The organism is Acinetobacter sp. CAU_H_S170_2, from assembly GCF_058890445.1.
Window position 1 is genome coordinate 1727961 of the sequence record NZ_JBZYAE010000001.1, and the last position, 52919, is coordinate 1780879.

79 protein-coding genes and 2 tRNA genes (1 of these 81 only partly in view) are annotated in these 52919 nt (G+C 40.8%); 25 read left to right on the forward strand and 56 right to left on the reverse strand.

From position 1 onward, the window contains the following. Positions 1-190: 190 nt before the first annotated feature. The 4 genes from AC5EUN_RS08360 (at position 191) to AC5EUN_RS08375 (ending at position 2541) form a co-directional block, all read left to right on the forward strand. A complete protein-coding gene (locus tag AC5EUN_RS08360) occupies positions 191-418 on the forward strand; it encodes a hypothetical protein (protein ID WP_063454342.1) in 228 nt (75 codons plus the stop codon). Between the two features lie 155 nt (positions 419-573). Beyond that, entirely contained in the window at positions 574-948 is a 375-nt protein-coding gene (locus tag AC5EUN_RS08365; protein ID WP_063454341.1) for a hypothetical protein, read from the forward strand. Positions 949-953: 5 nt separating this feature from the next. Then, on the forward strand, positions 954-1331 hold the full coding sequence (locus AC5EUN_RS08370) for a hypothetical protein (protein ID WP_063454340.1): 378 nt from the start codon (positions 954-956) through the stop codon (positions 1329-1331). A 376-nt stretch (positions 1332-1707) separates the two neighbouring features. Further along, on the forward strand, positions 1708-2541 hold the full coding sequence (locus AC5EUN_RS08375; RefSeq protein ID WP_493352253.1) for a hypothetical protein: 834 nt from the start codon (positions 1708-1710) through the stop codon (positions 2539-2541). Between the two features lie 140 nt (positions 2542-2681). Here AC5EUN_RS08375 and AC5EUN_RS08380 read toward each other — a convergent pair whose 3' ends face one another. The 52 genes from AC5EUN_RS08380 to AC5EUN_RS08635 form a co-directional block, all read right to left on the reverse strand. Further along, on the reverse strand, positions 2682-3257 hold the full coding sequence (locus tag AC5EUN_RS08380) for a lysozyme (RefSeq protein WP_493352254.1): 576 nt from the start codon (positions 3255-3257) through the stop codon (positions 2682-2684). Further along, a complete protein-coding gene (locus AC5EUN_RS08385; protein WP_063454338.1) occupies positions 3257-3475 on the reverse strand; it encodes a hypothetical protein in 219 nt (72 codons plus the stop codon). The genes AC5EUN_RS08380 and AC5EUN_RS08385 overlap by 1 nt, the downstream gene beginning before the upstream one ends. After that, a complete protein-coding gene (locus tag AC5EUN_RS08390; protein WP_063454337.1) occupies positions 3472-3849 on the reverse strand; it encodes a hypothetical protein in 378 nt (125 codons plus the stop codon). Before AC5EUN_RS08390 ends, AC5EUN_RS08385 begins: the two co-directional genes overlap by 4 nt. 59 nt (positions 3850-3908) lie before the next feature. Then, complete coding sequence (locus AC5EUN_RS08395; protein ID WP_493352255.1) at positions 3909-4676, reverse strand: hypothetical protein; 768 nt, start codon at positions 4674-4676, stop codon at positions 3909-3911. Positions 4677-5028: 352 nt separating this feature from the next. Next, positions 5029-9765: a TipJ family phage tail tip protein gene (gene gpJ, locus AC5EUN_RS08400; RefSeq protein ID WP_493352256.1), complete on the reverse strand. Its 4737-nt coding sequence runs from the start codon at positions 9763-9765 to the stop codon at positions 5029-5031. A 50-nt stretch (positions 9766-9815) separates the two neighbouring features. Next, positions 9816-10448 (reverse strand): tail assembly protein, encoded by a 633-nt coding sequence (locus tag AC5EUN_RS08405; protein WP_493352257.1) that lies wholly within the window; start codon positions 10446-10448, stop codon positions 9816-9818. A 33-nt stretch (positions 10449-10481) separates the two neighbouring features. After that, positions 10482-10772 carry a hypothetical protein gene (locus tag AC5EUN_RS08410; RefSeq protein ID WP_005266830.1) on the reverse strand — a complete coding sequence of 97 codons (291 nt, stop codon included), beginning with the start codon at positions 10770-10772 and terminating at the stop codon, positions 10482-10484. After that, positions 10762-11517, reverse strand: a complete 756-nt coding sequence (locus AC5EUN_RS08415; RefSeq protein ID WP_493352258.1) for a C40 family peptidase — start codon at positions 11515-11517, stop codon at positions 10762-10764. The genes AC5EUN_RS08410 and AC5EUN_RS08415 overlap by 11 nt, the downstream gene beginning before the upstream one ends. A gap of 2 nt (positions 11518-11519) precedes the next feature. Beyond that, positions 11520-12308, reverse strand: a complete 789-nt coding sequence (locus AC5EUN_RS08420) for a phage minor tail protein L (RefSeq protein WP_493352259.1) — start codon at positions 12306-12308, stop codon at positions 11520-11522. After that, on the reverse strand, positions 12292-13239 hold the full coding sequence (locus AC5EUN_RS08425) for a phage tail fiber protein (RefSeq protein WP_493352260.1): 948 nt from the start codon (positions 13237-13239) through the stop codon (positions 12292-12294). The genes AC5EUN_RS08420 and AC5EUN_RS08425 overlap by 17 nt, the downstream gene beginning before the upstream one ends. 22 nt (positions 13240-13261) lie before the next feature. Further along, the gene (locus tag AC5EUN_RS08430) at positions 13262-13417 is read right to left on the reverse strand and encodes a hypothetical protein (RefSeq protein ID WP_183175619.1); all 156 of its coding nucleotides are present in this window, start codon (positions 13415-13417) and stop codon (positions 13262-13264) included. Between the two features lie 9 nt (positions 13418-13426). Beyond that, entirely contained in the window at positions 13427-13663 is a 237-nt protein-coding gene (locus AC5EUN_RS08435) for a hypothetical protein (protein ID WP_493352261.1), read from the reverse strand. A gap of 51 nt (positions 13664-13714) precedes the next feature. Continuing rightward, complete coding sequence (locus AC5EUN_RS08440) at positions 13715-14059, reverse strand: phage tail protein (protein WP_493352262.1); 345 nt, start codon at positions 14057-14059, stop codon at positions 13715-13717. Beyond that, positions 14056-16854: a phage tail family protein gene (locus tag AC5EUN_RS08445; protein ID WP_493352263.1), complete on the reverse strand. Its 2799-nt coding sequence runs from the start codon at positions 16852-16854 to the stop codon at positions 14056-14058. Before AC5EUN_RS08445 ends, AC5EUN_RS08440 begins: the two co-directional genes overlap by 4 nt. A 67-nt stretch (positions 16855-16921) precedes the next feature. Beyond that, complete coding sequence (locus AC5EUN_RS08450) at positions 16922-17329, reverse strand: J517_1871 family lipoprotein (RefSeq protein ID WP_493352264.1); 408 nt, start codon at positions 17327-17329, stop codon at positions 16922-16924. Positions 17330-17403: 74 nt separating this feature from the next. Further along, a complete protein-coding gene (locus tag AC5EUN_RS08455; RefSeq protein ID WP_493352265.1) occupies positions 17404-17808 on the reverse strand; it encodes a hypothetical protein in 405 nt (134 codons plus the stop codon). 14 nt (positions 17809-17822) lie between these two features. After that, a complete protein-coding gene (locus tag AC5EUN_RS08460; protein ID WP_493352266.1) occupies positions 17823-18404 on the reverse strand; it encodes a Panacea domain-containing protein in 582 nt (193 codons plus the stop codon). A gap of 331 nt (positions 18405-18735) precedes the next feature. Further along, the gene (locus tag AC5EUN_RS08465; protein WP_493352267.1) at positions 18736-19002 is read right to left on the reverse strand and encodes a hypothetical protein; all 267 of its coding nucleotides are present in this window, start codon (positions 19000-19002) and stop codon (positions 18736-18738) included. A 2-nt stretch (positions 19003-19004) separates the two neighbouring features. Beyond that, a complete protein-coding gene (locus AC5EUN_RS08470; RefSeq protein ID WP_493352268.1) occupies positions 19005-19484 on the reverse strand; it encodes a hypothetical protein in 480 nt (159 codons plus the stop codon). 40 nt (positions 19485-19524) lie between these two features. Next, positions 19525-20463: a phage tail tube protein gene (locus tag AC5EUN_RS08475; RefSeq protein WP_493352269.1), complete on the reverse strand. Its 939-nt coding sequence runs from the start codon at positions 20461-20463 to the stop codon at positions 19525-19527. 67 nt (positions 20464-20530) lie between these two features. Further along, entirely contained in the window at positions 20531-21022 is a 492-nt protein-coding gene (locus tag AC5EUN_RS08480) for a hypothetical protein (RefSeq protein WP_493352270.1), read from the reverse strand. Next, positions 21019-21393: a hypothetical protein gene (locus AC5EUN_RS08485; protein ID WP_493352271.1), complete on the reverse strand. Its 375-nt coding sequence runs from the start codon at positions 21391-21393 to the stop codon at positions 21019-21021. Before AC5EUN_RS08485 ends, AC5EUN_RS08480 begins: the two co-directional genes overlap by 4 nt. A gap of 2 nt (positions 21394-21395) precedes the next feature. Then, positions 21396-21653 (reverse strand): hypothetical protein, encoded by a 258-nt coding sequence (locus tag AC5EUN_RS08490; RefSeq protein ID WP_195728834.1) that lies wholly within the window; start codon positions 21651-21653, stop codon positions 21396-21398. A 41-nt stretch (positions 21654-21694) separates the two neighbouring features. Continuing rightward, positions 21695-22336: a hypothetical protein gene (locus AC5EUN_RS08495; RefSeq protein WP_493352272.1), complete on the reverse strand. Its 642-nt coding sequence runs from the start codon at positions 22334-22336 to the stop codon at positions 21695-21697. Between the two features lie 29 nt (positions 22337-22365). Further along, positions 22366-22737, reverse strand: coding sequence for a glutamate 5-kinase (locus AC5EUN_RS08500; protein ID WP_493352273.1), 372 nt, complete (start codon positions 22735-22737; stop codon positions 22366-22368). Continuing rightward, positions 22734-23108, reverse strand: a complete 375-nt coding sequence (locus AC5EUN_RS08505) for a hypothetical protein (protein WP_395000995.1) — start codon at positions 23106-23108, stop codon at positions 22734-22736. The genes AC5EUN_RS08500 and AC5EUN_RS08505 overlap by 4 nt, the downstream gene beginning before the upstream one ends. 4 nt (positions 23109-23112) lie before the next feature. Next, entirely contained in the window at positions 23113-23739 is a 627-nt protein-coding gene (locus AC5EUN_RS08510) for a HeH/LEM domain-containing protein (protein WP_493352274.1), read from the reverse strand. Between the two features lie 48 nt (positions 23740-23787). Continuing rightward, positions 23788-24744 (reverse strand): major capsid protein, encoded by a 957-nt coding sequence (locus AC5EUN_RS08515; RefSeq protein ID WP_279731185.1) that lies wholly within the window; start codon positions 24742-24744, stop codon positions 23788-23790. Between the two features lie 20 nt (positions 24745-24764). After that, positions 24765-25517: a DUF6651 domain-containing protein gene (locus tag AC5EUN_RS08520; RefSeq protein WP_493352275.1), complete on the reverse strand. Its 753-nt coding sequence runs from the start codon at positions 25515-25517 to the stop codon at positions 24765-24767. A 102-nt stretch (positions 25518-25619) separates the two neighbouring features. Then, positions 25620-25847 carry a hypothetical protein gene (locus tag AC5EUN_RS08525; protein ID WP_493352276.1) on the reverse strand — a complete coding sequence of 76 codons (228 nt, stop codon included), beginning with the start codon at positions 25845-25847 and terminating at the stop codon, positions 25620-25622. Between the two features lie 41 nt (positions 25848-25888). Continuing rightward, the gene (locus AC5EUN_RS08530) at positions 25889-26050 is read right to left on the reverse strand and encodes a hypothetical protein (protein WP_493352277.1); all 162 of its coding nucleotides are present in this window, start codon (positions 26048-26050) and stop codon (positions 25889-25891) included. Continuing rightward, a complete protein-coding gene (locus AC5EUN_RS08535; RefSeq protein WP_493352278.1) occupies positions 26047-27168 on the reverse strand; it encodes a minor capsid protein in 1122 nt (373 codons plus the stop codon). The genes AC5EUN_RS08530 and AC5EUN_RS08535 overlap by 4 nt, the downstream gene beginning before the upstream one ends. A gap of 2 nt (positions 27169-27170) precedes the next feature. Then, entirely contained in the window at positions 27171-28607 is a 1437-nt protein-coding gene (locus tag AC5EUN_RS08540; RefSeq protein ID WP_279731190.1) for a DUF4055 domain-containing protein, read from the reverse strand. 1 nt (position 28608) lies between these two features. Continuing rightward, positions 28609-30012, reverse strand: coding sequence for a phage terminase large subunit (gene terL, locus AC5EUN_RS08545; protein ID WP_279731191.1), 1404 nt, complete (start codon positions 30010-30012; stop codon positions 28609-28611). Further along, positions 30002-30469, reverse strand: coding sequence for a DUF2280 domain-containing protein (locus AC5EUN_RS08550; protein WP_130234768.1), 468 nt, complete (start codon positions 30467-30469; stop codon positions 30002-30004). The genes terL and AC5EUN_RS08550 overlap by 11 nt, the downstream gene beginning before the upstream one ends. A 46-nt stretch (positions 30470-30515) precedes the next feature. After that, entirely contained in the window at positions 30516-31145 is a 630-nt protein-coding gene (locus AC5EUN_RS08555) for a putative metallopeptidase (RefSeq protein WP_130234767.1), read from the reverse strand. A gap of 265 nt (positions 31146-31410) precedes the next feature. Continuing rightward, positions 31411-31584, reverse strand: coding sequence for a hypothetical protein (locus AC5EUN_RS08560; RefSeq protein ID WP_201951032.1), 174 nt, complete (start codon positions 31582-31584; stop codon positions 31411-31413). 409 nt (positions 31585-31993) lie between these two features. Further along, positions 31994-32070, reverse strand: a tRNA-Arg gene (locus AC5EUN_RS08565). A 398-nt stretch (positions 32071-32468) separates the two neighbouring features. Next, positions 32469-32545: transfer RNA gene (locus AC5EUN_RS08570), tRNA-Met, on the reverse strand. Between the two features lie 98 nt (positions 32546-32643). After that, positions 32644-32931 carry a hypothetical protein gene (locus AC5EUN_RS08575; protein WP_493352279.1) on the reverse strand — a complete coding sequence of 96 codons (288 nt, stop codon included), beginning with the start codon at positions 32929-32931 and terminating at the stop codon, positions 32644-32646. 436 nt (positions 32932-33367) lie between these two features. Then, complete coding sequence (locus AC5EUN_RS08580) at positions 33368-33883, reverse strand: hypothetical protein (RefSeq protein ID WP_279679416.1); 516 nt, start codon at positions 33881-33883, stop codon at positions 33368-33370. Then, positions 33880-34284, reverse strand: a complete 405-nt coding sequence (locus AC5EUN_RS08585; protein ID WP_493352280.1) for a DUF559 domain-containing protein — start codon at positions 34282-34284, stop codon at positions 33880-33882. The genes AC5EUN_RS08580 and AC5EUN_RS08585 overlap by 4 nt, the downstream gene beginning before the upstream one ends. Further along, positions 34262-34462, reverse strand: a complete 201-nt coding sequence (locus tag AC5EUN_RS08590) for a hypothetical protein (protein WP_392453508.1) — start codon at positions 34460-34462, stop codon at positions 34262-34264. The genes AC5EUN_RS08585 and AC5EUN_RS08590 overlap by 23 nt, the downstream gene beginning before the upstream one ends. Next, on the reverse strand, positions 34462-34971 hold the full coding sequence (locus AC5EUN_RS08595) for an FKBP-type peptidyl-prolyl cis-trans isomerase (protein WP_392453507.1): 510 nt from the start codon (positions 34969-34971) through the stop codon (positions 34462-34464). Before AC5EUN_RS08595 ends, AC5EUN_RS08590 begins: the two co-directional genes overlap by 1 nt. Next, positions 34968-35225, reverse strand: a complete 258-nt coding sequence (locus AC5EUN_RS08600; protein ID WP_392453506.1) for a winged helix-turn-helix domain-containing protein — start codon at positions 35223-35225, stop codon at positions 34968-34970. Before AC5EUN_RS08600 ends, AC5EUN_RS08595 begins: the two co-directional genes overlap by 4 nt. Next, entirely contained in the window at positions 35222-35971 is a 750-nt protein-coding gene (locus tag AC5EUN_RS08605; protein ID WP_493352281.1) for a hypothetical protein, read from the reverse strand. The genes AC5EUN_RS08600 and AC5EUN_RS08605 overlap by 4 nt, the downstream gene beginning before the upstream one ends. Next, positions 35964-36902, reverse strand: a complete 939-nt coding sequence (locus AC5EUN_RS08610; protein ID WP_493352282.1) for a YdaU family protein — start codon at positions 36900-36902, stop codon at positions 35964-35966. The genes AC5EUN_RS08605 and AC5EUN_RS08610 overlap by 8 nt, the downstream gene beginning before the upstream one ends. After that, complete coding sequence (locus AC5EUN_RS08615; RefSeq protein WP_131230307.1) at positions 36899-37255, reverse strand: hypothetical protein; 357 nt, start codon at positions 37253-37255, stop codon at positions 36899-36901. Before AC5EUN_RS08615 ends, AC5EUN_RS08610 begins: the two co-directional genes overlap by 4 nt. Then, positions 37252-37560 carry a hypothetical protein gene (locus tag AC5EUN_RS08620; protein WP_094148391.1) on the reverse strand — a complete coding sequence of 103 codons (309 nt, stop codon included), beginning with the start codon at positions 37558-37560 and terminating at the stop codon, positions 37252-37254. The genes AC5EUN_RS08615 and AC5EUN_RS08620 overlap by 4 nt, the downstream gene beginning before the upstream one ends. Continuing rightward, positions 37557-37847 (reverse strand): hypothetical protein, encoded by a 291-nt coding sequence (locus tag AC5EUN_RS08625; RefSeq protein WP_130234758.1) that lies wholly within the window; start codon positions 37845-37847, stop codon positions 37557-37559. The genes AC5EUN_RS08620 and AC5EUN_RS08625 overlap by 4 nt, the downstream gene beginning before the upstream one ends. Before the next feature lie 48 nt (positions 37848-37895). Further along, entirely contained in the window at positions 37896-38171 is a 276-nt protein-coding gene (locus tag AC5EUN_RS08630; RefSeq protein ID WP_130234757.1) for a hypothetical protein, read from the reverse strand. Positions 38172-38181: 10 nt separating this feature from the next. Beyond that, the gene (locus AC5EUN_RS08635; RefSeq protein ID WP_130234756.1) at positions 38182-38430 is read right to left on the reverse strand and encodes a hypothetical protein; all 249 of its coding nucleotides are present in this window, start codon (positions 38428-38430) and stop codon (positions 38182-38184) included. 116 nt (positions 38431-38546) lie between these two features. Here AC5EUN_RS08635 and AC5EUN_RS08640 point away from each other — a divergent pair, with 116 nt between their 5' ends. From AC5EUN_RS08640 to AC5EUN_RS08660, 5 genes are all read left to right on the forward strand, one after another. Continuing rightward, on the forward strand, positions 38547-39257 hold the full coding sequence (locus AC5EUN_RS08640; protein ID WP_131230208.1) for a LexA family protein: 711 nt from the start codon (positions 38547-38549) through the stop codon (positions 39255-39257). Between the two features lie 75 nt (positions 39258-39332). Then, positions 39333-39548: a KTSC domain-containing protein gene (locus AC5EUN_RS08645; RefSeq protein ID WP_234966296.1), complete on the forward strand. Its 216-nt coding sequence runs from the start codon at positions 39333-39335 to the stop codon at positions 39546-39548. 27 nt (positions 39549-39575) lie between these two features. Further along, on the forward strand, positions 39576-39884 hold the full coding sequence (locus tag AC5EUN_RS08650) for a hypothetical protein (RefSeq protein ID WP_234966293.1): 309 nt from the start codon (positions 39576-39578) through the stop codon (positions 39882-39884). A gap of 153 nt (positions 39885-40037) precedes the next feature. Next, positions 40038-41033, forward strand: a complete 996-nt coding sequence (locus tag AC5EUN_RS08655; RefSeq protein WP_335997211.1) for a hypothetical protein — start codon at positions 40038-40040, stop codon at positions 41031-41033. Between the two features lie 24 nt (positions 41034-41057). Then, positions 41058-41660, forward strand: coding sequence for a hypothetical protein (locus AC5EUN_RS08660; protein ID WP_436905120.1), 603 nt, complete (start codon positions 41058-41060; stop codon positions 41658-41660). Positions 41661-41719: 59 nt separating this feature from the next. Here AC5EUN_RS08660 and AC5EUN_RS08665 read toward each other — a convergent pair whose 3' ends face one another. Then, positions 41720-42421: a hypothetical protein gene (locus AC5EUN_RS08665; RefSeq protein ID WP_115736954.1), complete on the reverse strand. Its 702-nt coding sequence runs from the start codon at positions 42419-42421 to the stop codon at positions 41720-41722. 320 nt (positions 42422-42741) lie between these two features. Between AC5EUN_RS08665 and AC5EUN_RS08670 the strand changes: the two genes are divergently transcribed. From AC5EUN_RS08670 to AC5EUN_RS08725, 12 genes are all read left to right on the forward strand, one after another. Further along, a complete protein-coding gene (locus tag AC5EUN_RS08670; RefSeq protein ID WP_493352283.1) occupies positions 42742-43056 on the forward strand; it encodes a hypothetical protein in 315 nt (104 codons plus the stop codon). Between the two features lie 197 nt (positions 43057-43253). Continuing rightward, entirely contained in the window at positions 43254-43682 is a 429-nt protein-coding gene (locus AC5EUN_RS08675; RefSeq protein WP_436905124.1) for a hypothetical protein, read from the forward strand. Further along, positions 43682-43990: a hypothetical protein gene (locus AC5EUN_RS08680; protein ID WP_493352284.1), complete on the forward strand. Its 309-nt coding sequence runs from the start codon at positions 43682-43684 to the stop codon at positions 43988-43990. The genes AC5EUN_RS08675 and AC5EUN_RS08680 overlap by 1 nt, the downstream gene beginning before the upstream one ends. 44 nt (positions 43991-44034) lie before the next feature. Next, entirely contained in the window at positions 44035-44709 is a 675-nt protein-coding gene (locus tag AC5EUN_RS08685; RefSeq protein ID WP_058869364.1) for a hypothetical protein, read from the forward strand. Positions 44710-44739: 30 nt separating this feature from the next. Continuing rightward, positions 44740-45477, forward strand: coding sequence for a hypothetical protein (locus tag AC5EUN_RS08690; protein WP_130234750.1), 738 nt, complete (start codon positions 44740-44742; stop codon positions 45475-45477). Between the two features lie 12 nt (positions 45478-45489). Beyond that, positions 45490-46167 (forward strand): 3'-5' exonuclease, encoded by a 678-nt coding sequence (locus AC5EUN_RS08695; RefSeq protein WP_279731602.1) that lies wholly within the window; start codon positions 45490-45492, stop codon positions 46165-46167. Next, positions 46167-46385, forward strand: coding sequence for a hypothetical protein (locus AC5EUN_RS08700; protein ID WP_493352285.1), 219 nt, complete (start codon positions 46167-46169; stop codon positions 46383-46385). The genes AC5EUN_RS08695 and AC5EUN_RS08700 overlap by 1 nt, the downstream gene beginning before the upstream one ends. A gap of 109 nt (positions 46386-46494) precedes the next feature. Beyond that, positions 46495-46809, forward strand: a complete 315-nt coding sequence (locus tag AC5EUN_RS08705) for a hypothetical protein (protein ID WP_394999281.1) — start codon at positions 46495-46497, stop codon at positions 46807-46809. Continuing rightward, the gene (locus tag AC5EUN_RS08710; RefSeq protein WP_394999279.1) at positions 46802-47029 is read left to right on the forward strand and encodes a hypothetical protein; all 228 of its coding nucleotides are present in this window, start codon (positions 46802-46804) and stop codon (positions 47027-47029) included. The genes AC5EUN_RS08705 and AC5EUN_RS08710 overlap by 8 nt, the downstream gene beginning before the upstream one ends. Beyond that, the gene (locus AC5EUN_RS08715; protein ID WP_493352286.1) at positions 47022-47414 is read left to right on the forward strand and encodes a hypothetical protein; all 393 of its coding nucleotides are present in this window, start codon (positions 47022-47024) and stop codon (positions 47412-47414) included. The genes AC5EUN_RS08710 and AC5EUN_RS08715 overlap by 8 nt, the downstream gene beginning before the upstream one ends. After that, entirely contained in the window at positions 47411-47728 is a 318-nt protein-coding gene (locus AC5EUN_RS08720) for a hypothetical protein (protein ID WP_493352287.1), read from the forward strand. The genes AC5EUN_RS08715 and AC5EUN_RS08720 overlap by 4 nt, the downstream gene beginning before the upstream one ends. Further along, the gene (locus AC5EUN_RS08725; RefSeq protein WP_063454287.1) at positions 47728-48012 is read left to right on the forward strand and encodes a helix-turn-helix domain-containing protein; all 285 of its coding nucleotides are present in this window, start codon (positions 47728-47730) and stop codon (positions 48010-48012) included. The genes AC5EUN_RS08720 and AC5EUN_RS08725 overlap by 1 nt, the downstream gene beginning before the upstream one ends. Here the strand turns inward: AC5EUN_RS08725 and AC5EUN_RS08730 are convergent. Further along, on the reverse strand, positions 48009-49028 hold the full coding sequence (locus AC5EUN_RS08730) for a tyrosine-type recombinase/integrase (protein WP_493352288.1): 1020 nt from the start codon (positions 49026-49028) through the stop codon (positions 48009-48011). The two genes, AC5EUN_RS08725 and AC5EUN_RS08730, sit on opposite strands and share 4 nt — an antisense overlap. A gap of 282 nt (positions 49029-49310) precedes the next feature. On the opposite strand from AC5EUN_RS08730, the gene tusD reads away from it, so the two are divergent. Genes tusD through AC5EUN_RS08750 form a run of 4 tightly spaced genes read left to right on the forward strand, consistent with a single transcriptional unit; the run spans position 49311 to position 50692 of the window. Continuing rightward, positions 49311-49679 carry a sulfurtransferase complex subunit TusD gene (gene tusD / locus AC5EUN_RS08735; protein WP_010326624.1) on the forward strand — a complete coding sequence of 123 codons (369 nt, stop codon included), beginning with the start codon at positions 49311-49313 and terminating at the stop codon, positions 49677-49679. Positions 49680-49723: 44 nt separating this feature from the next. Continuing rightward, a complete protein-coding gene (locus AC5EUN_RS08740; protein ID WP_010326623.1) occupies positions 49724-50074 on the forward strand; it encodes a hypothetical protein in 351 nt (116 codons plus the stop codon). Between the two features lie 10 nt (positions 50075-50084). Next, positions 50085-50366, forward strand: coding sequence for a DsrH/TusB family sulfur metabolism protein (locus AC5EUN_RS08745; RefSeq protein WP_010326622.1), 282 nt, complete (start codon positions 50085-50087; stop codon positions 50364-50366). Between the two features lie 14 nt (positions 50367-50380). Continuing rightward, positions 50381-50692, forward strand: coding sequence for a TusE/DsrC/DsvC family sulfur relay protein (locus AC5EUN_RS08750; protein WP_004979945.1), 312 nt, complete (start codon positions 50381-50383; stop codon positions 50690-50692). Between the two features lie 2 nt (positions 50693-50694). Here the strand turns inward: AC5EUN_RS08750 and AC5EUN_RS08755 are convergent, their stop codons facing one another. Further along, positions 50695-51183: a winged helix-turn-helix transcriptional regulator gene (locus AC5EUN_RS08755; protein WP_010326621.1), complete on the reverse strand. Its 489-nt coding sequence runs from the start codon at positions 51181-51183 to the stop codon at positions 50695-50697. A gap of 133 nt (positions 51184-51316) precedes the next feature. Then, positions 51317-52919, reverse strand: the 3' portion of a protein-coding gene (gene mtlD / locus AC5EUN_RS08760) for a bifunctional mannitol-1-phosphate dehydrogenase/phosphatase (RefSeq protein WP_010326620.1). 539 nt of this gene lie beyond the right edge of the window; the window shows 1603 of its 2142 coding nt (coding positions 540-2142); its start codon lies beyond the right edge, outside the window — the gene reads right to left on this strand; its stop codon occupies positions 51317-51319.

A 52919-nucleotide genomic window follows, 5' to 3' on the forward strand; every position in this document is an offset into this window, starting at 1 on the left:
ACAGATATTAAACGCAAAAAACCGACTCAAAATTCTCTTGAGTCGGTCAATCTGCAAGAGCACTATATCATCATTTTAAAGGTTCGGAATATTGAATGTGTTACAGTTATAGCTATGTACTGTATATCGTTTATGAAAAGAAAAAACTTATTGAATAAATTGTGAGGTTTGTGATTTGAGGGGATGTTCAATGGCCTACATCACCAAAGATGGCAAGTGGCTTGCCTATCGAGATGCGACACAAGAAATACTGGAATACGATGATTTTTCAGATATACAGCAGGTGTATCAGCCTGAATGGTTTTGGGTCGATAACAAAGATGACGCCAAGGTGTTTCATGCGGAAAGTATAGCAAGTTCATTTCTAGTGCGTAGGCGTGGGGAGTTTTGGAAAGGTGCTAAGGTTGTAAGGAGGTAATCTGTAGGGCCAATAACTTTTATCAAAGTAGAATAGTTATTCCATTTAGCCAAAATATCAATCAATTTATACCGATATTCCATTTATTTCCAAAATGTCTAAATTATGAAAATAATTTAATCTATAATGCGAATGTCTCAAACAAAGTAAGAGCCATGGAAAAGTCAACAATTCAGAAATATATTAATAATTTCAGAAGACACCTAAGCAACAGATTGCGTGCTGGTATTGGTATGAAAGCATACATATATCCTACTGATCATGAAGGCGTCGTTTTAGTCTTCCAATTGGGAAAAAATCTTGAGAACGATGATGTGTACAAAAAAACATTTAGTTCTTTAAATGAAGTTCTTGCAACAAAAGTTAAACAAAATGCTTTTGGTGGTGATCTAGCTAATGTAACTTTCTCAGGAACCAACACTATTTTAGAGAATGACAGAATTATTTTCATTAAGGATGATTCTCTTAATGAGTGGACTGATGAAGCTGCAAAAAAAGACATCAACAAATTATTTCATTCAAACAGATAATTTAAATGAAACTTAAGTCAAAAAACAACTCCGAACTCGAAGGCACACCTCAAGAAATTCACGACTTTTGCCAAAATAATGGTTTAAACTTTGATAATTTTTTTGTTGAACCCATTTCAAAAAAATGGCTTACAGGTGCTTGCATTCTTTGGGGTATATTACTCTTAGTTGCTATTTTTCTACCAATAGCTGAAATTAAATGGAGAACACTTTTACTAATATTAATGTGTGCTAATTCTTTGGGAATTGGCTTGATAGTAAAACATCAATTCAATCAGGATTATACTATCATTACTATTTTTCTAGTAATCTTCTCATTAGTTGCGGTAGGGTTTGTGCCAGTTGAAAAAATGTTTGAATATATAAATAAACTAAAACCATAATAGTAAGGCATTGTGGTTTTAGTTTAAAAAAGCATCATAATGTGTGAGCTTACAGTAGGATGGACAGCAAGTTTTATTCAGGCCATACCTCACTCAATCGTTCGACATCAATTGCGTGCCCATCTGCTTTTTCTGCCACACTTCGATATTCTGCTGTGCAAGCTTCGAGTAACTCACTGTTGGTAATGGTGTACTCAATAATATCGAATGTCAGGTGACCCTATGAGTTTAACGCAGAATTATTTTAGCTGAACTGGCATATTGAGTATAAATGACGAAAAAATTTGTTTATAAATTAACTACAAAGAATTGGTTAGAATTAGTACACTAATACCGTTTTCTATAAGACTTTGACAACACACTAAAGAGCTTCTGAATGAATATAAAATTTACTTTAATAAGCCTAACTACTTGCCTTGTAATGACTGGATGCACCACATTAGATAAAGCAATTTTAGGAATGCCACTTGAGAGAACAATTACCCCAGAAAGTGTAAAAAAATATAATTCACCTCAAGAATTGATTAATGGTGAAAGGCTTAATGGAGATTCGGCTGGTGTTGGTCGATTATATAGACCTAATTTAAATCAAGTAATAATCCCTTATAAATATTTTCAGTCATTATGTATTGCGCAAGGTGGAAGATTCTATCCAATTTTAATCAAGAACTCTCCATATATTGGAAGTTATGAATGTCAAAATAATAAAAATCAATGGGCTGTAAATATCGAGGAAACTTCACGTACTACAGATGGAATATATTTATCATCAAATGTTTTAGATAACACGACATTACGTATATATAAATCGATTAAAGAAGATAATGAAAAAGAAAAACTTAAAGTAATTCAAGCACAAAAAACACGTGAAATTGCAGCTCAACAGCAATACCAACAGCATTTGCTAAAGAATGCACCTAAAGCTAGTGATATTGGGGCTACTGTATGTAAGGACACGAATGTTAATGAATACACTGGAATGATTGTATTAGGTCAACCACAATATAGAGAAATTCAAAATGCTCGGGTTATTGCTAATTTAGAAAGTATGGGTAATGGTAACCAAAATATTAAACTTAATATTAAAGGATGGTTAAATCATAATGGCGGCATAAGCTCAGGTCCTGGTGTGGTTTACAATCAGACCCCTTTGGAATCAGGACGTGTAATATGGGATAACAAGAAAGATTGGTATAAGTGCAATTATTAATCAATATCTCTCATAAATAAGCCCTCACTTAAGGGCTTTTCAATTCACACATTGCACACATACAATGACATGCACCTTTGTCGAAATCGAATGCGCTGTGCAGCCTGAAAGGAGGATGCACAGCAATAAAGTAAATAACTTCATTTCAAAAATAAAGCCTTTTCAACAGTCCGGCGATTCACCAGTCCTTGCATACGTTTACCGCCTGCATTCACCCATACATCAAACTGATCTGCAGCACCACGAATATCATTGGCATTCAACTTTTTCACCAACGTCGATTTGCTAAATGCATTAGTCCCAATGTTGTAGGCAAGTGATACCAGTGCATCAAACTGATTTTGATTAAGCGGTATCTTCACTGCATTGTTTACAGTAGCTTCAAACTTCTTTAAATCATGTGCCATGTATGTCTTAGCTTGTGCTTCCGTGCAGGTATCACCTTTCATAACTTTAATGCCGTTCGGATAAACTGTGGTACCGAAACCAATCGTCCACACTCCCACTCCATCGTCATAGGCAGTAAGTCTCTTACCTTCAAAATTACAGATCAGGTCTATCCCACTTGGGCTGATGTGCATTTCATCTGTGGCGATACCCAGCATATCATTCAGGTCATCATAGGCGGTTGCAATTAACTTATCTGCAGCATCAACCTGCTTTTGGGTGAGTTTGCCACCACTGATCTTTCGCAGGAAATCAAATATGTGTTTCATTATGGGCTACCCTTAACTTTAGGCTGTGCAATCTTACGGCCAATGTACGCCAATGCAGGCAATACAACTGAAAGCAAAATAGCATGGTATTCAGTCGGAATGAGTTGTGTGTTGATGCCCTCTTGAATTAAAACAGGAAGAACACCCAATAAAAAAGCTCCGATAATTGGGAGCTTTACAGATAAATATTTCCAGACGTTTTCGGGGATGAATTTCATTTTTGATAATTCCTAATGGTTGATACGTCGGACTCAAGACGAGCCGTTTTTTCCTTAAGGAGTGAGTTTTCTTGTGCATTCTGGATAATTGAAGATCCGACCCATGTGCACACGCCAATAAAAACCCCTGCTAGAAGTGTTAAGGCAATACGAATGACATTCAGGCCACCATCGAGTTGAGCTGATTTATTTTCCAGCACACCAACCCGGGTAATAATCGAATCAATATCTTTGCGGTTTTCAGCACTCATGTTTTGGTGCGCTTCGTTAATGAAGGTCAATCTGGTTACGTGGTCGGACAGCATTCGAATGTCAGACTGCATTGAATCAATCTTCTTCTCTACTCTGACCCCGTACGACTCGTTGTCGGTCATAAGACCCCCTAAATTTTGGTAATAAAAAAGCACCCGAAGGTGCTATATAAAAGACATGATTAGTAGTTTGTTACATCGACCAGTAAAAATGAAAGACTGTGCGCTGATCTGTCATGCTCGCTAGGCGGTATGCCTTTATATGTGTAAACAACTATACGCTTGTACTCAAGAAATAAATCATTTCCAAATACTCTAGCAAATGTTCCAGTTTGAGTAATATCCGTCCCCCATAGACTGTCGTCGTCCGCATCCTCCCAGAATGTTCTCTCATCATAGAACGGTGTGTTCATAAAGCAGTAAGCCAACTTTCTGCCCTGCCACTCCGCTGTCTGGATGCTAGTAAATGATTTCTCAACAATTTTGTCTTGCTGAATGTGAGAGCTGTAATCGCCGTTTATTGCAGTTAGTACTTTTAAATACCTTTTGTTTGAATTAAATGTCTCTTTCCCCTCACTATTGAATACCCTTAAACCGTATTTCCCCGTTGTGTAAAAACCGCCATCAAATGCAAATATAAATACATCCACTTGTAAACCCACTACTTTTGAATATGCATCAATATGCCAATTATTTCCTATTCTCAACACACTAAGAGGGATAGTGATATTTGCTTGATTAGTAAAACTAACAGCTATGATACAATTAGGGTGGTTTGAAGCATCTAATGTATAACGGCTTGTTCTCCAAACGTTAGAGCCACCACCCCAATTAGATGGCGTGTTGTCTTTTAGTGTAACCGTTAGCTTCTGCTTCAACTGTAGATTTATATAGTTCTCATCTATCTGCAAATTGCCACGGCTATTTTTAACGCGTAATCCAAATGACATCAAAAAACCCCATACACAATTGTATGCCTTACGGTAGAGCCTGGCTCAATCGTAATATAAGCAGAATCTGATAATGTAAACACAGCTTGACCAGGATAAACGTTACATTTTAGATACCCATCAGACATAGGGTATTGATTATTAATCTTCTCTACAGCAATGCTACCCCACCAAAATCTATCCGAGAAGGCGCCTGGTATTTCAACAGTTGCAATTGCAGGTGGGCCAGAGAATTGCCCGCTAGGAACTGTAAACGTTAATGTGAGAGTGCCAAGCACCTTGCTCAAGCTATCAGAAACATCCAAAGTAATATTGCCGTTAAGATCCCATACTCTTAGCCCGTACATCACCACTAAACCTCCAAATTACCGAGCTGCACCATTAATGCGTTGCCATTGTCTGGGTCAAAGACTTTAATGTAATCATCTGAAATCATAAGCCCGTTTGTCATAGTACCCAATGCTCCTATGGTTGCACTAACAGCACTCAAACTCCCAATACTTGCTGTATCGATATGCGCCAACTTAATTGATGCATAATCCATAAATGCAGTTTTGAGATAAGCCCCTACTGGAAATACCGTTCCTGTTTCTGGATCAGTGAATGGCGTATTGCGGAAAATGAATGGGTAGTATGGTGTACTTCCTTCGCTTGCTGGCCCTGCTAAAGCAAACGAGTTGGCACGAATAACAAAGTTGCTGTAATTCGTACCTCCGCTTTCTTCAATCGCTAAACCGTAAGATGAAATCACACCATCACTATCAAGCTTGATTGTGTGCTGCGCCTTAATCTTACTTTCAGTCAGAACAAGTGAGTTTAGCCTTGCTTTGTCTGCTGTGATTTGTGCAATTTGCGAAGAAATAGCGTCTTTCTGTGCATTTGCATCAACTTTAGCAGCATTTAGCTCTGCAATTTGGCTTGTATAAAGATCAATTAATTCCTGATTTTTATCCTCCTTTGCTTGCTCTGCTGTGCGCTTACTTGTTATCTCAGCAATTCTTGCATCATAACTATTTACCGCTGAAGTGAGTGCCGCGGCCTGCCCTTGCAGCTTGGTGATGTCCTCATCAAGTCGAGCTTTTGCAATCTCATTCTTGAGCTTGTTTAAGTCACCAACAGCGCTTACAACTTCAATGCTTGTCTGCTGACCATCTACATAACCTTGAATCGTCTTGATCTCACCACTGATTGCATCAAGCCTGTCAGTAAAGACACCCTGCTCAAGCTTAATGGTTGCGATGTTCTCAGTTGCAGTGTTGGCTTTATCAAGTGCATCATCTGCTGTGGCTTGAGCCGCATCTGACAAAACTTTGGCTGCTGCAAGTGCTGCATCTGCCTTGTTTTTAGCATCTAGGGCGGCTGCTGCTTTTGCTGCTGATTCCGCGGCATTAGCTTTTGCGGTTGCGTCATCTGATGCTGCTGCAATTGCTGCATCAGCTTCGGCTTTCGCCTTGGCATCTGCATAGGTTTTTGCTGCTGACTCTGCTGCTGCTGACTTAGATTGAGCATCTAAAATTGCTTGATCGGCTGTGTCTTTTGCAGCCTTTGTGGACGCTTGAAGTGTATCAAACCGACCAGCGAAAGATTCATTGTCGGTCGCTCGCGCTGTTTCCAGTGTTACGATTGCGGCCTTATTCCCCTCAACATCAACTTTTAGTGTATTGATGCGAGATGATAGCGCCTCATTCTCCTGTGCTCTTGCATAAGCTTCGGTTTGAACCAGTGCTTTTGTATTGCTAATCTCAGCAACAGTGGTGTCGATGCGCTGACTTAGAGCTTCGTCGCCTTCAATCACTGCTGATTGCAAAGTCCATGTGCCAACATTGCCAGCAGTTGAGCCGATAAACCCTTCAGTTGAGCCGATCATGTCTGGGTTGACTTGCGCATACACACCGTTAAGCCGCGTGGTGTTTGCTAAAACACGGCCATCAACCTCCTGAATGTTTGCATTAGTTTGATTCAATGCGCCAGTGCTTGCCTTTGTGCCAAGTTCAGCAGTAATTTCCTCAATCTTGAGTGCATTCGCATCCGACTTCGTAGCTGATGCAGTTGCTTTTTCTAACGCGCTTGCTGCTCCTGTTGCTGCTGTATCCGCTGTGTTTGCTGACTGCTCTGCAACTGCTTTAACTTCAGTCACAAGACTTGATAGTGCTCTTGTGTCATCAATTGCAATATTGGCTTTCTGCAAAGCACTTGCTGAGTTAAACAAAGCATTGCCAGCTTCATCCTCTGCAACTTGCACCCGACCATCTAACGCTTGAGTTCTTTCAATCGCCAAAGATGAGTCAGTTAATGCAACATTTAGACTATCCTGAAAACTAGCAAGTGCATTGTTGTTGCTGAGCTTGTAGGTATCCACATAGCCATAGATTGCAGTTTCACCATTCTTACGATCTAAAACTTCTTGCGTTAAACCATCGTCAAGATCATCAATCGCGGTAATGCGTTGCTGTCTTTCCAGTGCCAATTCATCACTAATTTGATCTGTCTGAGTTTGAACAGCACTAATATTTTCAATCAAATTACCAATATCGCCATCCAAACCCGCAATTGTGTCGATCTTATCGATCTTAGTTTGCAAGTTTTGGTGTAATTGTGACTCGGTGATTTTGCCCGACAAAATATCAAGTACAGCGGATGCATCGGCTGAGGTTGTTGCGTTCGCATATTGCGACCACGGGCCAATATTCCCGATGCGGTCAATCAATCGTCCACGGAAATAACGCTTTAAATTTGGCTGCATTCCTTGAATTACATGGCTGTTTGTTGGGTATGCGAAAAGCCCAAGTTGCGCAGCATTGGCACCGTTTGCAGTGCTTGCAATCTCAATTTCCGTATAAGCGGTATCGAGCGCACCAGTCGCAGGGAAATTCCAATCTAAGCGATAACCAAACAAAATACCTGTCGCAGCAATATTTGCTAACGCTGGTGGTAAGCCTTGTTTGCCAGATAGAGTTGTTAAAACAGAATAAGTCGGTAAAGAAGCAATATCAAATGCAGAAATCGCAGTAACACGCGCTTCATAGTTACCTGCATAAATACCCTGTACTTCTACTGAGTTGCTGCCTGTGATTGGAAATTTAATCCACGAGCCATCATCTTTACGCCACTCAACTTGATACTTTGTAGCACCTTGCGCTTGATCCCAAGTAATCACCATGGTTTCAACAGACAAGCCTTGCTGAACCATGTTTTCAGATGAAATTAAAACATTGGTGACAGGCGCTTGAATGGTTGGATTGATGATTGAAATCGGACGATCATCAATGAATGCACCGAAATCAATCGCATCATATTTTGCTGATTCGTATTGCAAGCCTGTAATTGAAAACTGATGTTTGTCGTCTTGAGTAATACTCATGACGCGAAACTTCATCGTTTTTAAGTCTTGCGCATCAACGACCCAAACATTTTCTGCTGCAACGGATTCAAACGCCACTGTGACTGTGACATTTCGCCCAACTTTTGATGACACAATTCGCGTTTGCGCCTTGCCATTTTCACCGTTTACAACAAGTCGATCGCCTGCACGACACACCACATCATCACGATCTAAAGTAATGGTGCGCAAGTTTGCAGAAACTTTAGAGATACGCCCGCCATTGGCACGACCTGCGAACAACTCATCCGCAATTTCAATTACTTTACCTGGTTGTGGAATATAACCATCCAAACCAACTTTAAAAGATACAGTGCGAGTTTCCAGTTGCTCAGACTTTAATGCCCAAAGACCTGCACGTTGTGCCTGCCCTTCAGAAGTACAACCCCACGCATCAATCTCAGCAATACGCACACCGAGCTTTGCAATAGCTGCTTCATCCCGCACGAACACATATTCGGTCTTATAGCGATTTTGTGGATTATCCCAAGCCACTTTTGCAACTGTGTGTCGATCACGCGCACGAGTGCCTGAATATTCAAAATGCCCATCGATGACGTTGGCGCGAGTGTAAGTGAAATAAGTATCTTGTGGTAAATCAGCATCACAAACAATGGAGGTTCCATCCCAATAACTGATTGCACGGAATACGCCTGCTAGTTTACTTAAAATATCAAAAGCAGATTCGGCACTTTGAATATACACATTGCAGGTAAAACGCGGCTCCTGACCGCCTTTGCCGTCTGACACCAACTGATCGCAGTATTGAGCTAAACGATATAAAGACCATTTATCAATCATTTGCTCGGTTAAACGGTTGCCAAGCGCATATCGCTTATTGGTGCATAGGTCATAGTAAATCCAAGCTGGATTATTACTATAAGCACGTTTAAATGTACCATCCCACATCCCGATGTAAGTTCGGCTCACTGGATCATAGTTGCTCGGCACTTTGATCTTTACACCCTTTAGATCAACTGCGATTTTGGCAATATTCGAGAATGTTTCAGCATCATATTGCACACCGATCACTGCGGTATTTGGGTATGTAAGTTTAAGATCGATAACTTCAGTAATGGCTTGAATATACATCTTATCGCTGACATATTCAGAGCTCGAATTTGGTGTTTTACGTGTGACGCGAATCAACCAATTATTATTGGCTTTTGGCAAGCCGATACGGTGAGTACGCTCATAATTCGCTGAAGTTTTTCCTGACATTTTGGTGTCAAGCATTAACTCCCACGCACCTCCGTCAGTTTGTACTTCAATCGAGTAATCAATAACAATACCTGAGACATCGCCATTGCTTGGGTCTTGCTTTTTTAAAGCCCCAAAACGCACCCTTACAATTACGGCATCGAGATTAAGATTGGTAATCCCTTTAACCCAAGGCGTATCACTTTTAAGCTCAACTCCAACAGCAGCTTCAGAAGCAATGCTTTCAAAACCTTCCATGTATGTCTGGTCATTGGTGCCTGAGCGAAAATCTAGAGTGACATCTTGAAAGTTTCTTGCGCCACTATCGCTTTCAACTGGCGTGTCATCAAGAAAGATTGATTTAAAGCCATTTGCCAAACCCTCAACTTCCCCTTCACTCATGCCATATTGTAAACGTGCATAGGTTTTTGAAGCGGTTGTATCGTTTGCAATTTTGGGTTGTCTTTGGCTTTTGCTACCGCCTTTTGCGCCTTTAATTACTGCGTTCATACTCATCCTTAGACAATAAAAAAGGCGCTCATTGCGCCTGTGTTTTTAAATTATTTCTTTCCACCGCTGCTGCCGCCGCCTGTGTAACCAGCATCCGCAGAGCTAAAAGTATCTACTGCAAATTGACCAGCATTCACAATAAATCCACCGACTTCACGCTGACCATAAAGAATCGGAACTGGATTGCCTTGTGCGATAGTGGTGACTGCCCCACCAAAGCCTTTATTGGCCCTGTTTCCATCTTGGTTTTGATCTCCCTCGTCCATCTTTGGCATCATCATTTGAGCAATACCACCAACCATCATACCGATACCTGCGCCGATCACAGATGCAGCAAAGGGTTGTGCGCCTGGTATATACAACATAACAACACCCACAACAACCATCACCGCGCCAAGAATTGTTTGCAATACTCCATTGCCACCCGCGCCGATGACTTTAGGTACGATCTTGATAACTATGGCACCAGTCTCAAAGTCGATTTGATCCTCACTGATATTTTCATCATCTTGAAAGACAGCAAAGGCAAGACCTTGCTCATGAGCTGTTAGCATGAATTGCTCAAAGCCAGGCACTTGGACTGATAGTGCCTTTACAGCTTCACGGGTGCTTTCGACAGCTAGGTGAAATTCTTTGCCGAACTTCTTGGCTAAAATACCGTATAACTTAATTGTCTTGAGCATGATTCACTTTTCTCCACGCAATAAAAAACCGCCTTATTTGGCGGTTAATAGCTTTACATCTTTTCCTACTTCTACTCTCTTCCAGAAGGTTCCAAGCCAGCTGTTGGTTGAATCTAACCAAATATCCCAATCGTCTCGATAAGGACATTTCCTAATATATTCCACTTTACAATTCACAACTCGGTAATGTGTTGCATCGTGAGGTATTGATAACCCACTGTAATCTCCTTGCTCTAAAGCAAGTTGCTCATTTAAATCGTTAAGTAAATCATTTAGTTCTTTCTGTTTTTCGTGAATTCTTTGACGCAACCCTTTAAAGTTCATACTTCATCTCCCTATGCCGAACCACCTTTACAACTCGTTCCTGCCATTGTCGCCCAAAGATTTCACGCACAGACTTTCGGCCATACGGGTGATGTAGAATCAATGGTCCACCAAAACAACTTGTGCTTTCTTCTGACTTTAATTGCCACTGATCACCCAGCCAAACCACAGCATGATTCGGGTGTTCTGTACGACCAACATTACACACCAACATGTCACCATACTGAGGTTCTTTGACTTCATAAAATCCAGCTTCATCTAAATTTTCTAGATAAAGGGATTTGTGGTTTTTATCACTCCACCAATCATCTTTACGTTCGAAATCAATCAACTGAATACCCAACTCACGATTATAAAAATCACGAATTATTGAATAGCAATCTTGGTATCCATGGTGGTAATCACGACCAATGAGTGGCGCTTTATAGCCACATGGTTTATAGACTTGGAAATCTACTTCGGGCCAAGCACAGATCACCCAAGGCTTTTCATGAAGCTCAATTTGCAATAAATCTAAATCCGAAGCACGTGTTGTAGCATTGGGATGTGAATGTACATAGGCTTGAATCTCACCTTGATCTTCAGCATGCGCCAAGTCTTCATGATGAATTTGAAACTGACCTTTTTCAGCGACATTGCGGCATGGAATATACTCACCAGAAACAATAACCCCGCAACATTCTGCGGGGAAACATTCTTCAGCATGAGATAGAATCACTGCTTTTAGTTTTTTATTTAATTTCATTTTTACACCATTGAAGATGCAGGGAATCCACCAAAATGAAGCTCATTCTCTCGACAACGACAGCCTGACGTTCTGTAGTTACATCGATCTAAAGCTGGATTATCTGTCGGTTCATCTTTTTCAGTAAACATTGCAGATCCGATGTAGCCACATTCTTCACTTCGATATTCCCAGTTGCAGTAATTTGAGATTTGGCGTGTAGGGATTTTTAACCCTTCAAAATCCACTGGATTAGAAAGCTCAAACGTCACTTGCTGAGAATTTTCAGAAGTCTTTTGTTCAATGAACCAAATTTGCTCTCGCTTCTCACTTGGATTAGCTGTGGCATTGCCAGTGCTAAAGTTTTCAGCATCAAGATATTTAGCCAGCGTGGTAATGACTTTGAGTTTTGCTCCTGCAAAGTCGCCAAACTGTAAGCAGTACGCAGACACAGCGCCTTGAATGCCACCAATATTGTTCGCCATGCTTAAAGTTGGCGCTGAGGCTTTACCATCAGAACGCATCTCAAGACCCGACACTTCAAGCGCCATCGGCTCGAAAGTTTCACCTTGCCAAATGATGTTGCGATACCATGTTTTTGATTCAGCGCTTTCAAACACTTCACCAATTAATTGAGCCTCGTCCCCGAGCATTCCATCTGATCCGATATAGCTGTAAATACGCTCCCAATCTTCATAAGAAATATGACCATGAAAACGTAAAATGCCCGCACCTAAAGTGCGAGCATCGAGTTCAAACAACGTAATCAGACCATCAACATAGAGTTTCTGAAAATCACTGTTCAGGGTCATCTGTCACCTCGATTTCAGGCTGCGGAAGTTCTTGCAAACGTAGATCAATCCAACGGTTTTCGGTAATATCTACCGGGTTATCAAGATCAGCAACAATAGATACAGTCTCAAAATCAAACTTTTTCTTATAGGTTTTTATTGAAATATCGCCATTTTCTAGTGTTGTGTAGATCACTGAAAACAGGACATTTCCATTGGCATCTTTCGGGGTTTCGATATACCAACCTTCTTGTGCGAAACTGCTTGAACCCTTGATTAAGTAGTTACCAGCACCTAATTTTTCAAACTCGATATTTTGCTGTTGCGCTTCATCATTAAGCTCAATTTTATCTGCAAAGAGTTGAACAATCGGGGATGCTTCTTTAATGAATCCGTTAGCATCAGTTGTTGTGTTTCTGTCTGTTAAAATATGATAGTGTTCTACAGTAGAATCGCCGTACGCGCTCACAGCAATACCTTTACCGCTTGTCACATATGGTAGCCACAATGCTGCTCCGTGGGTTTGCGTATGCCTTTTTACATTAATCCCATAGATATCATACACCCCAAGTTTTGGTGGTCTTAAAGATGAGCTATTTGGCAACCTAAAAAACCCACTTGGCATCTGGGCTAGATTTGTTACAGCAGAATTATCTATCGCGAGGCCACCAATACCAAAAGCCCCGACTTCCATTACATTTCCAGTGCTTGTACCCACGACTCTTGTTGCTGCCGTCCCCAAACCTAAATTTGAACGCGCTGATCCCGCTGTGGTAGCACCTGTTCCGCCTTTATTTACTGGTAGCGCAGAAGGCAACACGCCCAAAGCGTTAGCCCCAAGCGCTGTATACAACTCATCATCATTCGCTTGTAGTTTTGCCGAGCCTGAGCGGAACGTATCCCCACCTGCGCCAGTAGGTGCTGTGCCTTGATTAATTGTTTGTTTAGCCATAATTATTCCTGAAATTTTTGAATTAAGTTGTTGCTGGTAAACGGTTACCAATAAAGCCTTCTGTTGAGCCGATTAATTGTGTTGTCGAGCCGATTCTCAGACCTTTATCAATAAGCCCCTGTGCAATTCTTGTGGTTCGTGGTGTGTATAACCCCGCAGCAAGATTGGTTGTTTTCATTAGCTCCCCTTATGTTGAAACAATGATGGTGTCGTTGTTTGATGGGTAGCTCACCCAAACCCACAAGTCACCCAGCGCCCCGTCGGTATAAACCTGCATGTCTTGATGGGACGCTTCTAGGTCGGCGGGCTGACTAGGGCTAAAAGCAAATCTGAAACGGTTGTGATGTGACTGGATATATGCTGGCGAATTGGCTGTAGCAATTTTTTGTGGTGTTGTGGTTAGTTTGACTTTTTGGGTCGCCATAATTTACGCTCACAAAAAAGCCCTCAATTGAGGGCATAAAGTTGATTGAATTTAAGGTTTAAAGTATTGGGTGAATGTAGTGGAGATGGACCAGACTAATCCACCAACCTGTCGTGGTTGGTATGAAGTTCCAGTCTTAACTCTCACCTCGCCATCCAAAGGAGAATCCCATAAAAATGAGTCAGCACCTTTGTGGCGATCAAAGAAGGCTTTAATTGCGATAATCTCATCCTTGTAGCCAGTTCTTTGATAGGCCCATTCTCCTTTTCGATTGTTGATGCCAACCGAGATGCTTTGCTCATACCCATCGCCGAATCTGCTAGATAACACATTGAAGTTTTGAGTATCCGAGCTGCCTTCTAGATCGCACGGGAAAGTAAATTTATCGTTGCTCATTTAGATAACAACCCCCCTTGACGTTGCTCTCGACGAATTACGCTCAGAGTCATATTTTCCATCATTTTCCCTAATTGCTTTGCATCAGATTCACTGGTTGTAGATCCATCAGACGCAATATGAATGGTTTGCGTGTAATAAACATCACCACCTGATCCACCGCCATTACCACCACCCGAATTAATCGCACTCACAGCACCCATACCAACACGATGAGTATCTGCAACCAATCCCCCCGTCGCATAACCCCGACGAATCGACTTTCGCAAATCCTCAAAGCCTTGCGGACCACCCAGAGCTTTAACTTCTTCTTGAGTTAAAACACCTTCGCCCTTATGGACAATGCCAGCAGGCTCGTATTTACCACCGTGGCCTGTGTAGCCACCGCTGGCGAAGCCTGCGATTGTTTGGGCTGCAATGAGTCCGACGTTCGCGTAACCCATTCCTAAAATCAACGATGAGTATGTTGCCTTTTGAGCCATGGTTAAGGCTGTCGGATCAGCCATCACCTGAGCTGCTGCTAAGTGCGTAGAAACTAAGGCTGAGCCAATTGCAAACATCTGCTGCATTAAGAACATAGCCTTATATGCACCCGACTGCTCGCCAGCGCTATCCTTGACCATCTGAGTCATATCACCCCAGACTGAGCCAGCCTGAGATAACAGTGAGCCGTACATACTCAGGGTTGCGGAGTGCTGATCCTCAATCAGCCTCTTTGCATTATCACTATACTCAACATCCAGCGCCTTCATATTGGCTATATGAGTGGCTTTTGCTTGCTCTAACAATTCATATCTCTGTTGAGCTTGCTCTGGTGTGTCGTAGTCCTGATTAATGCGACTCACATTGTTTGTATATGAATCAAATTCACTGCTTTTACTACGAGCTGAGGCAATATTTAAACTAGCTGTTTTATACTCAAGCCCCTCTCCGCCAAACTTTTTAGCTATACCGGATAATAAAATCGCATTTTCAGCATTTGCCATCTGGTCGAGCAGATCGTTTTTATATGAATCCAATTTCTCTTTTTGAGCAGCTCGGTATGACTCAACATCCCGATCATATGCCTCTTTAGCCTTCCTGAGATAAAGTTCACGATTTGCAGGGTCATTAACAAACCCCTTCTCGATCTCTTCTTTTGATTTATTGTAATCAATAAGAAGTCTTTCCTCTCGAGTTGCATAATCTCGTATTACTCCCTCTTTAGCTCTTTCGATTTCAGCTTGCAACCGTTCGGCTTCACGTTTTTGCTGTTCGGCCAATCGCTTGGCTTCATTTACTGCCTTGTTGGTTTCTGCCTTGCTAGACTTTGGTGCTTTAGCGGTTGGAAAGAGATTTTTGTTTTGCTCTGCGCCACCACCAACACCCTTGCCTTGTGTCTTATTCCACTCCAATTGAGCTTTTCGATTGTTAATAATGGATTGTGTGAGGGCGTCATATTGACCTGTTTGCGACGAAACAATACTACCAATCGCCTTAAACCCATCTTTGGAGTTGTTGTATATATTCTTCGCAGCCTTTGCACCATTACCCCACACAAAGTCCTTCGCTCCCGAAAGCAATGCGGAGCCTTTTGCTTGGATGCCATCAGCATTGGCGAAATTCACCGCTGTTGTGCCTATGGTCTTGAATTGATTCACAACCATCGACATGATTTCAACAAGGTTTTTCATGCCTGTTGCAAGGCCAACAATTAAGACACCAACACCCTTAGCAGCAAAACCAATGCCTTCAATCACACCTGTAAAGCGCCCACCTTCAGTTGATCCATTCATGAAATATGAAAGTAGTGTGCTTAGAATCGGCATTACCTGTGATGCTAATTCACTCTTTAAGGCACCGAACTGCATTTGAAGAGATTCTGTTTGAGCGGTCAACTCAATGGATTTCTGAATAGCTTCTTCACCCGTGAGAATTCCAGCCTCTTCCATTGCTTTCTGGTAGTCTTTCCAAAGCTTCCCGCCATCCATTAACAGCGGTGCTAGTGCGGTTAAGTCAGAACCCATAGACTCAAGGTAGAATGACATCTCCTTTTGGTTTACGCCCGCTTCTTCTAGCTTATCAACATAGGTTTGAAGTGCGTCAATGCCGTCCATTTTCGACATTTCTTCAGCAAGTTTTTTAGCTCCTTGTGCGCCATCTTCTGTCTTGACTGCAATCTGTTCAAAGAAATCTACAGCGCCACCCGCACCAATAGAATTAAATTCACCGATTTTTTCATTGAAATCTTTCAACATGTCGGCTGTCTTTTCTTGCGTCACGCCGAACGTTGCAGCAGCACCAGATAAACCCTGAAAATTGGCAATAGATGTATTTGCAATTGCTGAAAAACGCGCAAGCTCAACATTACCTCTAGCAACCTCCATGGTCATGTTTGCAAGGTAGCCACTCGCTACAGCAACACCACCAACAAAAGCACCTGCAAGTGAAGCACCAACAAGTAGCACCCCGCCACTCAAACCAGATAGTTTTGTAGATAAACCCTGTATGTGTGAGCCAAACTTCCCATCATTTGCGGCTTGAGCTATTGTGCTTCTCAGCTCGCCCATTTTCCCCGATGTGGTTTTTGCTTCATTTCCAGCAGTTGAGATGCTTTTAGATAAATCGTCAACTTTTTTGGCAGATGATTTAGACTTATCCCCAGCATCAGAAATAACCTTGGCAGTATCTTTAACTGATTTTTCTGTTTTATCACCTTGAGTCTCCACATCCCTTAATGACTTGGTGACATCATCTGTGCCTTTTTTTGCCTTGGTTGTATCGATGATAATTTCAAGGCGTGATGTTTCAGTCATGAGAGACTCCTAAATTTAGGCAATAAAAAACCCCGCTTTCGCGAGGCTTCTTAGGGTTGTTTAAATTTTAATTGATTTCTTTAGCGCATCTTGGTGTTGCCAACTTTAGCTCGTTATCAGCTCTATATTTCATATCGGCATTAAAAGCCGAGAAAGTTGTTTTGACATTTAAAATCTGATTATTGATAGTGATTTTTTTTAATGCCATTCCGTTTTGAGCATAAATCAAACTGCCAGAATTGCGAAGTTGGTAGACATTTACACTATGCCCATTATCTTCACACATTATCCCGGTGCCATCTTGGTTAAGCTTAATGGTTGATAAACCGCCCGCAGCAGCAGTTGTCCAAATTCCTACAACTTCAGGCTGTGTTACCTGTGCATCCAGAAACTTATTGTCAATCATCTGGGTTGCTGGACTAACACAACCAACCATTAACAGCCCTGCAATCCCTATTAGTAGAATTTTCTTCATATGGACACCCTCTTATAAGTATTCACAAGATACTAGTTCCAGCACAAAAAAACCACTCCGGGGAGTGGCTTTGATCATTCAGGGATGGGTAGATATTTTTTATACTTTCTTGGAGTGTCTCCAGAATCTTTAACCCCTTGTTGCATTCTAAGCAACAACTCTTTACTTACCGAGTCAGCCGGCCTCCAAGGACCGTGATTTACACATCTACGCACATGCTCAAAATCTTCTATCTCTAATTTTTGGTAATAAACATAGCTATCGTGAATGATAAATGGATGCTCACCCTCGCGAACTATACAAGTACCATCAAAATATTTTCCTTCATGCAAGGTTGTGATATTGACCTTAACGATGCATAGACGATTTCCAAAACCTAGGTCAGGAAAGCGATTAGGTTCAAATAAAACCACATTTAAATGATCTTTTAAGCCGTCAGGGCGAAAAAACGCATCGCCAACCTTCCCTTCCCAATCCATTGGTTTAAATCACCCTAGCAGCTTATTCTTGAATTTGATTGATTGATGCGGATTTCTGCCTCCATATCCTCAAGAATATGCTTCTGAAGTCCTTCATCAAAATTTAACGCTTTAAATAGGGCATCATAATGAATTGGAAAACTACTAGCTCCAGGATCATTCCATTCTGGACAATGAGCATGAGTCCAATCAACTAGCTGCCAACGTGTGAGATGACCAAACTCTTGCCAAACTTCATTCAGCAAAGATATATCATTATCACTCAACTCTAATAAATCATCTTCATCTCGAATCAAGCTTTCATCTTTTAATGCAACCTCATTATCAGAACGATCCGAAATCCATTCATTCCAAAAGTCTTGATGGCGTACAGCGCCATTCATAACATTGTACGTTATAGATAAGACCGGACCATGCTTCATTGAGACAAGACTATCACCTATCAAAGGTCTATGAAACTTCCTAAAAGACTCACGTTCAGCAATATAAAGAAGTTTCATAAGCTTGAGAATTGGTAAACGACCATGAGCTTTATATAGAAAAAAAGCTGTTGCTTGGGTCAACTTTTTTTCATCAAATAAAAAAAGATTATCCATAGCTGGTAGTTCCATATGATCTGAATTTGGGATGAATATAACTCAAAGAATGATTTGTAGATTATGATTAGTATATGGTGCAGCACCTAGAGGCAACGTGTTTACACTACGTTTACGATTATCGCAGGGTTTATCGTACCTAGGTATAGGGGCGGGTTATTTGTACCGCGCTGCGACTACAAGACCTATATTATGCGATTACGCATAATGGGTCAATACGCTACAGATTACTCTTTGTCAATATTTGTGACCCAACAAGTGCGTTAATTGTTGTCGCACAGCATCATCAATCTAAGTATCAGTGCTCAAATATGAGAAGCAAGAAACCAACTCACGCTGATTTCTTACTCATCTTCTTATACGCCTCATCAATAAACCGATTATCCAGATCAAAGATGACCGCATTGAAAATATAACGCTCTACTGGTAGCTCGTATTGCTCACAATAAGCGTTAAGGTCGGCAATGCTTAATGCCAATGGTATGCCTTGCTCATATCGACGTGAGCGTGAAATGACGTTGTAGGCTTCAATTAAGGCATTGGCTGTGTATGAGTATTCTGGCGGATCAGGTAATTCATGCCCCTGCTTTTCACGCAACCTTATTTGGTACTCGCTGAGTCCAGCAAACTGGTTGAGGTATCGGTAGAGTTCTCGGACTTTCCCAGAGCTTCACGCTTTTTTTTATCAGCTTCAATTTGGATTCGCTGGGATTGAGTAATCACCCATATGCCTAGTTTCATCCCATACTCGTCATCATCGGCCGTTTTTCCATAAGCGAGCAAATCGTGAGCTAGTTGTGCCGAATATTCAATCCGTGCAGGAATATCACGCCAACCTAAAACCAAATACTTACCAACAATGCCACTAAATACCCGATTAGATTGCTCCACAAACTCATCAGTAATCAAGGCTCCGCTTTCACGCACCATGCGCTCTTTTTGTTGGTGACTGTCTTGCATGTACTGGAATGAAGGTCGATTAATTCCTGCTACGAGATAATCACCTCCATCAGGATGAGTCACCCACTCTGATGGATGTTTTTCAGTGCTTAATGAATCTTTCGAGATAGTAATTTGCATTTTTTCTTTTCCAATAATAAAGCCCCTTTCAGGGCCAAAGTTATGCAACTGAACGAGTGATAGTTGGTGCCACTTTGACCTGCTTAAACTCTAGGGCCAGCGTGTGGTCATCGGTCGCATTGGTGTCTGACATGCCATCATTGTCGAGTTCCAGTTTAGGGAAATGGAACCCGTAAGCATTGCCTTTCGAGTCTTCAATACCAATTTCAGCAGTCATGGTTTCGCGTGATTCAACATAAGGAATCCAGGCTTTAGATTGCTCGGTTAAGACCACTGTTGCACTCAGACCAATATTCACTTTGCCTTCAGTGTAGCGGTTTGGAATGATGCTCTGATTGCCTAGACACGGCCGAGCTGTCAGGTTGTTGTTAATCGAAATAGTGAACGACTCAGCACATGCAGTACCCACAGTGCTCACGCCATTAATTTTGAATGTATTCACGTTAATGGATGACATGAATGGTGTGTCAGGTGCAGCAAGTGGTGCAGTTACAGGGCTTGCTGCTGGGTTTGCATAGCCTGTAGCGCTAATTGTTGCAGAGCCTGTGATTTTGCCTTCGGTGTCGCCTTGAATGGTTAATTCACCGATACGAGCACCTGAGAATACTTGAATAAAGTTTAGTTTTTTATCATGCTTCACGATGGTGAAGGTATCTAATTCCATGCCACCAATTTCAAGAGTGGCTACACCACTAATCGCATCATCAACAAATATATTACCAGCCGCACCTTCAAGCAGAATATCTTGGCTTAAAGCTGATAGTTCATATTCAATGGTGCCAGTCGCTTCACCAGAAGTTGCTACTGAACCTTGATCAAAACGAGAATCCACAATTTCATCAGTTTCAGTAAGTGAAACGGTTTTCTTTAACGAGTCAGAGTTTCGACGCAACGTATGCCAGACAGCCACTGTAGGCAAAACATTAGGTGACTCTTCTTTTGCAATGTAGATAACTACATCAGTGCCTTTGGATGACATAGTGTGCTCCTTAATTTTAGGCATAAAAAACCACCTTTCGGTGGCATTGGTTTTGGTTGGATTTAAGCTAGTTCACTCGAAACTCAGCTCTAATTATTTTCGCGTAAAAGTCTTGATCATCCATGCTTTGTGGTGCGTGGACTTTGTAGACTTCAAGATGAGACACGCCGAATGATTGCAGCAATTCTCGCCACTGATCACACAATGCAGTCATGACAAGTGTTCCTCTATTCTTTGGTGTGAAGCACTGAATTGAAATAATGCCGTAATCACGAATACATGGGCTGTCGCCAATTGATGCCACCTGACTATCAGCGTACTGTACAAAAACTTTACACCAAGGTTTGTTTGCTGGCGCTTTAAATGGCTTCCCTTCTTCATTCACTTGGTTCTCGGTACGAACCACAATGTTTTCTAATGTTGTATTTAGTTCTGTGCCTAGATTCTTGCTGTTGTCACCAATAAGCAGTAGCGTGCTGCCGATTAAATACTTACTTCTATCCGCAAACTGCCCGACACGTTTATATATCTCTATTTCAGCTTGAGTGAGTGTCATCATTTGTATTTACTCGCGACTGATTGGTAGGACAATGCGTAAACACCATTGGGCGCTTGCTGACTCCAGCCATTTTCTAAACGTGTGCCGTATGGACTCAATGTTTGGATATACACAAGACCGCCTATTTTCGCTGTAGACGCTACTTTTAAGCCTTCTGATAGTGTTGCACCACCTGATAGGTCAAAGCCTTTCTCATACGTGCTTTGCGGTGAATCAAGCGTGACTTTATGCGATGCCCTGTATTCACCATCCATTACAGGAGATCGAGTGATTACCTGCTGAAGTGTTTCGCCTACAATCTTTTTGAGATGGCTGTCTGCATTCTTCATCACTTCAAGCGCGAAATTAGTTGGTTTGTTTTTCCATCCCATAGCTATTCTCGATATTCAACAGTCACATCACCAAATAAAATTTCATGCGCCAATTCACCACTAATCATAACTGGCCGACATTCAATATCAGTCTTGATTCGAATTAAGAAGCCTTTTTCCAAATCCACATAAAAGGCATCTCTAATCTGCTCGCCATTTAAAAACACCGATTTAATGTTGGTAGCGCGAACATCAACATGAAATGCCTGATTAGAATCAACTGCGCGCTGAATTAGCTTTGAATCATCAATGTAAATCATAAATTTCACCCATTAAAAAACCCACCGAAGTGGGTCATTATTCAACTAAATATTGGAAGACTATTTTGAAATTCAGGAAATTCTTTCAGAACCATATCCCTTATACTATTTACAATAATTTCCTCATTATCTTCATGGCTTGCTATATCAAGATAGTATTTCTGGTTATTGTGTACGTGATAAATTATCCACTCACCTGTAACTCGCCTTTCTTTAAATCTGTCTGATAATTGCTTTGTAGTGACCAATCTTGAAACCTCGCACGACTTTTTCTCATCACTTAAATCTTTTGAGAAAATCTGTTTGATCTCACCGATAATTTCTTTATTTTTGTACCCAAATTGCGCTTCAAGGTTGAGAGCTATATTTTTTAATCCTGTTGGTAGGTAGTGCTTGTGCCATAAACCCTTTATTTTTCCACGCTTAAATTGAGTCTCTGGCTTAGTTGAGCTTTTTTTATCAGTCTTATTTTCCAAAATCTCAATCTCATAAAGTATTCTCATTACAGCATCATCGGATATCATCGCCTTAATTAACTTCATAATAAAAAGCAATGAAAAACGACCACCTGTTACATCTTGAAAATCCTTTTCCTCCAATACCTGAAAAAGGATATGGATTCTTTCATCCATCTCTTCATTTTTGAGTTTTATATCTTCATAGATTTCTTTAATGTTATTCATAAATCCCCCTTAATTTCATAGGGATATTACTAAACTTTCCGCAACTGGCAAACCCAAATACTATCCGTTGGGTCTGCACCAATATTCACGACTTTAAAATCGCCTTTACTGGTTACCCAAACATCATCAATCTGAGGTACAGCGGTTACTTCATTTTGCAGAACAATCGCTTTTGCATCTTCGGCCTGATAGTCAGCAGGCTTTACTAAATCTTTTAAATACGAGCCAAACAGTACGCCACGCCCTGAATATGATTCACTTCCTACGACTGGATAAGTTTGCGTTTCAAAATCAAACTCGCCTGAATAAATCGGCTTTTCACAGGTGAAGGTGTCAACTGCGTCGGCAAGCTTTTTATCAAAGGCTTTCGCAACCTTAGATTGAATTTTATTCTTGATCATGCCCGAAACACCTCAAATCCAAATCCTTTAGGTTTTAAATTCAACGAGTCAATAAAGGCAAGAGCAATCTGCTCAAATTCTGATATTTCCACACTACCCTCGGCAAAGCTTTCAGTGACTTGGACTGTATCAGCCTTTACGCTTTCACTTGTGGTTTGGCGTGCAATACCTGAATAAATCACGCCAGCCTGAATACCCTTAATAATCTCGCAGGCAGCGTCTCTTAACAGTGGGTCAATCGGATCGGGAACAAAACCAACTTCATTCTTCATCCATGTGTTTGCTAGTTTAATCAAACGAGCTTTATCACTATCATCGGCAAAGTCTGCCCCAAGGATAGATTCAGCTTCTTCAACAGTAATAAAACTCATAGCATTATTCCTTTGGAATTAAGTGAGCCAGCAAATCATCCTTTTTGGCATCAGATGAGAATTCAATTCCTTTCAATTTCAGAACATCTTTTAGCTCATCCACTTTAAGTTTTGAATAATCCACTGATTGAAGCTCAGTGATACGAGCTTGCATTGCGCCAACATCGTTTTTGAAAGAAATCAGCTCACCTTGTGCTGTGGCCAACTGCTCTTTTGTGTTGGTTAAATCAAGCGCGACCGCATCAAATTGTTCTACAGGAACTAAGCCAGTCAAATCAGCAGGTTTACCCTGAATCAGCCCAGCCTTTAATGTTTCCACCTGTTGTTTTAACTCATCATTTTCAGCAACAACCTTGGCGCATTCGGCTTTTGCATCATCAATAACCTTTTGCAGTTCGGGAGTAATACTCACCTGTACATTCGCTGTAACGATATTGGCTTTATTGCGTTTTATCAGGTCGAGATAGGCTTGAGGCACATCACCAGCTACCTCTGCACACGCCTCCAGTGTGTCGGCTTCATGATAGGCACTCGCCTTGCGTAATGTATAGCCTTGAGCTTGTAGCTCTGCCACATTTTCAGGCGAGAAATCATTGGTAAAATACAGTCGCTTATTTGACTCTTGTTTCATTTTTTATTCCCAATCAGATAAAGAAAAGCCCCTCTCGGGGCAGTTCAATTAGGCAGATTTGATTAATACACCAGCGGTATCTTTCACGCTTGAAGCGATCAAATCCCAGTTAGTTGGTGTGCCGATGGCTGCATCAGTAGGTGACTTGCCGCCTGCTGCTACATCCCATGCATAACCCTTCACACCTGCACCGAATGTCCATTCAGCTTGGTAGGTGTACTTGATATTCTCACCACCAGTACCCGGTACAAGCTCAGCATTGAAGTCATTGTTGTCGTTCACAACAACAGCACCTTCAACTAAGCCAAGCGTGTTGTAGAATGCAGTGCCAGCATTATCACCTACCAAAGCAGGCGCATCAGTTACCACAAACACACGACCAAACGGATCGCGCACCACATTCACACCGTCATAGCGGAAAAGGTTTTCAGAGTTAGCCAAAGCATTATCAAACAGGTTATGCATAGTTGTAGAGTGAACAATCCAAGCACGAATTGCACTTGAACGGTCACCAAGTTTCGCGGCACCCACGTTAAGCAAGCGGAATGATGCTGCATCAGTACCATTACCGTGCACCGCGTTTACATTGCCTGAAATCGCAGAAGATGCCCCCAAAATACCCGCATTCAGCATATCTGCTAGACGAGCTTTCGCCAGCTGCTCACCAACGGTCAAAGCTGCAAGTTCAGGGTTTTGAAGAATCCAGGAATACTGCTGTTTTTCATATTCAATTGGCGGTGTACCTGCTGCAACCTTTACAGCTACGTCGAGCATTTGCTCCAAGCGTTTTGCCGCCACAGTTCCGGTGCCGTATGCATTACGACGACGTACTAAACCAGCAATTGCTTTGAATGATGCTTCAATATTGAAGTCACCACCGAAAGGCTCATTGATCAACTGAATAGCACCTTGAGATGCTTCATTGAACTTATCAATATCCTGTGCCACAGTTTCAGTCATTGCAGCATAGGTTTGCTTATTAAAAACCTGTAAATCAAAAGGCATGAGCCTCTCCTTAAATTAATTTATGCTTGTTCGCCCACTTGCTTCATGTAAGCAATTTTCTCTTCTTTGGTTTTGCATTCAGCCAAAGATTTAGGGCCTGATTTATTTCCACCACCGCCCTGGAATCCGCCACCCTGCGATTGACTACCTTTTAAAATCGAATCTTTGTATTGGTATCCACCAACTAAAGACTCCAAAGCCTCGTCAAAGTCAGCGACTTCACCAGGGCGCGCGCGTGAATAGATTTTTTGACCATCCGTACCGTAGGCCACAACCTTGCCTTCTTCGATCTTGAAGCTTTTCCCAAATTGGGCTTGGACCATGTCCACAGGTACAGCGATGTTGTCTTGAATAAACTTAGAACGAGCAAACCCGCCACCGATAAGTTCGTTATGCAGCTGAGATTGAAAAGCATCACGCTCCTGAACAATTGGTGCGTACTTTTCTTCGACTGCCTTAATTGCTTCGAGTTTGATTTTTTCGACTTCGCCAGCATCCACCAGTTTTTTATCGTCGAAGTTTTTCAAGGTTTCTAAAGCTTTTTTGGCTGCCACTGGATCTTCAATGCCTTCAAATGCTTTTAGTGTGGACTCGGCTTTTTCTTTTGCTTCACGATGGGTTTTTGCTTCCGCATTTAGAGTGCTGATCTTTTGCATTGCTGAACCAGCATCAAAGCCAACCTCTTTCCCATCATCATGCACATAGACTGGAAGCCCTTGAGTGTCTACTTCTGCATATGTTTTACCGTCGATTGTTTGTGTTTTAAGTTTCATAGGTTTCCACCATGTTGAATGAGCATCCGCTCGTTACGCTGTCCGCATCCGCTTTCAGCAGGCATAAAAAAAGACCCGTTTAGGTCTAGGTTTGGATTTGGTTTATTTGCGCTGATTGATCAACTCAATATCTTTTTGATTAATTTGGCTTCGCATAACAGGTGTCTTTTTCTTAGGTGGTAGCTGGAAGGTTGCAGTCACAATCGTCATTCCATCCACACCACACTCAGCACTAACATTTGACTGAATACCTATCTCTTGTTTGGTTTCTGCATCTACAAGTACAAATTGATTAGTGCCTTCAATAAGCTTTAACTCAACGTCTTTCATTTGTCCAAGCCTTCAAAATTAAGTCATAAATGATTTGTTGTTCAGGTGTGGTCATGGGCTAACGGCTTTCTAACTGAATAACCAAGACTCATCCACATCATTTGTCTGCGCACCACGTTGGCACGAAATGGAATTAAAATGAGATCTATACTCAAGATGTAGCGAATTTCATTAATATCTAAAACTGATGTTATTAGGCTCACAATCCCACCTCCTTGAACGTCTTCTCATCCAAAGCCTTAAGCTCAGCCAGTGTATATTCTCGACCCACTGGATCGGTAAACTTATCCAGACTATATCCGCCATCTTTGTACAGCTTGTAACGCGATGGCCCGAGCCACTCTTTCTGGAAAAACTCATCTGTCTGATCAAAGAAGTCTTTAAATGAAGTATTGGCATCAAGCTGGCCTATCAGATCCTTACGCTCATCTTTTGGGATGTCCTTCACTTTGCGCTCATCCATTACAAATGGGCGTTGTCCAGGCAATTCACCATCAGCATCTACACCAACCAATACAGATCGGCAATTCGGATGCAAAGGCGGTCGCCTAATACCTGAATCACCAACCTTCCATACAGTCTGGTCTAAACTTCCGCATGTTTTGGAGGTTCTGCCATCCAGTGTTGCAATGAATTTAAGATGCGTAAAACCCAAAGCCTTGTAGGTTTCTTCATAAGCCGCATTCGCCACATGACTTCTCACAGTCCTTACTTGCCGTTCAATCGATTCACGCGATGATTTAAACAATCCATCTTTATAATCTAAGGATTTCTTGCCTTTAATCCGCTGAACAATCTGCTGATTGGTCTGACCTTGTGAAACACCATCACGAATGACGTACTCCACCTTTTTACGCAATGAATCGGCAATATCAGCAAACAGATAATCCACCAACTGACCGCCAGCAAAAGGCGTTTTTCTTGCTGTCTTATAAATCTCAGCACCAGCGACCACCATAGCAGTATCACCAGCAAGTTTTGCTGTGTATGCAGCTTCATATATCGCCAAATCCAAAGCAGACTTGTGAAACTTTTCAGACAAGTCCACATCAATCGAAGTGAACCACTCATCAAGAATGGTTTTGATTTCTTCAATGAGTTTAGATGTCTTTGCTTTACTACCAAAATTAAACGATTTAAGCGCATTTCGTTCTGAATCGGTTAATTCTTCAAGCAGTTCTGATAATCGCTGTAATTGAGTATTTGAGAGCGAATTAAAGCGCTTGATTAGCTCATTAACTGATTGTGATGACGCTCGGTACAGATATGCCTGATGCTGAGTCAGCGCATCAATAAGGGCTTTCTGCGCTGATTTATCCATCTTTATTCCTCATCATTTGGTGGATTATTCATTCCACCATCATCCCGCTTTTCAATTTTCTTTACGATGTCCTCCCATTTATCTTCAGGGAATGTACCAGTCTGCTCATAGTGGTACCACACATACATCGGCAGCTCACCAGCTAAACAAGCTTCGTAAATGAGTTTAGAGCGTGTGGCATCGTATTTAGGTTTATTAAAATCCTGAGCAATTGTGAAACTTAGCTCATCCACCTTTAAATCATGCTCAGGGATAACAAACTTTGCACACCAACGTAATGCTATGGTGAATGCTTCAGACACGTTGGCCACGACCAACGACAAAACAGAATGTTGCACCGAACTATCATTATCTGCCTGTGTAGCAGTCTTATTAGCGGAACCAACCTCGATCAAGCGTGCACCCAGCTCTTTCATCTGATTCCATTTGTCATTCATACGCTCATAGGCCAAACCATTCTTTTCTGCTTGGACCATCTTCGCATCTGTTGGAATTCCTGAACGGCTACCGACACTGGCACCAGATTCTTTCACCATGGCATACTGCTCTGATGTGATGCTTGGGAAGCACAACGTAGGCTGACCAACAATAAATGCAGACTCTTCCACATCTGCGGTACTGGCATAGTATGAAAGCTCCATTGAAGCCAATTCATACAATGGAGCAGTTCCAATCTCATCTGAATTGTCCACGGCGCCACAAAACGTGAAAGGGATGTAGTCCCATGGCTTGCCGTGGTAGTCAGTTGGAATAAACTTCTCACCTTCTACCCATTGTCCTTTCTCATCCTTTGAGTGGATCTGCACTGTATAAACATGCCCATTAGCCGTTTCTTCCAACAGCAAAATACGATACTGATCATTTGACTCAACAGCAAAGCCGTTGCGTACTTTCACTGTTTCCAACAATTTTACAAAGCTAAGCTTTTTTTGATTGCCAACAATGATGTAATCCCAATCCTTGATTGCACCCGCTTTTATAATATGAATCATCGGAAAAGCGCCTTTTAACTTTTCCTCTTCCTTATTTTTGCTGGGTGCTACTGCTGGGTAGTCAACGTAAACCCCACAGCGATAGTTTTTATTTACCAGTCGTGTCGCACGCTGTGCACATTGCCAAATTGAACGTCCAGCGCCATCGGCATTGCGTTCTAAATATTCCAGCGTACGTGGACGATTGAATACAGGTGTTTTCCCAAATGCCAATCCGATATGACTGGCAAGCGTTCGACTTGTTACACCTGGAAAGATTGCACGGAGCAGATATTCCCCATATCGCCCCTTACCATCTAAATCTTTAGGGGATTTAAATAGTGTAGGTAGTGGCAAATAAACTTCACGTTTTTCTTTAATTACTTCCTGACCACCACAAGCATCATCCAACTTATTCCAAGTCGCAATGTGCTTATCATAGTCAGCATGTGTTGCTGTAATGCTCATATTAGAATCCAAACATTGGTAGGTCGATGTGAGTGACTTGAGGGGCCTCATTTAACTCGTTAAACCCATCACTACAGCCATCCACTTGGTCGTCATGTTTGCCATTGGGAAAGTTGCGTAACTCATCAACGAGCGCTTTGTTCCAATCACCGCGAAGCATCTTCACGTTCCCGATGTTGACCTGTGCTGCAAAAGGTTGTGCACGAGTAATCTTGTCACCTGAAACTGTTTCAGCTTTTACTCGGAATCCAGAAAGCTTCGTCACAAAGTTTTTAGCCTGTGATTTACCTGCTTGACCTGGATCTTGCGGCAACCGAATCATTACTGATTTACCATCCATCTGAGCTGTCTGAATAATTGTATTTTCGACACCATCAGGCCCCCATCTGCCGCGCACCATATCCACGATGTAAATGATGTTTTCTTTGGTCTTGAGCATTCGTGGACCAGCCGTCCAGTCACCTTCGTTTTCAGAAGCAGCCAAATCCCAAGCGCGGACTTCTTTGATAAATTCCGCAGGCATCGCATCAACAATTTCAATTCGATCAGGTTTAAAAAAACCGCCTGCTGGCGGTGATGGTAATTGTCGATACTGACCTGAGAACACATAAGGCGCCGCATCCTCCATCACCTTTAGGCGTTCAATTGAATGCTTAGCAGGCCATAGCGCTGTGCCATCATCTTGAATCGCTGGCAGACATAAGTGTTCCCATTCTTCACCATTACCGCCAGCAAGCAACCAACCTGCAAGATCTTCTTCATGTAAGCGCTGCATGATGACAATAATTGGTGTATCAGGTGAATTTGTCCGCGACTCAAGCGTGTTTTGAAACCACTCAATAACGTTACCGCGAATTGTGTCAGAGCTTGCTTCACTGGCTTTGTGTGGGTCATCAATGATGATAGCCCCACCAAATTCCTTTCGGATCTTACCAGCACCAAAACCCGTGATCGTACCGCCTGTACCCTGTGCGTAGCAGACACCGCCCGCTTGAGTGCGCCAATCATCTTTAGCCTTACTGTCATCGCGTAGCTGAAATTCAGGAAATACGCGTTTGTATGCTGTTTCCTGTACCAAATTTCGCGTCTGAAATGCGTTATTAGCTGCCAATGTCGCAGAGTAGCTGATATGAATAAACTCACAATCAGGCACCTTGCCAAAGCACCAAGCCATGAAATTAATCACAGCCAATTCAGTCTTGGAATAACGTGGTGGAATATTGATGATTAAACGCTTAGTTTCACCACGGAATACTTTCATTAAAGCATCGCAAACCACACGATGGTGCCAGTTATGCATCCACTTGTACTTGCGGCGCTCTTTGAACATGTACCGCGAAAAGAAGTACAGGTCTTGCTGCGCTTCAATTTGGATCGCAAGCTCGCGCGCTGGGTCAATAATCATTTAACGCCTGCTCCCTTGCTGTAAGGTAGCTTTCAGTTGAAACATTAGAACTCACAGTCTCTATTGGCTTGCCGTCTTTGCCTGTGATCTCTTGTCGATTGGTAAATTGACCACCCAAGTCTTGTGCTGCTTGCTTCATGATATTTAGTGACATCACGGTATTTCTGGCATTTTTTTCAAGATGCTTTTGATACTGCTTTAAGCGGTAATACTTTTGAGTAATCGGAATATCAATCAATCCAGCATCAAACTTCTCACGGGTCTCATAAAAAAGGTCGACAAATTTCTTGGAAAGATTTTTACCGCGTTGTTTTGTGGGATCGTATGTTGAGCATTGTACTCGATCAATTTTCACCCCAAATTCTTGTGATACAAGCTCCGCTACTTCTTGTGGGGTGTCACGGCACGCAAGAGCTTGAACTATAAATATTTTTACAGGCTCTTTTAGGGCTGCCATAACCACCTCTTTGTATCACTACGTATCACAAAATAGGCAAAAAAATTTAAGCCAATTTTAAAAGACAGGTACCACAAGCGTGTGCAATTTTAGCTTTTCCAATTGTTGGCCCATCATTAGCAAGGTCTACCATCTTCTGCACATCTTCTGATGCACCATAGCGTTGAACCACACCATGAAACTCTTCTACATCGTGTGGTCTTAAATAGTATTTATATTCACCCGTTGAAGGACTTATTAAGTAATTCCCATCTTCGTCCCGCTTGGCACCAAGGTGGTAAAGCTCATGCTCAATCAATGCGCAAAATTCTGTATCGCTTGCCTGCGATGCAAACTTTGCATCGATAGTAATGATGAAGTCTGGTACACAGCCAAACCAATCAATCATTTGTTTTTCTTGTCGTAACTTTCGCCAGCCACCTGCCATAGGCGAAAACTTCTCAGTTTGACCCAATACAACTCTGTCAGCTTTGATGAATGCAGAAGATGCCCATAGTACTTTAAATAAGGTGCTAGACCACGGCGATATATGTTCATGATCAGGGTTGTAGAGCTTTCCATCACTGGAAATGAAAGTATCGATAATCCACTCTTCAAGCTCTTTTGCTGGCTCAAAATCAACATTATCTAAAGGGTCTATATTTAGAAGTCGTTCCGGTGGTTGTGGCCTTTTCATATATTGCGCCCATTAAAAAACCACCCGAAGGTGGTTTAGTTTAAAACAACATCGACATCTGCCCAAACTCATAAATCGTTAATGCAAGGACAAAGGCCGAAACCGAGATTACAAGCACATCTTGTGAAGCCATACTTTTCTCCCTTTATTGTTCTTTTTTTATACTCTCACAATTAAAAAAATTATCAACACTAAAAGAATACATTTCTCACAATTTACAGTGATAGATATGTAAGAAATTATACAAGAGCCGTTTATTTGTTAATTATTCGTACAGGCTTGTTCTTAAATTCTTAACCCGCTGTTTCAACTTAATCATGATGCCATCTATCGCCAGCATCTCATCCCGAGTCAAACCCGAACGGCTTAAGTTTTGGTACTTAGACAGCTCAGCACTGCAAAATTCTAAGTCTTTTTTAGCTTGTACTTTGTCCGCCATAAATCCCAACCCTCCGGTATTTCCGGATAGTTCAAATAAGAAAAGAAAAACCCCGCCAAGTTTGTTATCTCAGCGGGGTTTATGTGCCGTAATACGTTCGGCAATTTTTTAGTCAAAAAAAACCCACATCATTGGGGTCGATGTGGGCGAAACTTGAAATCCAAAATGTGGAGATTTTGAATAATCGGTAAGATAATATGTATTATATTTGAGATCTAACTCGTTTTAAAAATAAACTATTAACTACTAAGTGATTTTAACGATTAAATTGAATTAAGTCACTTTATTTCTTTCAAACAATCCCGACACACCTTGATTTCTTCATCATCAACCGTGTAATCGATTTCTTTTGCACCATGAAAGCCAAATAAACACATTAGTAGTCGGAGCATTTTGTTCTCCTGAATATTGGTGCGCCATGTAGGATTCGAACCCACAACCATTGGTATAGAAAACCCATGCTCTATCCAGTTGAGCTAATGGCGCTTAAAAAAAGGATGTGGCAAATTACCACATCCTTGCCTTAGATTACGATATTGACCAGCTCGGCAACTGATCTACCGCTACTCACAATCACATCAACCTTACATGCACGGTTAACTTTACTTGCTTTCATTCTCTTTAAGGTTGGGTTGCCAAGCCCTAGCTGGAATTGCCTAAACCATCTAGGCATTTACTCAAGGCATGTTCTGTAAGCTGGCACACTCACAGGATATGGTTGCCAAATTTCGGCAACAAAAAAGCCCAATCATTTGACCGAGCTTTGATGTAATTAAATATCTGGGTGGCGGCATTAAAATTTAAACCACTACGAATAAAGTCAAGCCGCCATAAAAAAAGCCTAATCCACGGGGACTAGGCTATAAACTTTGAATCTTTTTCGTTGGTAGCGGGAGCTGGATTTGAACCAACGACCTTCGGGTTATGAGCCCGACGAGCTACCAGACTGCTCCATCCCGCATCAACGAGTTAGCTTTATACGCCCTAAGCACCCACAAAGCAAACTTTATTTGAAATATAAGTACTTATAGTATTAACGACATTCAAAATATCTAAAGCCTACCCTAAAATTGCTTCAGTTATAAATGCTGGATGAGATGCTCGATAGAGGCTCAATCTTCTCTTTTCACCCTCTAAAAACAACTTGGGTTCTTCCGACCATATTGATTTTCTCGAATCAAGTCCGGATAGACCTAATGCCCAATCAGAAACAGCCCCATAAACAAAAGTATTATCAGCGAAAATTAATTTGGTTTTGTTATGTGTACTATTTATAAGAACTTTATGTGTTGGTAATGAACCGAAGATACTTATCTGAGTGTAAATGTATTTATAGATTTCAGGCATATAGAGGAGCATTTAAAAGAGAGTGTCACTATACCATCTTAGTTGTTTAAAAAGCCCATCAAAGCCCATGCAATTTGTATACAGCAATAAAAAAGCCCTACATCACTGTAAGGCTTTTCCCCTTGGTCATGTGCGCTGATTCAAGGAATCGTTGTTTTTATTCACAACAAAATAATTAAATCATTAATCTCACAAAAAATGAAGCAAAAAAAACCTGCAACTTGGGGAAGGTGCAGGTATAAACTGATAGTAACTATCATGGAGAACTTAATACCAATTAATATACTTGATTTATATTGAGATCTCATTCACATTTTATACCAAATTATCTAGCAACAAAAAAAGCCCATCAAATGATGAGCTTTTTACGGTAATTAAGTGAATTTCCATATGTACGTCCACTATAACTGAAATATGCCATACCCTGTATTTACAGTCAAGCGGATTCATTATCCTGACTCAGCTCAACCGCTTTTGTAAATTTATCAATCACAAAATGCGGGTAGCGTGATTTTATGAAAGCCAAACCACATTTGATATCTTGCTGAATTTGAGAACCATATGTGTCATTACTTACAGCAATATCTCGAATAGACTCACCCATGACGTAATGCCACCAGATAGCCCCTATCCACTCTTGAACCACCTCATCATTAATAGACTGAAGGTCAATTAATAGTTTTTGAATCGCACGCGCTTCGTTGCAGTCTAATTGGCAGCATGTTCCTTTACGGCGGACACACAAGCGATCTCTAAGAGTCTCGTCAGACATATACATTGCAAGCAGCCGCTCACGTTGCTGCTGCGTTATTCTTTTTGTTGGCATAGTTTTAACAACCATTACCATGGTTTCATTGTCGCCATTTATCCAAGCTCCAAGCTGACGACACCATTCTTCAAAACTGTATTTCGACCAATCTGTCGCTTGCATAATCGTTACTGCTGCCGTCATCCCAAATCCCCTACCATCTTCTCTATTTGCTCAATCGCTTTGCCGCTTTTCACTTGCTCAGTGCTAAACCGTATTACCTGATAACCCATCATCGTTGCTGCGTTATATTTCTCTAAGTCTCCTAAATACCCTTTACCCCTTGTATGCCTACCATTACTCCAGATCCCGCCTTCCACTTCGACCAATATCTTTTTACCCTTCAAATGAAAATCAGCTCTCCATTTGCGTGTGGGGTGAAACTTAAACTCCTGCTCAAACTCAATTCTAAGCGCCTTGAGTTGTAGGCTTAGAGTTTGCTCACCCTCACTAACAACACGCTGCTTCTTGACCGATGCATGACGTTTAGCCCTGCGTTTTGGTTTGTAGATTTTTCGATATTCAGCGAGGGAGATGCTGGTCACTTGCAACTCGTTTAATCAAGGTAAAACACCCATAATTTCCAACAAATTTCTGCCCACTGTCATCAATTGCTGCGACTGCAAAATTCTTAATATGCGTCACAGTTAGTGTGCTTGTTGGTTGCTTCCATGCTTCAACGTCATGAATCACCTTGTCACCAATATGAAATGGATTACTCATCACTCAACCACCTCCACATCAGCACACAAACACATGAACGGCGTTCCATCATCCAAGCGCCCAAATACACGGCCATCTTCAACTCGGTCTAACACACCGTATCCAGTGAATCGCTTACCTGAGTAAATCGTTGCTGATTCACCAATAAAATCTACTTTTACGCGGTCGCCTTTTTTAGGTTCTGTTTTGTTGTGCCAAACACGCTTACCATCAACGGTACCGAAACCACAAATTAGACAAGCAACGTCGTAACCGTGTTGGCAATGCATATTGTTATGCTCTGAAACTCTCGTATTCGGGCTAACGTGATTGCGGATATCTGTTACATGGTCGGTTCGGTCGTAGTCGGCTAGAGCGGTGCGGAGCTCAGAGATTAAAAAGCTCTGCTGACCTGTCATATTCGGAAAGCTCAACATTGAAATGTGGTACTCATTTCGTGTAATCCAGAACACAGCCCACTCTGGCGCACCCGCCACAATTTCTCGCATCTGTTCGATTGTTAAATTCATGGCTGCACCTCAAATAACCGTTTAGCCTTTTCGGTAGCCTTGAGACTCAAAGGGCTTTTGCTGTTTGTCTCCAAATACCCTTCTGCTAAAAGCTGATTAACAAACACATTGGCATTACGTGGTGATATCCCCATCCACTCAGTAACTTCTTTCAAACTGGTTCGCCCAGACTTCTGAATGATTCTTTTCAAAACTAGTACCATTCGTTCACCTTGTTTCACGGCTTGTTTTGTACTGAAGTTCTGCTGCTTCACGCTTCACCCCCAACACGATTGAATCCATTGGCTTTCATTGCCTGATACTCATTTGGATTATCAAAAGGGTCTGGCCACTCGTTTTGAACCCGCTTCGCAGCTTCATTCACCTCAAGCTTTTGAGGTCTCGGAATTTCACGATTACGGACATTCAGTTTTCGCTTTAGGTTCTCCAGCTGCTGACGTGCAATATCGTTGGTCACGGGTTTGTGGCTTGGATCATCACCAGTAAATCCACATTGAGCAATTGTTTCTAGTAATTCATCCGCCTCATTGCGCTCCTTAGCCTCACTTATGATTCGCTTGTAAACACTGCTATAAACTTTATAAAACGTATCCGTTGAACCTAAATATCCATAAGGCTTTACAACTTCATCAAATGCTTGTTTTGCAAATTTATTGATTTCATGAGATCGATTCTGTTTTTCGTAAGTCAGAGCCTGCAACCAAGCCTCATCATGGCTTTGGTATTCATACTTGCCTAAACACCAATCTTTAAATTCGTTTACGGATGGTGGCCAAGCTGAAGTTTCAAGACGAATCAGCCCCCGATTAAATTGCTCAAAGGTGATACCTGAAAGCTTTTGGACAAACTTATCAATCACCTGCCCCTTTTTTAAACCCGACCATTGATCTGTAAAGCGTTTACCGTATGACAAAAGCATGTCTTCAACCAACTTACGCGCATCTTGCTCACTAAACTGTTGAACAGAATGATCTTGATTTTGTGTTAATTCATTACGCATATTTCACACCCTCCACTTCATGAACATCTCGAATTGATGGAGTGTCTTCACCACCAATTTCAGATAGCCACTCATTGACTTCACCCTGAGTTCTATTTCCTGCGCTTGATTGAGATTTTGGTTTTTGAGGTGTTGACTGTGATTCACGCTGGCGTTTCGTAGCATCCTTGTTGTTTTGAATCCATGTGTACCACTTGACCAACCATAGGCTTGGCGTGTTCTTGGATTCACCACCCTTTGCCGTGAAGAAATCACCAAAGTTGGTAAACATGGAAATCAAATCTTGAATTTCAACTTCACTGAATCTTTGTTTTCCAAGTTCAATAAAATCGTTTTGGAGTGGGTATTGATTTACGCATTCGAGAATTGAATATCGCTTATGGTCTTCAGATTTGTATTGTGAAAACTGAATTGCTGGTAATGGAAAATTTTCCTCACACGTATTACTACTACTATCAATAATATTGGTTACTGGTTCATGGTTTATGGTTAGTTGCTCGTCCGTTAAATTCTCGTCTAACGGATTTTCAACGATCGTTGAACTCTCGTTATTCGTAAGCTTAACTTGTGATGAACCACCATTAGGGTCTTGTTGCTTTTTCGCTGCACGCTTTTTAGCAGATGCTTTACCCGCCTCGCTCGCTTGTTTACGCTTTCCGTGGTATTCAGCAATTTCACGCTCACAACGATTGTTGATATAAAGACCATCATTCAACATGAAAAACTCATCTAGCACATATTGAAGAGCTTTTACTTGCTCATCTGTTGAGCATTGAACACGGCGAGCCAAACGATCCAAATTTGAAGCATCGAGGGGTTGCTCTGTGTCGTAATACATATCCAGTAAATCACGATAAATAGCACGCTCAACCAAGCTCAAATGGCGAGTCGCATTGTTGAAATCCCCAATATGATGTTGGTAATAGTTCATTTAGCTTCCTCCAATTTGACTAAGCCACGTTTTTCCAACTGACGAATAATTCGAGGTTCGACAAATTGATTGTTGATCTTGTACCTGGTGCGTGACTTTTCTTTCACCTGGATAAGTTGGGTACCTTCTTGCATTTGGCGACGTATCGCTATGGCTTGCCCCCCCATTTGGGTTGTATGCTCAAGAATGAAATAAGCTTCCTGAGCCTCAATAGCTTGGTTCATGACTGATAAAGGCATTGCGGCAAGTTCTTTAGGTGTGTATATCTTCACTGGATCAAGCAAAGGGATCATCACCTCGATAGGTGCTGGAGCTTGAACATCTTTCTGCCCACGTTTAGCTGAATATCTCACTGAGCACCCCCTTTTTCGATATTTTTAATAAAGCGGCCAAACATAAAAATATGACCTGCTCGATGTAGGCTTGAAATAATTTCACCTGCATACCAAACTGAAACATGATGTTCATTGATCAACGTTTCCATAAACTCTTCACGGGTGACGGCAGCATTCTTTTCATCACCCTTGATCTTGCGAAGATTTGCCCTACGGATCTCCAGCAATCCATCTAATGTGCGGAGTGCTGGCTCGTACCATGATTGAAGCTCAATCACCTGCTTATGCTCAGGCTTCTTTTGAATGGCCTTGTTGGTAATCATGGAACCTCCGCTAAGGCTTGTTCTGCATCTGTTAAACGGCGCTTTAATTTCAGCTCCAATGTTGTTGCATGACGGACCTCTGTTGGATCTACAACCACAACGATCACACCATTCGTTGTAACGCCAATACCACCCAACGAGGTTATGTACTCAACGGAAAGTAAATCGCCTGTATCAAAAGTACGATTCACAAGAGTCACTGGAGCGATTAGCACCACCGTATCCCCTTGTAAGAAATCGTTATTTAAATTGTCTTGAATTGCTTGTTGTGCTAAATTTGTTCTCATATTCATTGGTTCCGATAATTAATGAATTGAAAAGCCTGATTTCTGCGATCAGGCTTTTTCTTTGTGTGAATTCCCGTGAATCCCTTCCGATCCCTCAAGAAAGCTGACTTCGGTTGACAAGTCCCTTACTAAGGCTGCTAATCCCAAGCGCTCAAAAGATTTTGCTTGTAAATTAAGAACATGCCACTCACCCACGATTTCTTTTTCAAGTAAGAAAGCGAGGTACTGAGCAAGGTCTTTACCCTTAATTTCAGCGAGAGTTTTAGCTCGCTCATGTATTTCAGGAGACAAACGGACATGCGTAGATTTCTTTTCAAGGCTCATAAATCCCCCTTTAGACTGTTAATGCTTGGTTTCGCAAATAATCGAAGTCCGCTTCTGGGCATAGAGAGTCACATGGAACTTCGCCCTTGCTGGCCTTATCAATGCGGATAGCTAATGGCGCTCCGCACTTCTTATTTACGTAGATGATTTGCTGAAGGTTTCCGACAGTTGTCAGACACTCCTTTGCAAAATCCTTTCGCCCCTCTACAGATAGACCAGATAGGTAGGTTTTGAGTTTTTCAACACTGGAGGAAGACATATAGGTCTCCTTAATAAATATATTTAGTAAATACTAATTTTTATTAACATACATGTCAACAAATCTTTAGTGTTTACGAATTTACTTTTTACTAAAAACTATATGAAATATTAAACATGGATAAAATTGAACAAAGACGCAAAAACCTGCGCGCAGCTATTGATGCTGCTAATAAAGAGTTAGGCTTTAAATCAGACACATCTTTCTGTGAGCACTTTGATTTAAATGCCAGTCATATCTCTCAGCTTGTTAATGGTCATGGGAGCTTTGGTGAGCGCGCGGCCAGAAATCTTGAAAAGAAAGTAGGCTGGGTTGAGGGTTTGCTAGATGTGGCTTCTGATGATTTAAATGTGAATGCTGCTAAAAATAGTCAGTTTGAAAGCAATGTCTCCCCCGTTGATACTCCTTTACAGGCAATTCCTTTGCTTGATTACGTTCAGGCTGGACTCTTCCATGATGTTGGTTACGACGGTTTAAACCCATTGGGGACTAGCTGGACTACCTATAAGAGTCAGCGCCCTGAGTGTGTATTTTCTCTAAAGGTTGAAGGTACAAGCATGTCTCCTGAATTCCAACCAGGTGACGAGATTGTGGTAGATGGTTCACTTGAAGCGAAACCAGGCGCTCTTGTTATTGCTCAAGAGATAAAACACGGCGAAGCAAGAACAACGTTTAAGAAATATCGTGTTATTGGTATCAATGAGTTTGGTGTTGATGTTATTGAGCTTGTTCCATTAAATCCTGACTTTCCAACGCTTAACTCAAATCAGATAGATATCTCAATTATTGGTGTTGTTGTTGCTCACAATCGAAAATTTAAGTACTAGAGAATAAACCCAAGCACAGTCTTGGGTTTAGAACCACTTTGAAGAATATAAATATAAGGAAATAGAATACTAAACATGCAAAGAATTGAAGTAAATTCGCGCAATATCAACTATGTGCTTTATGAGCACTTCTTGTTAACTGTAGTGCTTAGGACTGGTGAGAGATTTATTTATAGACTTATTGAAGCTAGTACCTTTAACGATTTTATTGAAGCAATTGATAAAGATAAATTCTATAAAAGCCAAATTGAGATGAATAAGAAATTTAAACGGATTCAGCTTTTTGTGTAATAAAAGCCCTTAAAGAAGGAAAGCATAATGATCGGAACACTTAATAAATCTAAAACTGCGCTAACAATTAATCGTCAAGAATTCAAATTGGCATTAGAAAAAATTGGCGCAGGAATTGATAAACAAATAGCCTCGCTTAAAAAAGCTAAACAAAGCTACGACCCTGCGGAAATAGCAAGTGAGGTCATTGGTGAAGTAAACATCTTTGAGGCGATTATTGAGGGCTTTAATGAAGAGGAAGGGACTAATCTAAAACTAGCTGATATAACCAATCTTGATACAGCACAAGGTTGGATTGATGACTTTTTAGGAAAGTATTCTAAACCCCAAGCATGACTTGAGGTTGATAAGAAGAATCTAAGATGAATAAATTTGACTATATGAAACTAGGGATACTCTTTGTTGTAGTTACTCTTTGTTGGGTTTCTATGATTTTTTAAACTGCGAACCCGACGCAGGACTTTAGGGTAGATCGGGAGGGAGGAAAAAATGGCAGTAAACATTCGTTTTGATTATTTTAATTTAAGAGCTGATAAATCTCGAATTCGAAGAACAGATGGGCAGTTTTTCTTTGGTCAAATATCTATGGCCAAAATGTGTGAAAAACTAGACTTATATTTTCGATCAAATCCTCAAAAATTTAAAGATAATTCAGTTGTATTGAAAAAATACAAACATGATAAAAAGTGGATAAAATGGGTATCAATTGAAAAGGGAACAAACTTTTATAAATTATTATTTACATTTAACGATCGAGAGGCTGACCCTCGTATTGTTGAAAATCTTCAAAACAGTGTTTTAGCTCAAGTCATCCCAGAAGAGCATGGTGTAAGAACTCTTCTGCATATTATTGTAAAGACTGATGTTACTGACAAAAACAAAGCTAATCTATGTGTACAGTCTGTTCAGGGAATGCATCTTAATTATCTAAAATCAATTTTCATAGAATTACTCACCCTTACACAAGAACAAGCTTATTGGATTGTTAATGATCCTATGACTGAATCGAATATTCAATGTAAGCCTTATATTGAAATTTCCGCTGTTACAACTAGCAGTATTATTGAAGCTGTCAACAAAGGACTTCTTAAAGAGATTGAATTTGTTGAAAAGGCTGAAGTAAGTGAAAATTTCGATGAGCATAATGTTCTTGGCAAGAAAGTTAAAAATCTATCATTTACTATTGATGATAAGACAGCATTTATGGGTAAAGTTTCCTCTACCGGTTTTACTAAGTTTGTTAGCGAATTATTGAAAAAGAATAAAAAAGATTTTGATTCTACCCCCAAGATCTACTTAATGCTTAAGAACCCTCACAATAAAGGGGAAACTAAATATGAGTATCTAGATGATGTTACTAGCGGGCTGACAAAGAGGATTTATTTAAATTGGGAAGACAGGGATATCGAAACTATTAAAAGGCTAGAATCCACCAATCCAAAAGCAATAGATCAATGTTATGATATGATGATTTCAGGTTTCTAACTCATAAAAGAAAAAGGAGATCTTATGCTAAATCAAGCATTTAAAGTATTTGATTTCCTTAAAATCAAATACCCTGATAATGCTCATTATGGTGCAGTATTAATAGCCCCTTTATTACTGTCAATTGTTTTTAGCATTGTTGCTACATGGGCAGCATTTAACTTAAAGAATGGCAATTACTTTCTTAGTGAGCGTTTTGGTGACTTATTCACATTACTAGCAATTCTTCCTGGTTTTTATATCGCCTCACTTTCGGCAATAGCAGCAATCAACAAAAAAGCAATCGACAGGCTCATAAATGAAAAAAATGCTCCATATATAGAGAAGATTGAACCTGATAGATCTGAAAAGTTCAAACAAAAACTAACTCGACGAGTGTTTTTGACAATGCTTTTCGCATATCTATCAAGTGTAAGCTTGCTACTTGCTTTAAGTTTAGCTCTTTTGAAATTTCTATTTGCTCTCAACAAAGATTCAAGTTTTATAGTTTTTTCATGCTCTAACACATTTAGCATTGTTTTGTATTTTTTGGTTAGCTTATTTTCTTTATTCTTTATTTTTCAGTTATTAATCCTTACGTTGGTTGGTGTCAATTATCTTGGCTATAAAGGCTTAGTTGATAACTAATAAATTAAAAAACCGTATTTTACCCACCCCAGCGGTGGGTTTTTTGCCATTTTTCAAATTTAATCTAAAAATGAATATGCTTGTTCTAATCCATTTTGATCACCGTGATCACGCATATATTCTATATTGTTTTCTTCAATACCATCAGGGTTACCTCTCACATAACCACCTACTTCCGTTCCATCACTGCGCGTATATCCTTCTACTGAATGGTAACCAGAATTTGAGGAAGAATAGTGATATGACTCATCAGAGTAAGACTCATCATCCTCATATTCAACAACTTCGTCATAGTCTTCTTCATAATAGTCATCCTCTACATATTCAATCTGTTCCTTCTTCTCAGTAATATCAACTTTGATATCATTTGCTTGTAAATTTTTATCCTCTTTTAATTCTTTCAACTTGTCTTCTATCCATACAATTAATGGCTTTTTAAAATTATCAACACTTACATCTGACCATTTATTGTTTTTATTGTATAGAAATGAGAAGAAAAATAAAAAATAGAATAAATATATTGATAAAAAAATAATAAGTAAAAAAATCTTTAACCAATATATTTTATTATATCTAAATGCTAAGAAGTAATAACAGATAAGACATGATGCCAGCAAAATTGCACTAAAAAAATTAAATAAGCTCAGTGTAAGACCATCCAAAAATACAAAAAATGGTAGAAAAATAAGAGTAACTAAAATATAGAAATCGTTATTATATGTACTACTATTTCCGTCAGAGAGCATAAGTTCTTCTAGCATTATCAAGGACAACACAAGATATTGTTTTTAAAAAATTTAATCAATGCTATTGGATGATTTATTATCGTGTTTGACGATAAATTTTCACAACCTAGCCACCCCACCCCAGCGGTCGGTTTCTCTTTTCTGCAACATACCTTTGTTATCATGAACCCAAGGTCATATCGAAGGATGACCTGTAATAACAAAGCACGGCTTATCTAACCTCGCATACGCGGGGTTTTCTTTTCACTATATTTCTCTATAATCTAACTTCACATAACAATAAGTCATTCAATATGAAAAGAATAATACTTGCTTCTGTTTTCTTAGCAGTTTCTATGGCAGGCTGTCAAAAACAACCAGACTCGTCCGATCCTGCAAAGGTAAAACACGATCCTGTAACCATCAAGCAATTTGAAGAAGCAGATATCAAGATCGGAAAATTTTTAGACCAACTAGAAAGCCCAAACACATCACTTGAAGTAAGAAGACAGATCTTATGTGTTGATTACCCAAATGTGTACATTCAGCTATATGCCCCTGCTCTACTCAAGCTTTCACCAAATGACTATACACGAGACAAGCTGGATCGTGATTTAGCAATCGCGTTGGATTACTACAAAGATAAATTTAATATCCAATGTCAAAAGTAGTCTTCTAAGGCTCAACTAGCCCACCTCGTGTGGGTTTTCTTTTGTCCATCTTACCATTCACTAAATATTTCACTAATTTTATTTAGCAAATCTATTGACTAATTATTTAGTAAATACTAAATTATATCTCACAGACATTAAAAAAGCACACCGACCGTCAAATCATGTGTGCTTTTACAGAAACTGCGAGATCAATTATGAACAAAACCTTAACCCCTTTCAATACCATCAAGATATCACTTGGTGTAGCTGCTGTAACAATAGGCGTGCTTAGCTGTGGGTTTAAGACCTCACCGCAAGCTGCTCAACCTATCGTTGCCAACGTAGCCCCTTCCGAATATCAACTCCTTGCATTACGTATGACTGGTGAAAACCACGGCGAAGCAATTATTCGTTTAGATGGTTTCCGCGTTACTGCACGTTTTGAAGTTGAAGCATTTGAAGACAGCTACGGCGTACCAGGTAGTGAATTCACTGCAGTAGACGTAACCAGCCTTGATGAAGTGACCGTTTCAGATGCTCTAGGCAATCCATACAACGACTTCACAAACCACATCGACCATCAGAACTTCAATGCCCTCATCAAAGGCTATATCGAAAAACATCGTTTAGTGGAGGCAGGCTAATGACTACTTCTACTCAAAAGTTTTCTGAGTTCATCAGCCAAGATGACGAAGGCAACATTCGTATGCGTCTAGGCCATTCAACCTACTTTGAAAAAGGTCGCCATATTTATGTGGTCAACAAGGATGGTACCGAACTGCAAATCACGCTTGAGGTTCATGCAGCCAAGCCTTGGATCCGTGAAAACTTTGAACGTGAACGAGCTTTCCAGCGTAAGAAGAACTTAGCAATCGCCCTACAACGCACACATATTCCACTTCGTGAACGGCGTGAGTACAAGCGTCGCGCAGGTTGGGTTGGTGCTCGATAGCAACCAATCCTCCCCTTTAAATAATGAATAGTGAGTAATGAATAATGAGTATTGCAACTTTAATCCTTGGCCAGTCTGGTACTGGCAAATCTACAAGCCTAAGAAACTTGGACCCGCGAAATGTGTTGTTAATTCAGGTAATCAAAAAGCCATTGCCGTTTCGTTCGCCTAATTGGAAATACATCACACCTGAAAACAAGCAGGGTTCAATTTTGGTCTCTGATAACCCTCAATTCATCATTAATGTAATTAATGGATCTAAGCGCCCAATCATTATTATTGATGACTTTCAGTATGTTATGGCGAATGAGTTCATGCGTCGCAGTTCTGAAAAGAGCTTTGATAAGTTCACCGAGATCGGCCGCAATGCATGGGATGTGTTCAACGCAGCAATTAATGCCCATGACCATAAGCGCGTATACCTTTTAAGTCATACCGAAGAAGACGCTCAGGGTAAAACCAAGATCAAAACTATTGGGAAAATGCTAGACGAGAAAATCACTCTTGAGGGCATGGTAACCACTTGCCTTCAGACTGCGGTGATTAACGGTCAATACGTATTCCAGACTAAAAACAATGGCAATTCGACTGTTAAGTCCCCTGATGGCTTGTTTGAAACTGACCATATTGAAAACGATTTAAACCATGTGGATGTGGCGATTTGCGAATTCTATGGCATCCCAAACCCTCAAATTCAAACACAAGACCAATCTGCTTAATAACCTAAATTTAAACTTGGAGTAATTTTCATGAATCAGCAATACAAACAATTTGGCTTTAACCCTGACTCAGCAAAGCAAGCAGATAGCAGTCTACGTATTGAAGAAGCTGGTAAATATGTTGGTGTGATTAAGCATATGGAATTTATCACAGCGAAATCAGGTACAACTGGTTTTGAAATTGAATTTGAAACAGACAATAAAGAATCTGCTTCATTTTCTATTTGGACCGAGAAAAAAGACGGTACTCCATTGGGTGGAGTTCACAAAATTAATGCACTGCTTGCTTGTGTTGGTGCTCGTGGTCTAACACCAACAAATGCACCTTTAGAGAAATATGACTTTGACGCTAAAGAGCGTATTACTAAAAATTGTGTAGTAGCCCCTGAAGTGGCTAACCAGCGTATTGGTTTTCTTCTGCAGCGTGAAAACTACCAAAATGACAACGGTGAATGGAAACACCAGATGAATTTCTTCTCTTGTTTTCACGCTCAAAGTGAGTTGATGGCCAAGGAAATTATTGAACGTAAAACTACACCTGAAGCACTACCAAAATCACTTGCTTCGCTTATGTCTAACCCTATCACGACACGTAAGCCTAAAAACAACAATGGTGGTGGCTACCAACAAAATAATGGTGGTGGTTATGGTGGAAGTAACCAGGGTTTTAACCAGAACAATGGTTACAACCAAGGAGGGTTTGATGGTTATTACGATGATGTGCCACCAGTGTTAGGTGCCAACCAGCAAGATGATTTTCCGTACTGAGGTTAATTGGCTATGAATGCATTGATTTTAGACACTGAAACTCACGACTTGAATGGTTACCCAATTGAGATTGCTTACGCACCTTGCTCTTTTGAGCAAGGGGTGTTGGTAATCAACCAAGGGGAAGTTTTTGATGAGTACTTCTCATGCCCTGAGCCTATCGCTCTGGGTGCTTTAGCAACGCACCACATTCTTGAAACTGATATTGCTGAAAAGCCAAGCTTTGACACATTCAAGATGCCTCAAGGTGTTCAATATCTGATTGGTCACAATATTGATTATGACATTAAGGCTATTCAGAAATGCCAGCCAGACTTCACTGTCAAAGGAATTTGCACATTGGCTTTATGTCGCATGGTATGGCCTGAATTGCCACACACATTAAGCGCAATGTACTACCACGTTATGGATGATTTGGAGCTTGCACGTAAACACCTTCGACATGCCCACAACGCTAAAGCAGACATCTATTTCACTGGTGTAATTCTAAAAACATTAGTAGAGCAGCTAGGCATTAAAGACATGAATTCACTTTTCATCATGTCAGAAAGTGCCCGTATACCGAAGTACATAACTTTTGGAAAGCATAAAGGTGCTGCCATTAAAGACCTTGATCCAAGTTATGTAACTTGGTTACTACGTCAAGATGACTTAGATCCTTACCTACGTAAAGCAATTGAGGTGGCGTGATGGCTAAGTACATCGAAACAGAGCTTGGTACTGAAAAGCAGTGCATTACCTGTGGTGACTACTACCCTGCAACAAAGCAATTTTTCTTTGGCACTGGTCGCAAGAAAAAAGATGGTTCGCCTTGTTTAGATGCCAACTGCAAGGCTTGCTACAAGGAACGGTTTAAACCGCAGATTCAGCGTTGTTATGACGTAGCGCATAGATATGGGGTGGCGTGATAGGTATTCGCAATACTTAAAGCGCGATAAATAAATATTTCGAGCAATTATTTGCGCAATTTCAACCATAAATCAGGGTTTTGCGCAGATGTTTGCTCAGGAGAGTGTGATGGAAATTCAGAAAGAAAAAATTAAACAGGAATTTTGGAACTGGGCAAAGGTTGAAAATCCAAGAGTGGTTGAAGATGCTGAACTTGGTGATGTTTATGCAATTCAAACTCTAGATCACATGTTTATGGGTTTTGCAGCAGCCAAAACCCAAGCGGTGCCGGAAGGGTTTGTTTTGGTGCCGAAAGAGCCAACACCAAAAATGATCGATGCGACATGGGATTATGATGGTGAAATTCAGGAAATGAGCCATAACACTCGTAATGAGTTTATCTACAAAGCCATGATCGAAGCACGGGAGCCAGTCAATGACTGAAAAAATATATCACTTTGATGTACCGGTTTCCGGTCGTGAGACTTTTAGTGTAAGAGCATCAAGCTACGAAGAAGCTGTCACCAAGATTAATAATGGGGACTTTGAGGTAGAGCCTGAAACTATAGATATCGAGTGGGATTTCGGCCTAGGCCACAGTGCTGAAGAATATCTCCCTAGGGCCTACACATTGCAATCGATTAAGGATGAAGCCAATGACTGAAATTCAACAAACAAACATTACTGTGGCTAACTTCATCATTGGTGAGTTGCACAAGGACAAGCCTTTTACCATGTCTCTTGATTTCGATCAGACTGTTGCATTGGGTGAGGTCTTGTCTGAATCTCACCATTTGCATAGCAATTGTATTAATACGTTAGCGGTTGAGGCGCGAGTTCATGTAATCAGCAATAAGGGCTTAAAGTTCCCTATTACTGATAAAAACTATGACGCTATCTATAACGTACTGGCAAGTTATATTACAGCACATGAGAAGCCGAAAAACTGCATAGACGAATTTATTAAAAGTGGTGAATTTGATAAGGCTTTTCGGGATGTGTTTGGGTTGCCGATTGGCGTGGTAAAGGCTTTGGGAGAGGTTTCATGAATCTAATTGAGCAGTTGGGCGGGTATGATGAAGCTAAAAGAATACTTCGCATGGCTATGATTAAGAGTGATTATGATGGGGGTATTCTAGCTAAAACACTTCTCGAATACCGCCGCCAGCACAATATTTTTGAAAGAAATGACTATGTAGTAAATAAAGATATTAAGTATTCGGATGAATTAAACATTGTATCTGCCTCAAATGATAAGGCTTTATGGTTCTTTGGAAAGATTTATGGTGGTTTTGTTAAATCTCAATTCAGACACGCAACCGATGCAGAAATAAAAGCAGGTAAAAGATTGGAGGTGAAGTGATGGGATTATCAAAATATACAATCACGGTTGAGGCTGACTCTCCACCACAAGTCATGCTTGGACAGAACATTGGTGGTGGCATTGTCAAAGAACTGAAAGAAGTTGAGATGGAATTAGTATCTGCTGCGAAATTAGCGGAAAAGTATAATCTATCAACGACAACCATTCGTGAGCGCCTTGCATCTATTAATCAAGGCACACAAGGCAAATGCTTGTATAACCCTCGCCTAGCGCACGGCATACTCACAACAAAAAATAAAAGAGGCAGACCGAGAGCTAATTAGCTCTCACTGTCATTGAACATTTCAACTAGATCCTGAGCGTCTGGATTGTAGTAAGTGTTAATTAATATCCCAATTGTCTTATGCCCGGTGATCTTTGCTAAAACCTCAACTGGTAATTTCCGAACCTTAACCATTCTTGTGATTGCTTCATGTCGTGAATCGTGAAAATTGATGTGAGGTAGATTCGCTCTTTTTTTAGCTCTCACCCACGTTGCACAACATATATCTTTGTCGATTGGTACCAGAACATTGCTATCCAAAGGTAATAATGAAAGCAGACGCTTTGCTTCTTTCGATAACGGTACGTTTCGAGACTCGCCATTTTTAGTCATTGGTAGATGCACAAAACCATCTCTCAAGTCTGATCTGCGCATTGCCAGTATTTCACCTTGTCGCATTGCTGTTTCAAGAGCAAATAGAAATGCCCATGCCACATAGTGCTTTGACTTCTCAGGTGTGGATGCACCATCCCAATCCAGCGCTTTAAGCAATACTTCTTGCTGTTCAGGCATAATCCGTTGATTTCGTGATTTTTCCTTACTTGGCATCGGCACAGTTTGCCAAACATTCGACTCAATTAAAAAAAGCTCTTTCAAGGCATAAGTGAAAACAGCCGAATAGATAGCATGCTCATTTCTTAAAGTTGAGACTTTGACTTCTTTTTTCCGTTTATTTCGCCACTCAACAATATCGCTGGGTTTAAAATCGTAAATAGACTTATCAGCAACATTAGGTGCAATGCGATCGAGGTTTTTAATCTTGAGCATAATTGTTCTAGCAGATCGCATGTGTCTGCCATGCTCTTGATAGTACTTATCGCATAATTGACGAAATGGGTATGCTGGCTTTATTCCTTGTTCTAAATCAGCCTTACCTGTTTTAAGCTCTAGCAGCTTGATTGATGCCCAGTGCTCGCACTCTTTTGCTGTATCTCTAGTCACTGAGTATCGCTGCTTGTCAAAAGTAACAGTGATACGCCAAGTTGACCCACGTTGTATTGGTTTCGGAAGCTTCATTTTTCTTGGTGCAGATTTGGTGCAGATTGCCTTTTATTCTATCGAGAATGTAGCAAAAGGAAAGAAAATACGGGGTATTTTGTGCAGATAAAAAATGGATTTTTGTTCTTTGATATTTAAATCAATTCAATAACACATTGTTTTTAAATACTTATTTTTAGTATATTTTTAATATTCGATGCGAAATTTTATAGATACCACCTAAAATCATTGTATACTACCTTTTTATTATGAAGTCCGAATGTACCAAGCAAGATTTGGACATTCCTCTAGTGAAGTTTGATGAGTACTTTATTACTAATTACCTCCGCACCGAGTTCAATTCATGCATGGCATGCTCTAGGTTTAGCGCAAGCACTGCATGGGAAAAATGAACCCTTTCGAGTGTTTTTCTACCAAGATGCTGTTCAAGTTGCCAATGCCCTGCAATGGGTACCTGACGACCAACGGAATCTATGTTCTGAGTGGCAAAAACTCGCAATTCGCCTACCCGTTTGTGTAAGTGCAGCTTTGGCCCGAGGAATTACCGATGCCGAAAATGCACAGCGTCATCAGTTAGCACAGCATAATCTTGCTACAGGTTTTGACTTGGTAGGCCTAGGGGAACTGGCCGATGCCGTTCAATCTGCAGAGCGCTTAATTCAATTCTAAGTGCTAAGTTTTCAAGAATTTGTTGCTTTTAAAAGGTATATTGTGTGAAATCTGTACTGGTTATTTTAACCCAAGCCAATTTGAACTCTTTGCAAGTGCATGAAAGCCTGTCTGCAACCATGGTTCTTGCAACTTTTGGCTGTGAAGTCAAAGTCTTATTACAAGATGCTGCACTCAGCTTATTAAACAATGCTCAATCATTTGAACCCTTAAAACATGCTTTTAAACTGGCTTCAAACATGGTTGATAGCTTTGAGTTTTATGACTTAAGCCCAATTTGGATTGAAACCAAGAATCAAGCTTCTGCTTTTGTTCAACAAACCGAGCAAGAAATAGAATGTGTTGAACTCAATGCCAATTTAATACAGCAGTTTGACCATGTATTGTATTGGTAAGGAAACAATTATGAGCAAAACACTTTATCTCGTGCAGTCTCCATTTTCCGCGACGGAACAAGTGCTGAGTAAATTACAAAACCTCTATCAATCAGGGGATGATGTGGTTTTAATGGGTGATGCAGCCCTGTATATACAACATACTTTTATTCAGCAGCTAGCTTGTGTATTTGTGCTTGAACAGGATGCTGAAAATATTGCTGCTATCCATTCGAGTAACCTAGAAACCATCAGCTATGTTCGGTTTGCTGAGCTATGCTTAAGCCATAGTCGTTGTATCAATTTAAAATAATTTTGAGTGTTTAGATGAATTTAGAATTAGACCAAGATGGTCATTTGGTTGATTACACCATTTGGAATCAAGAGGTTGCAAAAGAGCTAGCAAAATCTTTAGAGCTTGAATTGACTGATTGGCACTTTGAAATCCTCATGGCAGTGCGTCAGTTTTACCAACAGTTTGGACACTCACCTGCAACACGTCCGCTGATTAAGTTTTTAATGAAAACAGTCAGTGCAGACATCAATAATGCCATACTGCAAGAAAAGTTTAATACTGGGCTTGTAGCGCGCCATCTGAGTCGTTTGGCAGGCGTGCCAAAACCTGCAAACTGTTTATAAACTTAAGCTTGTTTAACGTCTGATTGAGCAGCTAAAGCATCGACATAAACCTGTGTCGGTATCGCTTTGATGTCTTTGGAATGTATGGCATCACCACATTCGTTACAAACCAAATATGGCTGAATGCTATGCCCGCAGGTTTTATGGATAAATTGCACGGGACGACCTAAGCCCTCGTCCATCCATTGATCGGCCCATGTTGCCATGGACATCAGCACAGGGTATAAAGCCAAACCTTTTTCAGTCAAACAATATTCAAAGCGCTCTTGACGATCTGTATAGGGTCTTTTCTCCAAAATATCATGTTCAACCAAACGCTTTAAACGCTCAGAAAGCACATGACGAGTGACACCCAAATTTTGTTGAAAACTTTCAAAACGGCGTGCACCCAAGAATGCATTTCGTAAAATCAACATCGTCCACCGATCGCCAATCACCGACAGCGTTCGTGCAATTGAACACGGTTGTTCTCCGATCTCATCCCATTTCATTGTAAAAAACCAAGTCTCTCTTAGGTCTAACGTTAAAAGATTTAAGACCATAAGAAAAGCCCTTTTTACCCAGCTTTTCTTATGTTGTTTTCACATTTTAGTCGGCTCAAAGACATCTGAACGTCATGAAGACTTAAGCACAGCTCATTTCAGCCTTTTGAGGTTGGTCATGGATCATAAAGTCTTCCATTCCCAGCTCACCTTTTTGATATTCATTGAGACGTTTTTGAATGACATAATACAGCGCCTTTTTGTGTGCTTTTGACAGGTTCATCTGTTGAAGTTGCTGCTTCAGATGCCCTAACAATACATCCACAGGCTGGCTCTCTTCTTCCATCAAATACAGATAGCCAAAAATCGCACCACTTAATAGCGCTTCAAAAGAAAATCCGTTTGAAACATTGTACGCGACCGATGAAAATACACGTTCAAATGCACTCAACTTACGCAGTGGATCACGCCCAACCCGACTACATGGGTCTTTATAGGCATACTGGCAAGATTGATCAAAACTTCGGGCTAAACGCGTTAAATCATTTTTGCGTTTTGGCAGATAGTGCGCCAGACCTTGCGTCACTTCTGCAAGCAGTTTTTCAACATAATACTGCACTCGCGGATCGCCCATCGCTACACCAATGGTCTGATGCCCGAGTAGGCTGGCATACCACGCAGTCATGGCATGTACGCCATTCCATAAGCGGTTTTTAATAAGTTGAATATCTGAAATTTGATCTACCAAGATCATTTGACGCATTTTACTGAGTAAGGGACTTTTGTTTTCCACATAGATTGGCATATCCATTTCAGCATTGAAAAGAATTAAATCCATATGCTGTAAAATATGACTCGGTTGGAAATTTTGTCTTAAATCTTCTACATATTCACTGGCACGGCGTTCTTGATCTACGCTGAGTTTACTGACATCTTCAACTTCAATTTGATTACTCTCGTCATCAAGTTGATATTGCTTAAAAATATTGTATTTAATGCACAGTTGACGATATAGATTTTTATCGCTCAGCTTAGATACCATACGGTTCACAACCGTATCGCAGAAATAGTGCTGCTCTAAAATAAAATCAGCAACAGCATGGTCTGTTAATTCTACCAAGGCTTTACGTACCTGCTCTAGAACCAACTGCTTGGCACCAATTTTATTTAAGATAATTAACAGCGTCAGTGGAGTTTGAACTTGCTCATCTTGCGCCAGATAGCGTGCATAGAGGCCCTGTGCAATGGTTGCAGCTTCACTGGCTAATGCATTTTCAGCTAAACAAATCGCAATTAAACTCGACTCGACGTACATGGCATGCATCTGCTGTAAGTCTTCAGCATCAATAATATGCATATTTTCAATACGCTCATCATAAGACACTTGCCCATAACGTATGCAATATGCGCCAAAAGCATTTACGGCTGAACGGTATAAACTGTTACGTGTAGACGCATAGATTTTTTTAGGACGCGTATAGCCATCCCAATGCGACAGGATTTGTGCAATATAGCCTCCGCCAATGGCACCAAACCCATGAATCCCCACAGTTAGTTGATTTAAAGTTTGAGGAAAGCTTTCTTGTAAATTAGGCATTTCCAGATGTGAGCTGTAGATATCTAATTCTGTTAGATAGTCATACATATTTTCAAAATAATAATTGGCATGTGCCAACATGCTTGCATTGGGTTCTTTAATATCTTTAAACAGTACACAGATGCCCCCAGCATCATGTGCCGAGCGG

Coding starts and splice junctions, on each gene's coding strand:
- AC5EUN_RS08360 (WP_063454342.1), top strand. CDS start 191: ATGGCCTACATCACCAAAGATGGCAAGTGGCTTGCCTATCGAGATGCG.
- AC5EUN_RS08365 (WP_063454341.1), top strand. CDS start 574: ATGGAAAAGTCAACAATTCAGAAATATATTAATAATTTCAGAAGACAC.
- AC5EUN_RS08370 (WP_063454340.1), top strand. CDS start 954: ATGAAACTTAAGTCAAAAAACAACTCCGAACTCGAAGGCACACCTCAA.
- AC5EUN_RS08375 (WP_493352253.1), top strand. CDS start 1,708: ATGAATATAAAATTTACTTTAATAAGCCTAACTACTTGCCTTGTAATG.
- AC5EUN_RS08380 (WP_493352254.1), bottom strand. CDS start 3,257: ATGAAACACATATTTGATTTCCTGCGAAAGATCAGTGGTGGCAAACTC.
- AC5EUN_RS08385 (WP_063454338.1), bottom strand. CDS start 3,475: ATGAAATTCATCCCCGAAAACGTCTGGAAATATTTATCTGTAAAGCTC.
- AC5EUN_RS08390 (WP_063454337.1), bottom strand. CDS start 3,849: ATGACCGACAACGAGTCGTACGGGGTCAGAGTAGAGAAGAAGATTGAT.
- AC5EUN_RS08395 (WP_493352255.1), bottom strand. CDS start 4,676: ATGTCATTTGGATTACGCGTTAAAAATAGCCGTGGCAATTTGCAGATA.
- gpJ (WP_493352256.1), bottom strand. CDS start 9,765: ATGAACGCAGTAATTAAAGGCGCAAAAGGCGGTAGCAAAAGCCAAAGA.
- AC5EUN_RS08405 (WP_493352257.1), bottom strand. CDS start 10,448: ATGCTCAAGACAATTAAGTTATACGGTATTTTAGCCAAGAAGTTCGGC.
- AC5EUN_RS08410 (WP_005266830.1), bottom strand. CDS start 10,772: ATGAACTTTAAAGGGTTGCGTCAAAGAATTCACGAAAAACAGAAAGAA.
- AC5EUN_RS08415 (WP_493352258.1), bottom strand. CDS start 11,517: ATGAAATTAAATAAAAAACTAAAAGCAGTGATTCTATCTCATGCTGAA.
- AC5EUN_RS08420 (WP_493352259.1), bottom strand. CDS start 12,308: ATGACCCTGAACAGTGATTTTCAGAAACTCTATGTTGATGGTCTGATT.
- AC5EUN_RS08425 (WP_493352260.1), bottom strand. CDS start 13,239: ATGGCTAAACAAACAATTAATCAAGGCACAGCACCTACTGGCGCAGGT.
- AC5EUN_RS08430 (WP_183175619.1), bottom strand. CDS start 13,417: ATGAAAACAACCAATCTTGCTGCGGGGTTATACACACCACGAACCACA.
- AC5EUN_RS08435 (WP_493352261.1), bottom strand. CDS start 13,663: ATGGCGACCCAAAAAGTCAAACTAACCACAACACCACAAAAAATTGCT.
- AC5EUN_RS08440 (WP_493352262.1), bottom strand. CDS start 14,059: ATGAGCAACGATAAATTTACTTTCCCGTGCGATCTAGAAGGCAGCTCG.
- AC5EUN_RS08445 (WP_493352263.1), bottom strand. CDS start 16,854: ATGACTGAAACATCACGCCTTGAAATTATCATCGATACAACCAAGGCA.
- AC5EUN_RS08450 (WP_493352264.1), bottom strand. CDS start 17,329: ATGAAGAAAATTCTACTAATAGGGATTGCAGGGCTGTTAATGGTTGGT.
- AC5EUN_RS08455 (WP_493352265.1), bottom strand. CDS start 17,808: ATGGATTGGGAAGGGAAGGTTGGCGATGCGTTTTTTCGCCCTGACGGC.
- AC5EUN_RS08460 (WP_493352266.1), bottom strand. CDS start 18,404: ATGGATAATCTTTTTTTATTTGATGAAAAAAAGTTGACCCAAGCAACA.
- AC5EUN_RS08470 (WP_493352268.1), bottom strand. CDS start 19,484: ATGCAAATTACTATCTCGAAAGATTCATTAAGCACTGAAAAACATCCA.
- AC5EUN_RS08475 (WP_493352269.1), bottom strand. CDS start 20,463: ATGTCATCCAAAGGCACTGATGTAGTTATCTACATTGCAAAAGAAGAG.
- AC5EUN_RS08480 (WP_493352270.1), bottom strand. CDS start 21,022: ATGATGACACTCACTCAAGCTGAAATAGAGATATATAAACGTGTCGGG.
- AC5EUN_RS08485 (WP_493352271.1), bottom strand. CDS start 21,393: ATGGGATGGAAAAACAAACCAACTAATTTCGCGCTTGAAGTGATGAAG.
- AC5EUN_RS08490 (WP_195728834.1), bottom strand. CDS start 21,653: ATGATTTACATTGATGATTCAAAGCTAATTCAGCGCGCAGTTGATTCT.
- AC5EUN_RS08495 (WP_493352272.1), bottom strand. CDS start 22,336: ATGAATAACATTAAAGAAATCTATGAAGATATAAAACTCAAAAATGAA.
- AC5EUN_RS08500 (WP_493352273.1), bottom strand. CDS start 22,737: ATGATCAAGAATAAAATTCAATCTAAGGTTGCGAAAGCCTTTGATAAA.
- AC5EUN_RS08505 (WP_395000995.1), bottom strand. CDS start 23,108: ATGAGTTTTATTACTGTTGAAGAAGCTGAATCTATCCTTGGGGCAGAC.
- AC5EUN_RS08510 (WP_493352274.1), bottom strand. CDS start 23,739: ATGAAACAAGAGTCAAATAAGCGACTGTATTTTACCAATGATTTCTCG.
- AC5EUN_RS08515 (WP_279731185.1), bottom strand. CDS start 24,744: ATGCCTTTTGATTTACAGGTTTTTAATAAGCAAACCTATGCTGCAATG.
- AC5EUN_RS08520 (WP_493352275.1), bottom strand. CDS start 25,517: ATGAAACTTAAAACACAAACAATCGACGGTAAAACATATGCAGAAGTA.
- AC5EUN_RS08525 (WP_493352276.1), bottom strand. CDS start 25,847: ATGAAAGACGTTGAGTTAAAGCTTATTGAAGGCACTAATCAATTTGTA.
- AC5EUN_RS08535 (WP_493352278.1), bottom strand. CDS start 27,168: ATGGATAAATCAGCGCAGAAAGCCCTTATTGATGCGCTGACTCAGCAT.
- AC5EUN_RS08540 (WP_279731190.1), bottom strand. CDS start 28,607: ATGAGCATTACAGCAACACATGCTGACTATGATAAGCACATTGCGACT.
- terL (WP_279731191.1), bottom strand. CDS start 30,012: ATGATTATTGACCCAGCGCGCGAGCTTGCGATCCAAATTGAAGCGCAG.
- AC5EUN_RS08550 (WP_130234768.1), bottom strand. CDS start 30,469: ATGGCAGCCCTAAAAGAGCCTGTAAAAATATTTATAGTTCAAGCTCTT.
- AC5EUN_RS08555 (WP_130234767.1), bottom strand. CDS start 31,145: ATGAAAAGGCCACAACCACCGGAACGACTTCTAAATATAGACCCTTTA.
- AC5EUN_RS08560 (WP_201951032.1), bottom strand. CDS start 31,584: ATGGCGGACAAAGTACAAGCTAAAAAAGACTTAGAATTTTGCAGTGCT.
- AC5EUN_RS08575 (WP_493352279.1), bottom strand. CDS start 32,931: ATGCCTGAAATCTATAAATACATTTACACTCAGATAAGTATCTTCGGT.
- AC5EUN_RS08580 (WP_279679416.1), bottom strand. CDS start 33,883: ATGACGGCAGCAGTAACGATTATGCAAGCGACAGATTGGTCGAAATAC.
- AC5EUN_RS08590 (WP_392453508.1), bottom strand. CDS start 34,462: ATGAGTAATCCATTTCATATTGGTGACAAGGTGATTCATGACGTTGAA.
- AC5EUN_RS08595 (WP_392453507.1), bottom strand. CDS start 34,971: ATGAATTTAACAATCGAACAGATGCGAGAAATTGTGGCGGGTGCGCCA.
- AC5EUN_RS08605 (WP_493352281.1), bottom strand. CDS start 35,971: ATGCGTAATGAATTAACACAAAATCAAGATCATTCTGTTCAACAGTTT.
- AC5EUN_RS08610 (WP_493352282.1), bottom strand. CDS start 36,902: ATGAACTATTACCAACATCATATTGGGGATTTCAACAATGCGACTCGC.
- AC5EUN_RS08620 (WP_094148391.1), bottom strand. CDS start 37,560: ATGATTACCAACAAGGCCATTCAAAAGAAGCCTGAGCATAAGCAGGTG.
- AC5EUN_RS08625 (WP_130234758.1), bottom strand. CDS start 37,847: ATGAGAACAAATTTAGCACAACAAGCAATTCAAGACAATTTAAATAAC.
- AC5EUN_RS08630 (WP_130234757.1), bottom strand. CDS start 38,171: ATGAGCCTTGAAAAGAAATCTACGCATGTCCGTTTGTCTCCTGAAATA.
- AC5EUN_RS08635 (WP_130234756.1), bottom strand. CDS start 38,430: ATGTCTTCCTCCAGTGTTGAAAAACTCAAAACCTACCTATCTGGTCTA.
- AC5EUN_RS08640 (WP_131230208.1), top strand. CDS start 38,547: ATGGATAAAATTGAACAAAGACGCAAAAACCTGCGCGCAGCTATTGAT.
- AC5EUN_RS08645 (WP_234966296.1), top strand. CDS start 39,333: ATGCAAAGAATTGAAGTAAATTCGCGCAATATCAACTATGTGCTTTAT.
- AC5EUN_RS08650 (WP_234966293.1), top strand. CDS start 39,576: ATGATCGGAACACTTAATAAATCTAAAACTGCGCTAACAATTAATCGT.
- AC5EUN_RS08655 (WP_335997211.1), top strand. CDS start 40,038: ATGGCAGTAAACATTCGTTTTGATTATTTTAATTTAAGAGCTGATAAA.
- AC5EUN_RS08660 (WP_436905120.1), top strand. CDS start 41,058: ATGCTAAATCAAGCATTTAAAGTATTTGATTTCCTTAAAATCAAATAC.
- AC5EUN_RS08665 (WP_115736954.1), bottom strand. CDS start 42,421: ATGCTAGAAGAACTTATGCTCTCTGACGGAAATAGTAGTACATATAAT.
- AC5EUN_RS08670 (WP_493352283.1), top strand. CDS start 42,742: ATGGCAGGCTGTCAAAAACAACCAGACTCGTCCGATCCTGCAAAGGTA.
- AC5EUN_RS08675 (WP_436905124.1), top strand. CDS start 43,254: ATGAACAAAACCTTAACCCCTTTCAATACCATCAAGATATCACTTGGT.
- AC5EUN_RS08680 (WP_493352284.1), top strand. CDS start 43,682: ATGACTACTTCTACTCAAAAGTTTTCTGAGTTCATCAGCCAAGATGAC.
- AC5EUN_RS08685 (WP_058869364.1), top strand. CDS start 44,035: ATGAGTATTGCAACTTTAATCCTTGGCCAGTCTGGTACTGGCAAATCT.
- AC5EUN_RS08690 (WP_130234750.1), top strand. CDS start 44,740: ATGAATCAGCAATACAAACAATTTGGCTTTAACCCTGACTCAGCAAAG.
- AC5EUN_RS08695 (WP_279731602.1), top strand. CDS start 45,490: ATGAATGCATTGATTTTAGACACTGAAACTCACGACTTGAATGGTTAC.
- AC5EUN_RS08700 (WP_493352285.1), top strand. CDS start 46,167: ATGGCTAAGTACATCGAAACAGAGCTTGGTACTGAAAAGCAGTGCATT.
- AC5EUN_RS08705 (WP_394999281.1), top strand. CDS start 46,495: ATGGAAATTCAGAAAGAAAAAATTAAACAGGAATTTTGGAACTGGGCA.
- AC5EUN_RS08710 (WP_394999279.1), top strand. CDS start 46,802: ATGACTGAAAAAATATATCACTTTGATGTACCGGTTTCCGGTCGTGAG.
- AC5EUN_RS08715 (WP_493352286.1), top strand. CDS start 47,022: ATGACTGAAATTCAACAAACAAACATTACTGTGGCTAACTTCATCATT.
- AC5EUN_RS08720 (WP_493352287.1), top strand. CDS start 47,411: ATGAATCTAATTGAGCAGTTGGGCGGGTATGATGAAGCTAAAAGAATA.
- AC5EUN_RS08725 (WP_063454287.1), top strand. CDS start 47,728: ATGGGATTATCAAAATATACAATCACGGTTGAGGCTGACTCTCCACCA.
- AC5EUN_RS08730 (WP_493352288.1), bottom strand. CDS start 49,028: ATGAAGCTTCCGAAACCAATACAACGTGGGTCAACTTGGCGTATCACT.
- tusD (WP_010326624.1), top strand. CDS start 49,311: ATGAGTACTTTATTACTAATTACCTCCGCACCGAGTTCAATTCATGCA.
- AC5EUN_RS08745 (WP_010326622.1), top strand. CDS start 50,085: ATGAGCAAAACACTTTATCTCGTGCAGTCTCCATTTTCCGCGACGGAA.
- AC5EUN_RS08750 (WP_004979945.1), top strand. CDS start 50,381: ATGAATTTAGAATTAGACCAAGATGGTCATTTGGTTGATTACACCATT.
- AC5EUN_RS08755 (WP_010326621.1), bottom strand. CDS start 51,183: ATGAAATGGGATGAGATCGGAGAACAACCGTGTTCAATTGCACGAACG.